This window comes from Egibacteraceae bacterium (assembly GCA_040905805.1).
GTDB lineage: Bacteria > Actinomycetota > Nitriliruptoria > Euzebyales > Egibacteraceae > DATLGH01.
In genome coordinates this window covers 27,754-85,146 of record JBBDQS010000107.1, presented here as the reverse complement: position 1 = coordinate 85,146, position 57,393 = coordinate 27,754, and the positions used below count along the sequence as shown (strand labels likewise).

Genomic DNA, 57,393 nt, shown 5'->3' with positions numbered 1-57,393 from the left:
GAGCGGATCGTGGCGGTCGATGGCGAGGACGTGCGCGAGGCACCGCTGCAGGCGGTGGTCCAGCGGGTGCAGGGCGAGGAGGGCACCACCGTGCGCCTGGGGCTGGAGGGCGGGTCCCAGGGCCCTCGCGAAGTCGCGGTGACGCGCGCGCAGATCGAGCGGCCCGTCATGGAGGTGGGCGAGCTCGACGGTGGGCTCGTGCACATCCAGCTGCTCCAGTTCACCGAGCAGGTGGGCGAGCAGGTGCGGGCGGTGATGGACGAGCAGCTCGCCAACGGGGCCCGTGGTGTGGTGCTGGACCTGCGTGGCAACCCCGGCGGGCTGCTGCGGGAGGCTGTGAACGTCGCCAGCGTCTTCATCGAGTCGGGGACCATCGTCAGCGTCCAGGAGCGCGGCCAGGAACGGCAGTCGTTCGCGGCCACCGGCGGGGCCCTGGGTGACGTGCCGCTCGTGGTCCTGGTGGACGCGTCCTCGGCCAGCGCCAGCGAGATCGTCGCCGGGGCCGTCCAGGACCTCGGTCGCGGGCTCGTGGTGGGCACCCCCACGTTCGGCAAGGGCACGGTCCAGACCGTCCGGCCGCTGATGGACGGCGCCGGGCTGAAGCTCACCACCGCCGAGTACTTCACCGCGTCCGGTGTCTCCATCGAGGGCACCGGCATCGCCCCCGACCGCGTCGTGGATGACGTCGACCAGCAGCTCGCGGCGGCGCAGGAGACGCTGCAGGGCCAGCTCGTGGGGGCCGCGCCGTAGTCATGGCCACCGGGCAGGACACCATCGTCACCAACCGCCGCGCGCGGTACGACTACGACATCACCGACACGATCGAGGCCGGTCTGGTCCTGGTCGGCACCGAGGTGAAGTCCCTGCGCGGGGGGAAGGCGTCCATCGCGGAGGCCTTCGCCACGGTGCGCAACGGGGAGGCCTGGCTCGTGCAGGCCCACATCCCCGAGTACGACTTCGGCAACCGCCACAACCACGACCCCACGCGCCAGCGCAAGCTGCTGATCCACCGCGCGCAGATCCGCCAGTGCGAGAAGTTCACCCAGGAGCAGGGCCGCACGCTCGTGCCCATGACGCTGTACTGGAAGAACGGCCGGGCCAAGGTCCTGCTCGGGCTCGGGCAGGGCAAGGCCCGCCACGACAAGCGCGCGACCATGGCCAAACGCGATGCCGACCGCGACGTCGCCCGGGCGCTGCGGGAGCGCCAGAAGCGCTGACATGCTGTCAGGGCCCGGCCGGTCGATAGACTGGGCGGTGCAGGTCCGTTGACAACTGCATCGAGCACATTGCAATCCCACGGGGGTGACGTGGTATCGACGGATGCCTGTCGACCCCGGGAGAGCGAGCCGAGTAGCTCTGGTCATCTCGTAAAACTGTCCAGGGAACCATTAGGTGCCGAAGACAAATTGGTGCTGGCAGCCTAACTAGGCTGCCTGTCCGCCCTCGCCTGCCTGGGGTGGGGGATCGGGCATCGCATCCAGGCTTTCACCTGCCGGCCACCGCCACGGGCCGACGGGGACAATGCAGTGGTGTACGGCGCTCGAGTCGTCTGGTTCCGGGACGCGAGTGCCCGACAATTCACCGGTAACCTACGCTCGTAGCGCTTCCGGAGTTGAGGCATTCGGACCCGGGGTTCGACTCCCCGGCACCTCCACTTCCTGCTCATGGTGCGCAGCTCTTACACTGCGGCACCGTGGCCGACCTCCGTCGCTACCTGCAGATCCCCACCTCCGCCGGGCCTGTGTACACCGCCGACGGGGGGCGCGTGGTGTTCACCAGTGACCTCACCGGCGTGGCCCAGGCGTGGTCGGTGCCCGCCGGCGGGGGCTGGCCGACCCAGGTGAGCGGTGGGACCCAGCGCATCCAGCGGGTCGAGGCGTCGCCGGCGGACCCTGCCGTCGTGGTGGTGGGGCGCGACGCTGGGGGCGACGAGCGCACCCAGCTGCACCGGGTCGCCCCGGACGGCACCGTCGAGCAGCCCCTCACGGCAGACCCCGCGACCATCCACCGCTTCGGCGCGTTCGTCCCGGACGGCGCCCACCTGGTCTACACCGCCAACGACCGCGACGGCGTCGACTTCGACCTGTACGAGCGGGGCCTCGCGGGCAACGCAGCTCGCCGGGTCGCGCGGCTGTCCGGCTCGCAGCAGGCCACCCACGTGACACCCGACGGTGCCGGTGCCGTCGTGGTGCACGCCCGCTCGTCCATGGACGGCGACCTCACCCTCGTCGACCTGTCCTTTGGTGCGGTCCGGGTCTTGGCGTCCGGAGGCCGGTACCGCCCGGCGGGCTGGGCCGGCGGCGGACGGTTCCTCTTCGTGGCTGCCGACCGCGACCACGACCACCTCGGCGCCTGGCGGCTCGACCTCCTCGACGGGGTCTGGGAGCGGGTCGGGCCCGGGGACGCCGACGTCGAGGAGGTCGCCGTCCGCCACGGCGCCGGAGCCTTCACCGTCAACGTCGACGGCCGCTCGCGTCTGTGCTGGTTCGACCCGGCGACGCTGGAGGTCGGCCCGACGATGGGGCTGCCAGCCGGCGTGGCGTCCGACCTGCGCCTGTCACCCGACGCCACCCGGCTGGCGTTCACGTTCAGCGGCGCGCGGCATCCGAGCGCGGTCTGGCACGCGTCGGTCGGCGGTTGCGACGCCCGGCCCCTGACGCCGGCTGCTGCCCCGGGGCTCGACCCCGCGGCGTTCGTGGAGCCGACGGTGGCCACAGCCCCGTCCTTTGACGGGCTGGCGGTGCCGGTGCTCGTGTACCGCCCGGCCGGGGTGGACCGGTGCCCCGCGGTGGTCTCGGTGCACGGTGGTCCCGAGTCGCAGGAGCGGCCGGTCTTCAAGCCGATCTACCAGTTCCTGCTGGCACGGGGGGTCGCGGTGCTCGCCCCCAACGTCCGGGGCTCGACGGGCTACGGCCGACGCTACGCGAGCCTGGACGACCGTGACCGCCGACCCGACGCCGTCGCCGACCTCGACGCGGTCGCACGGTGGGCGGGCGTCCTGGGTTTCGGGCCGTTGGCCGTCATGGGGGCCTCGTACGGCGGTTTCATGACCCTGTCGGCGCTGGTGGCCCACCCCGAGCGCTTCGCCGCCGGGGTCAGCATCGTCGGGATGGCCAACCTCGTGACGTTCCTGGAGCGCACCGGCGCGCACCGGCGCGCACCGGCGGTCGCTGCGGGAGGCCGAGTACGGCAGCCTGCACACCGACCGCGCGCTGCTCGCCGCCCTGTCGCCGATCTCGCGTGCGGACCGGATCACCACCCCGCTGTTCGTGGTCCACGGAGCGAACGACCCACGGGTCCCGATCGAGGAGGCCGAGCAGATCGTCGCGGCGCTGCGCCAGCGCGGACGGGACGTGCGCTACCGCCGATTCGACGACGAGGGTCACGGCATCACGCGCCTGGACAACCGCGTCTCGGCCTACACGGAGGTGGGCGACTTCCTGTTGGACCACCTGCTCTGACAGGCCGAGGAGGTTGGTGGCGTTGTTGTAGGCGGCCAGCAGCGCCCCGGTCCCGACGAGGAAGGTCATCGAGCGGGAGCCGGTGACCGTTCCTCGGCGACCGCGACCAGCTCGTCGCGACCGTAGTGCCCGGCGATGCCCGGCACCGGGGCGAGGTAGTCGGCCACCGCACCGGGCGACAGCCCGTGGGTGCGGGCAAGCCCGGCGGCGATCATGCGCAGGTAGGCCGGACGGGGCGGCGTGGTCGGTGCGCCTGCCGGAGGCCCGGTGACCGTCATCACGGGTCTGCCGTGGCGCTGCCCGCAGCGGACCACGACCCCGTAGGCGCCCGCGGCCACCCGGTAGGCGGCGGGCGCCGCGGCGGCGCGGGCGGGCAGCCGGACCGATGGCCGGTGCCCCTCGGCCGCGACCACGGTGGCGAACTGCTCCATGGTGACGAGGTACAGGCGAACCCGGGTCTCGGCGCCGCGACGCCCCACGTCGACGAACGCGATGCCACCGCCCCACGTCGGGGAGGTCCCGGCGAACCGCAGCGGGTACGGCAGCGTGGCGGGGGCCGAGGCCCGCGGCGGGCGGGGGTCCGCGCAGGGGCGGTGGACCCGGTCGCTGCCCGGCGGCCGTCCCCCGGCCAGGTAGCAGCGGAAGCGGGGCCAGTGCAGGTTGGAGCCGTAGGCTGCATACCAGACCAACTCGGCTGTCGTGCGTGCGCTCACCGGGTCTCCCCACGTCGACCGGTTGCGCCAATCGTAGGGGCAGCGGCTAGGCTCGCACCCGTGAACCCGACGACGCGACGCCTCACCGAGTACAGCCATGGAGCCGGGTGAGCCTGCAAACTCGCCGCCGGCGAGCTGGCGCAGGTCCTGCGCCGATTGACGCCCCAGCGCCATCCCGACCTGCTCGTCGGCGCCGAGAGCGGCGACGACGCCGCGGTCTGGCGGCTCGACGCCGACCGCGCGCTGGTGGTGACGGCCGACTTCATCACCCCGATCGTCGATGACGCCCGGACCTGGGGGCGCATCGCCGCTGCCAACTCGGCCAGCGACGTGTACGCGATGGGCGGACGGCCGCTGCTGGCCCTCAACCTCGTGGGCTGGTCCGAGGAGCTGTCCACGGACCTGCTGGTCGAGGTGCTGGCCGGGGCCGGCGACGCCGCTGCCGAGGGCGGCTGGGTGACGGCCGGCGGCCACACCGTCGAAGACCCGGAACCCAAGTTCGGGCTGGCCGTGGTCGGCGAGGTCCATCCCGACCGGATCCTCACCAACGCCGGCCTGCGCCCCGGCCAGGCGCTGGTGCTGACCAAGCCGCTGGGCGTCGGGGTGATCGCCACCGCGATCAAGCGCGGGGAGGCGTCCACCGAGGTCGTGGACGCCGCGGTGGCGTCGATGACCCGGCCGAACGCCGCCGCCGCGGACGTCGCGCTGGCGGCCGGCGCCACCGGCGCCACCGACGTCACCGGGTTCGGCCTCCTCGGGCACCTGCGCAAGATGGTCGAGGCCGCGGGCGTGGACGCCGAGCTCGCTCCCGGGTCCGTGCCGCTGCTGCCGGGGGCCCGCGACCTCGCTGCCGCCGGCATGGTCCCCGGCGGCACCGAGCGCAACCTGGCCTGGGCCGGCGAGCGCCTGGACGCCGGCGCCACCGACGCGACGATCCTCACCCTGCTGGCGGACGCCCAGACCTCGGGCGGGCTGCTCTTCGGCGCCGAGCCGGACGCGGCTGCGGCCGCCGTCGCGCAGCTGCGGGCCGGCGGCCACGACGCCGCCGTGATCGGCCGCGTCGTCCCCGGCGGTGGTCGGGTGCGGCTGTGACGTACGCCGAGATCGTCGGGCAGCTGGAGCTCGACGGCGCCACGTACGACGAGATGCTCGCGCATGCCCGCGCGGACTTCCCCTACGAGGCCTGCGGTCTGCTCGCCGGCGAGGACGGGCAGCTGCGCCGTCACTACCCCATCGCCAACGCCGCCCGGTCCATGACCTACTACAACATGGAGCCGAAGGCGCTGCTGCAGGCCATGAACGACATCGATGACCACGACTGGGAGCTGCTGGCGATCTACCACAGCCACACCCACACCGAGGCCTACCCGTCGTCGACCGACATCGAGCTGGCGTTCTACCCCGAGGCGGTCTACCTCATCGTGTCGTTGCAGGACCCCGACCACCCGGCCATCCGCGGGTTCGACATCCGCTACGGCGAGGTCACGGAGCGAGTTGTCACTGTTGACGGCATCAAGGCTCCGACAGGGCCGCGTTAGTCTGGGGAGTATGGCTATCGAGGTCCGCGTCCCCACCGTCCTGCGCGAGCACACGGGCGGGGAGAAGAAGGTCAGCGGCGAGGGTGAGACGCTGGCGGCGCTGCTGGACGACCTGGAGTCGCGCCACCGCGGGCTGCGAGGCGCGCTCGTCGACTCCGAGGGGCGCCTGCACCGCTTCATCAACGTCTACGCCAACGACGAGGACGTGCGGTTCCTGGGCGGCATGCACACCCCCCTGGACGACGGCGACACCGTGTCGATCCTGCCCGCGGTGGCGGGCGGCTGAGTGGTCCGGCGATGCTCGCCCGGGATGTCAGCCAAGCCGTCGGGGACACCCCGCTGGTCGGCTTGCCGCGCCTGTCGCCGCCCGGCTACCACCTCTACCTCAAGCTGGAGGGCCACAACCCCACGGGGTCGGTGAAGGACCGGATCGCGAAGTACCTGATCGAGCAGGGCGAGCGGGTCGGCCTGCCGCCCGGCACGCGCATCCTGGAGCCCACCAGCGGCAACACCGGCATCGCCCTCGCGGCGCTCTGCGCGCCCAAGGGCTACAAGCTCACCTGTGTCATGCCGGAGAACACGTCGGCCGAGCGGCGGACGCTGCTCGCCATGTATGGCGTCGATCTGGTGTACAGCCCGGCCAGCGAGGGCTCGAACGGGGCGGTGCGGGTCGCCCAGGAGATGGCCGGCGACGACCCCGACGTCTTCATGCCCTTCCAGTACGGCAACCCCGCGAACCCGCAGGCCCACTACGAGACCACGGGCCCCGAGATCGTGCGTGACCTGCCGGACGTGGCCGCCTTCGTTGCGGGCCTGGGCACCGGGGGGACGCTCACCGGGGTCGGCAGGCGCCTGAAGGAGCACAATCCCGGCGTCCGGGTGATCGCCGCCGAACCGGAGTACGGCGACCTGGTGTACGGCCTGCGCAACCTCGACGAGGGCTTCATCCCGCCGGTGCTGGACGAGTCCGTGCTCGACGGCCGGATCAAGGTCAACTCCACAGCCGCGCTGACGACCACCCGGGACCTGGTCGCCACGGAGGGGATCTTCGCCGGTCCGTCCACGGGGGCGGCGATCCACGTCGCCCAGCGGGTGTGCACCCCCGCGCGCCTGCCGGAGGGGTCCAAGGTGGTCGTGCTCTCCGCCGACGGCGGGTGGAAGTACCTGTCGACGGGCGCCTATGACCCCGGCGATGTCGAACGCATCGCCGAGCGGCTGGAGAACACGCTCTGGGCGTAGCGTGCCACTAGACTGCCCGGCATGGTGTCCTCATCCGCAGCGGCCGACCCGCGCCCGATCGGGGTGTTCGACTCGGGCGTCGGCGGGCTGACCGTGGCCAGGGCGCTGATGGATTTGCTGCCCGACGAGCGCATCGTCTACTTCGGCGACACGGCACGGGGCCCCTACGGCCCCCGCGACCCCGAGGAGGTCCGGGCGTTCACCGCCGAGGTCGTCGGCTGGCTCGCCGCCGCCGGCGTGAAGCTGGCCGTCGCGGCGTGCAACACCGCCACCGCAGCGGCGATCGAGACCCGTCCCCTGCGCTTCCCGGTCCCCGTGCTCGGGGTGATCGCCCCGGCGGTGGCCGCTGCGGTCCGGGCGACCCGCAACGGCCGGGTCGGGGTCATCGGCACCGACGGCACCATCGCCTCGGGTGCCTACGACCGTGCGGTCGCCGAGGCGGCGCCGGAGGTCAAGCTGCTCAGCCAGGCGTGCCCGCAGTTCGTGGCGCTGGTCGAGGCGGGACGGACGACCGACCGCGCGGTGCTGGACGCGGCCGCCGGCTACCTCGCGCCGCTCGTGGCCGGCGACATCGACACGCTGATCCTCGGCTGCACCCACTACCCGCTGCTCACGGGCGTCCTCAGCCACCTGCTCGGTCCGCAGGTGGTGCTGGTGTCCAGCGCCGAGGAGACGGCCCGGCGGGTTTTCGGCGACCTGGTCACCGGCGGGCTGCTCGCGCCGCCGGGACCCACCGGGCACCGGTTCGTCGCCAGCGGGGACCGCGAGGAGTTCGCCCGGCTCGCGGGACGTTTCCTCGGTCCCCGCATCACCGTCGCCGACGTCACCCATGGGAGCCTATAGATGCCCGCGCTGACCCTGACCGTCTTCGGGTGCTCCGGTACCCACATCGGCCCGACGCGGTCGTGCTCGTCCTACCTGGTCCAATACGAGGACTACCGACTGCTGCTCGACTGCGGCAACGGGTCGCTGGCCAACCTGCAGCGGCGCATCGACATCGACGACATCGACGCGGTGCTGCTCTCACACATGCACGCCGACCACTTCGCCGATCTCTTCAGCCTCTACTACGCCCGCCGCCTCCGGCCCGACGGGCCGCTGCCCCTGGACGTCTACGGCCCAGCCGGCGCGCAGGCGTTCATCGCGCAGCTCCTGCCCGACGACGACATCTTCCCCACGGTCTGCCACTTCCACGTCGCCGCGGCCGGGGACACCCTGCAGCTCGGGCCGCTCAGCATCCAGCTGTTCGCGTCGAACCACCCGATCGAGACGCTCGCGTCGCGCATCGAGGTCGACGGCAAGGTGCTCGCCTACTCGGGGGACAGCGCGCCGACACCCGCCATGGTCGACTGCGCCCGCGACGCGGACCTGTTCGTCTGTGACGCCACCTGGCTGGAACGCCACCGCCCCCACCCCGACGGGGTCCACATGACCGGCGCGGAGGCCGGTGCCCACGCCGCCGAAGCCGGATGCACGGTGCTGCTGCTCAGCCACATCTTCCCGTCCAACGACCCCGCCGAGGTCGCGGCCGAGGCCGCCGGGAGCTTCGACGGGACCGTGATGGTCGCCGAGGACCTCCAGGACCACGTCCTGTGACCGCCGCGACCGACCCCGCCGCCCTGCGCCCCGACGGGCGCGCCGCCGATGCGCTGCGCCCGGTGAGCATCGACCTCGGTGTGCAGGAGCACGCGGAGGGATCGGTGCTCGTGAGCTTCGGCAAGACCCGCGTGCTGTGCGCCGCCAGCGTCGAGAACGGGGTGCCCCGGTGGTTGCGGGGCTCGGGCAGGGGCTGGGTGACCGCGGAGTACGCGATGCTGCCGCGCGCGACCGACGACCGCACCCCCCGCGACTCCACCCGCGGACGCATCGGCGGCCGAACCCACGAGATCCAGCGGCTGATCGGGCGCAGCCTGCGCTCGGCAATCGACCTGACCGGCCTGGGCGAGCACAGCATCACCGTGGACTGCGACGTCATCCAGGCCGACGGCGGCACCCGCACCGCGGCCATCACCGGCGGCTGGGTCGCCCTGTCCCTGGCCGTGGACACCATGTGCCAGCGTGGGATGCTGGCGCAGCGACCGCGGCTGGACCCGCTCTCGGCGATCAGCGTGGGCGTGGTCGACGGGGCGGTCCTGCTCGACCTGTGCTACGCCGAGGACTCGCGGGCGGGCACGGACATGAACGTCGTGATGGCGGGTGACGGGCGCTTCGTTGAGGTGCAGGGCACCGCCGAGGCCGCGCCCTTCAGCCGGGGCGAGCTGGACGGCATGCTCGACCTGGCGGCCCTGGGGTGCGCGGAGCTGGTCGTCGTGCAGCGCGAGGCGGCAGGCCGCGCGTGATGCGCAAGCTGGTCGTCGCCACCCACAACGCCGGCAAGGTCGCCGAGCTGCGCCGGATCCTGGCCGACCCGGACGTCGAGCTGCTCGACGCCGACGACGTGGGTCTCGGTGACGTCGAGGAGACCGGGACGACGTTCACCGCCAACGCGTTGCTGAAGGCCCGCGCCGCCGTCGCGATGTGCGGGCTGGCCTGCGTGGCCGACGACTCCGGGCTGGTGGTCGACGCCCTCGGCGGCGACCCGGGCGTGCGCTCGGCCCGCTACGCGGGCGCCCACGGTGACGACCAGGCGAACCTGCGCCTGGTGCTGGAGCGCATGCGCGGGGTTGCCGACCGGTCCGCGCGCTTCGTCTGCGTGGCCGCGCTGGCCAGCCCCGACGGGCGGGAGTGGACCACCGAAGGGGTCATGGAGGGCACGCTGACCGAGGAGCCTCGGGGGACCGGCGGGTTCGGCTACGACCCGATCTTCCTGCCGGTGGGGGCCGAGCGCACCACCGCCGAGATGGCCCCCGACGCCAAGGACGCCATCTCCCACCGCGGGCAGGCCTTCCGGGCGCTGCGACCGCTGGTCGGGGCGCTCCGCGAGCCGTAGCGGCTCGGCTAGAGGGTCGGCCCGAACGGCGGATGGTCGAACACGCCGACCGCCCCGGGGTCAGCCGTGGCGCCCGCCGCCACCGCCGACTCCCGCAAGGCGTGGATGACCGCTTCGCTGTCCCGCCAGAACGCGGGGTTCCACGTGACCGTCGTCCCGTTGCCGTCGTGCAGGGACAGGGTGGTGGAGTGGCGGGTCGCGGCCAGCAGCCCCCGCCGGCGCAGGGGGCCGCGGCTGCTGCTGATGTGGGTCAGGGCGGCCAGCCTGATCGAGCGCACCCGCCCCGGCGGCCAGGACCGCACGACGAAGTCGCTGTCGTCCAAGCCGGCCTTGCTCTGTCCGGCCAGCACCAGACCGCCGAAGCCGCCGAGCGCGCAGCTGGCGAACGCGGCCACCAGGGCCGTGGCGATCTGGGACATCCCCCCGAGGAACGGCGCGGCCTCGCCCCCGTTCGTGGCCAGGACCACGCTGAAGGCCGTGAACGCGCCGACCAGGCCGAAGAAGAACAGGAGGCTCGTGGCGGCGAACGCGCCGTACGGGGCGTGGGCGACGGTGCGGTCCTGGGTGGTGCCGAGCATGGTGACATCTTCTCACGGGGGGTCGCGGCGTACACCTGGACAATCGGCATGGCCGGGTCGCTACCCTGGCCCGGTGGACCCAAGCCTCGACGACGTGCCGCACGACCACGACCCTCTGCGCGAGCCGACGGTGGAGGCCGAGGTGCGCGCCCGGCTCTCCGCGGAGCTCGGCGGTCTGCGTGGGGCGCTGGAGGCCGCGTTGCCCTTCGCGGTGTTCAGCCTGGCCTATGTGACCAGCGGCGAGCTGCGCGCGGCCCTGCTGCTCGGCGTGGGCTCCGCCGTGGTGCTGTTCGCCCTGCGCCTGGCGCAGCGGACATCGACCCGGTTCGCCCGCAACGGCGTGGTCGGCATCGCGGTGGCGGCGGTGATCGCGATGGCGACGGGCAGTCCCGAAGCCGCGTTCCTGCCCGGCATCATCCAGTCGGCGGCCTGGGCCGTCGGGCTCGGTGCGTCGATCCTCCTGCGCCGCCCGGCGGTGGGGTATCTCATCGGTGCGGTGCTGGACGACCCGGCCGGTTGGCGCGACGACCCGGCCATCGTGCGCCTGGCCAACCGCCTGACGTTCGTGCTGTTGCTGCCCATGGTCGTGCGCGTGGCGGTGCAGTACCCGCTCTACCTCGCCGGTGAGGTCGGGTGGCTCGGCGCGGCGCGGGTCGCGCTCGGCTGGCCGTTGTACGTCGCGGCCCTGGTCGCGGCCGGCGCGCTGCTGGCGCGCGGGCGGACCCCGTTGCATCGCGACCAGCAGCCGGGTGGGACGACCTGAGGGCCCCACGAGGTGTGCGCGCCGCGCCTCTACACTGACCCCCATGACGGCATCCCCGGCTCCCACGGTTCCCACCCAGGTCGACGACCCGGTCAACGCGCAGATCCTGACGGTCTCCGAGGACCAGGTGCAGGGCTTCACCCGCTACCCGCTGCAAGCCATCGCCGAGGCCTCCGGGGTCGCCCTGGACACGGTGATCACCCGGATCACGGTGATGCTGCGGGCCGGGACGATCCGGCGCGTCAGGCAGACGCTGCTGTCCATGAGCCTGGCCCCGGGCGCGCTCGTGGCCTGGAAGGTGCCGCACGACCAGGTGAGATCAGCGTTCGACTTCATGTTCACCGAGGACCCCTTCTCCGGCCATGTGGTCACCCGCACGACGGACCGGGAGACGCCCGGCAGCGACTACAGGCTGTGGACGACCGTGAAGGTGCCGCGGCCGTTCGACATGGCGACGCACTGCCGGTACCTGGCGGCGCAGACGGGTGCCACCGACTTCGCCTTGCTGCCCGCCCTGAAGCTGTTCACGCTCGGGGTCGGCCACGTCCGCCGCCGCACCGTCGAGCCCGGGGACAAGACCGACGCACCGGGGCGGGTGCAGGACACCGAGGTCGTGGACCTGTCCGAGCGCGAGTGGCGCGTGGTGGTGGCCCTGAAGCGGGAGTTCGCCCCCGAGGAGCTCCGACCGGACCCGTGGGTGCCGCGTGCCGCCGAGGCGGGCGAGACGATCGAGGACTTCTGCGCGATCGCCGAGTCCCTGAACGAGCGGCGGATCGTCGGGCGGTTCTCGACGTTCCTGGAGCACGTCAAGCGGCACGCTGACGGCACGCGCGTCACCCGCTACAACGCGCTGTTCCACTGGCGGGTGCCGCAGGGCATGGAGGTGCGTGCGGGCCAGGAGGTCGGCCGGCACCACTGCATGACGCACGCCTACTGGCGGGAGGGCGGGCCCGAGTTCGCCGACGTCAACATCATGGGTGTGGCCCACGGCACCGAGAAGGACAGGGTGCTGGCCCACAAGGAGGCCATCGACGCCCACCTGGTCGCCGTGGGCATCCCGGTGCACTACACCAACGTGTTCTGGGGCGGGCGCAGCGAGATCAAGCCGAGCGAGGTCGCCCCTTCCGCCTACCGGGCGTGGTGCGTCGCCCGGGGGCTCGACCCTGCCGCGATGACGGCTTAGGACCCGCCCCGGAGCGGTATCCTCCCTGGCCCCGGCGATGGAGGAAGCGACATGGAACGAGTGGTGTTGGGAAAGCGCGAGCGGAGCATGGTCGGGTTCCGCTGGAGCGGCCAGGAGCCCAAGGACCTCAACGACGTCGAGCTCGCCGAGCGGTGCGGGGCCATCTGGGAGGGCGACGAGCTCGTCCACTACGACATGGACTCGCTGAACTGGCAGATCGAGCGCGTGAACGAGGACGACTACATGGCGGACAACGACTGACCACGTCGTCGGCGACGTGCGCACTGCCAGGAGGACACTGTGAACGTCGCCGAGCAGTTCGTCGCGGTCCTCGTCCAGGCGGGCGTGGAGCGGGTGTACGGCATCGTCGGGGACAGCCTCAACCCCATCGTGGACGCCATCCGCCGCCAGGCCGGCCTGGCATGGGTCCCCGTGCACAACGAGGAGGGAGCGGCGTTCGCGGCTGCGGCCGAGGCGCAGGTGACGGGTCGGCTGGCGGTGTGCGCCGGGAGCTCCGGGCCCGGCAACACCCACCTGCTCCAGGGGCTGTACGACGCCAACCGCAGCGGCGCGCCGGTGCTCGCCCTGGCCTCGCACATCCCCACCGCCCAGATCGGGACCTCATTCTTCCAGGAGACCCATCCCGAGCGCGTGTTCGCCGATGCCAGCGTGTGGTGCGAGACGCTGGCCAGCGCCGACCAGATGCCGCGCATCGTGCGGGTGGCCATCCAGCAGGCCCTCGGGACGCCCGGGGTGTCGGTGCTGGTGATGCCCGGCGACGTCGCCGACCTCGACACCGCCCACCCCACCGGCGAAGGCTCCTACTGCGTCGAGCGCGGTCGGGTGACCCCGCCGGCCGCGGAGGTGGCGCGCCTGGCTGACGCGATCAACGCCGCCGGGAGCGTCACCCTGTTCTGCGGGGCGGGGGTGCGCGGCGCCCACGCCGAGGTCATGGGCCTGGCCGAGGCGGCGAAGGCGCCGGTGGGCCACTCGCTGCGGGGCAAGGAGTGGATCCAGTACGACAACCCCTACGACGTGGGCATGAGCGGCCTGCTCGGCTACGGGGCCTGCTACGACGCCACCTTCCAGGCCGACCTGCTGGTCCTGCTCGGTACGGACTTCCCCTACGACTCCTACCTGCCCGGCACGGGCACCGCACAGGTCGACCACAACGCCGCGCACCTCGGCCGGCGCACACCGCTTGAGGTGGCCGTGCACGGTGACGTGCGGGAGACGTTGCGTGCGCTGGTCCCGCTCGTCGAGGTGAAGGCGTCCCGGCGGTTCCTCGACGACATGCTCCGGCGCCACGCCCGGGCCCTCACCCGGGTGGTCGACGCCTACACCGGCGACATCGGTCAACGGGTGCCCATTCACCCGGAGTACGTCGCCGACGTGCTCGACGATCTGGCGTCCGACGACGCGATCTTCACGGTCGACACGGGGATGAACAACGTGTGGGCCGCCCGCTACCTCACCCCCAACGGCCGCCGGCGGGTCATCGGGTCGTTCCTGCACGGGACCATGGCCAACGCCCTGCCGCACGCCGTCGGGGCCGCCTTCGGCGCCCCAGAGCGCCAGGTCGTCGCCATGTCGGGCGACGGCGGGCTGGCGATGCTGCTGGGCGAGCTGCTGACGGTCCGCCGGCACCGGTTGCCCGTCACCATCGTGGTGTTCAACAACTCGTCGCTCGGCATGGTGGAGCTGGAGATGCTCGTCGAGGGGCTGCCCGCCCACGGCACCGACCAGGACCCCGTGGACTACGCGGCGATCGCCCGGAGCGCCGGTCTGGAATCGATCCGCATCACGCGGCCCGAGGAGGTCCGGGACGGTCTCGCCCGCGCGCTGGCCACCGCCGGTCCGGTGCTCGTCGACGTGGTGACCGACCCCAACGCCCTCTCGCTGCCCCCGAACGTCACCATCCAGCAGATCCGCGGGTTCGCCATGGCGGCGGGCAGGACCGTCCTGGCCGGCGGGGTCGGCAAGATGGTCGACATGGCCCGCTCCAACCTGCGCAACGTCCGCGCCCTGGATCCCTGACCGGGGCCGGGGGCGGGGACAGGGGGGGGAAACCCGGGCGCGCGCCCTCCTATACTCGCGGGCAGGATCCGATCGCGATCTGGGCAGCCGTGTGGGCGTCGCAGCCGGGCGCCGACGCCACGCCGGCCAGCAGCACCGGGTGAGGTGGGTCAGATGAGCACCAACGACCGTCCACCGCGTGTGCTGGGGGTCTTCGCCCATCCCGACGACGAGGTGTTCTGCGCGGGCGGCACGCTCGCGCACTACACCGCGCAGGGCGCCGAGGCCATGGTCGTGTCGGCGACCCGCGGGGAGGCCGGGCAGATCCGCGACGCGACGATCGCCACCCGCGCCACGATCAGTGCGGTGCGCGAGACGGAGCTGCGCCGGGCCTGTGACCTCCTCGGGGTGCGCCACGTCACGTGCCTGGACCACCGCGACGGGGCGTTGGCCGAGACCCCACCCGACACGCTCGCCACCGAGATCGCGCAGGTCATCGACGCCTTCGAGCCAGACGTCCTGATCACGTTCGGCGACGACGGCGCCTACGGCCACCCGGACCACATCGCGATCAGCGCGGCCACGAGCTTCGCCGTCGAACGCACCCGGGCTCGGGCCGTGCGCCTGTTCCACAGTCACTTCCCCCGCAGCGGGATCCTGCTGCGGGAGCGGCTGGCCCGCTGGCTCGTGGAGCTCGGGAACCAGTTCCGCGGCTCGGTGGACTTCGCGCACGCGCTGTCGTTGTTCGCCCAGGAGTCCACCACCATGCGCTTCGCCGGCGACGACGTCGACGTCCGATGGTTCCCGCCCGGGTTCGCCATCGTCGAGCAGGGCGAGCCCGCGACGGCGCTCTACCTGATCCTGTCGGGCGAGGCCGACGTCGTGCGCGACGAGCCCGACGGCGACCGCCACGTCGTGGCGCGCCTCGGGACCGGTGAGTTCTTCGGGGAGCTCGGCGTGGCGCATCACACGCCGCGCACCGCGCACGTCGTCGCGTCGACCAGCACGACGTGCCTGGTGCTGACCGCGGACGAACCCGAGCGCTTCACCGGCCGTGGCGCGTCCGCGCGGCTCGTCGGCTCCGTCGAAGGAGAGGACGGTCCCCCCATCGGCCACGGTGCCACCACCGTCATGGACGTGCGTGACCACGTCGACGCGAAGGTCGCCGCCATCGCCGCGTACCGCTCGCAGTACCCCATCGAGCCGGGCATGTTCCCGCCCGGCATGCTCGCCGACATGTACGGCACCGAGTACTTCGTGCGAATCCTCCCGCCGCCGGCGCCCGATACCGACCTGTTCGGCTGATGTCCGGTGCGTGAGCGGTCGAGCGACTCGGTCCGTGCGCGGGTGCGGGTGTGGGTCGCCCGACTCGACGAGGAACCCCCGACGCCGGCCGCGCTGGCCGCGGTCCTCACCGACGAGGAGCGGCACCGGGCCGCGGCCATCGCGTCAGCGGTCCAGCGACGTCGGTTCGTCGTGGGCCGCGGCGTCCTGCGCGCACTGCTGGCCGCCGCGATGCGGTGCCCCCCGCAGGAGGTGGCGATCGTCCGTCCAGGCCACGGCAAGCCGACGGTGGTGGGGCGGGCCGGCGCGGCGGGCCGGCCACCGCAGTTCAACGTGTCGCACTCCGAGGGCCTGCTCGTGGTGGCGATCGGCGCCGACACGGGCGTGGGCGTCGACATCGAGCGGCTGCGGCGGCTGCGCGACCCCGAAGCGCTGGCCGCCCGGGTGCTCGCCCCCGAGGAGCGCGCCGCGTTCGACGGTGCGCCGGACCGTGATGCGGCGCTGCTCGAACGGTGGACCGGCAAGGAGGCGGTCCTGAAGGGTCTCGGGGACGGCCTCGCCGGCGATCCCGCAGCGGTGGTGGTCGATGCCGTCGGGCCGGACCCGCGCGCCCGCGCGGTGCGAATCGGGGGCGTGGGGTCGCCGTGGCACGTCCGCAGCCTCACGCCCGCCCCGGGCTACGTCGGCGCGGTCGCCGCCCCGTGCCCGGGATTCTCGCTGCAGGTGCGGTCGTGGACCGCTCCCTGAGCACATGGGCCCTTGCCCGTGGTGGGGCGCCGAGCGTACGCTCGCTGATCTGAGCGCCCTTGCGGTTCGCTCGTGGTCGCGACGCCGCGCACCGGGGCATGCAGGGAGAGCCGGGCGGCTCCACCCGGCGGGGAGGCAGGCGTGGACGAGCTGTACCGGGAGCGCTTCGCGCGGACCTTCGGCATCCTCGACGAGTCCCAGATGCGCCGCATCAGCGCGACCACCGTCGCGGTGGCAGGGCTCGGCATGGGCGGCTCCACCTTCATCGACCTCGTCCGCCTGGGCTTCGAGCGCTTCCACGTCGCTGACCCCGACGTCTACGAGCGCACGAACATCAACCGGCAGCGCGTGGCCACCGAGGCGACGATCGGCAAGCGCAAAGACGACACGCTGATCGCCGAGGCTCGCGCCGTCAACCCGGCGATCGCGGTCGAGGCGTTCGCCGACGGCGTGCAGGCCGACAACGTCGAACGGTTCCTGGACGGGGTGGACTGGGTCGTCGACACCGTCGACGTCTACGCCATGGACTGCAAGCTGCTGCTGGCGGAGCGCGCGCACCAGCGCGGGATCCCCCTCGTCTCGTGCGCCACGCTCGGACACGGTGCGGTGGTGATGGTCTTCGATCCCGCGGACCCCGCCGCCCCGTCGTTCGCACAGCTCTCGGGGATCACCGCCGAGGGCGGTCGTCAGGAGAACCTCGACCGGTTCGTGACGATGATGATGCCGGAGGTGCCCGACTACATGCTCGAGCAGGCGCAACGCGCGATGGAGGGCAAGGGCCACATCCCGTTCGTGGTCACCGGCGTGGAAGTCGCCGCCGTGCTGGCCGGTGTGCAGATCCTCAACCACATGTTCGCCACGGGCGCGCGCCCGACGGCGCCGAGGGGGGTGTTCTGCGAGCCGGTGGCCCTGCGTCTCGAGGAGTTCGTGTCGCCCGCAACCGGAGGAAGGTGACCCCGTGGACGACCCGATCGTGGTGGAGATCACCGACCCCCGCGTGACACGGGACGGGGTGGCGCTGCTCACCACCCTGGAGGGCGGCAACCCGTCCCGCTCGATCAAGGATCGCATGGTGCGCGGCGAGCTCGGCGAGCTTGTCGCCGCGGGCGCGTTGCGGCCGGGGGACAGCGTCTCGGAGGTCAGCGCGGGCAGCACGGCACGATCGCTCGCCCTGTACTGCCGGGAGCGCGGTCTGGCCTGTGAGCTGTTCGTCCCCGACACGCTGCCCGACGACCAGGTCGCCGAGCTCGGGCAGCTCGGGGCGCGGGTGCACCGCGGGTCGCGCGAGACCGGCTACGCGCTCTACGAGGAGTTCTGCGCCCGTGAGCAGCCGTACCGCTTCGAGCAGCTCACCGACCCCACGAAGAGTCGGCACTACCGTATCCTCGGGGCGGCAGCCCAGGCGTTCGCGGGAACCGTCGACGCCGTGCTCGGCGCGGTGGGGACCGGCCACTCCCTGCTCGGCACCGCCGAGGGCATCCAGCCGCGGCCGCTGGTCGTGTCTGCCGAACCCGCTGACCCCGGCGCCATCGCCGGGGTGCGCAACGTCGAGCTCGAGCGCTTCGGACCCCAGGACGGGTGCACCCCAGACCTGTTCGACCTGCGGTTGGTGCTGTCGGCCGACCAACGCCGGGACTACGCCAGCGTGCGCACCGACCGGGGTGCGATGTCCGTCGGCGAGTCGTTCGCGCTCGTGCTGTCCGCCGTACCGTCGCTGCTCGAGGCGCGACCCGTGAGCCGGGTCTTCCTCGTCGGGGCGGCCAACCGCTTGGAGGCGCAGCAGACCGCGGCGGTCCCCGGATGAGCGGCACGGTCGACCAGCACGAGCCCGGTGACGAAGGCCCTGGTGCCCGCCCGACCGCCGAGCCGGACGCCTGGGTGGCCGAGCACCTCGACGACGCCGAGGTCGCCGCGCTGCTCGCTGCCCATGGCGATCCGGAAGTCGACGCCGGACCGGACGAAGCGCCGCGTGCGCGACTGCGACGCGTGCTCGCGCAGCGGCGCGCGCGGGGCGAGCCCGCGCTCTATCCGCTGTCGTGGAACCAGACGTCGCTGTGGTACCTGCACGAGCTCGACCCCACGGCGCCGACCTATCACGTGGGTGGGGCGATGCGCCTGCGCGGACCGCTCGACGTCGCGGCGTTCGGCCGGGCGGTGCAGGCGGTCAGCGACCGCCACGAGGCCCTGCGCACGACCTTCACGACCGTCGGCGGGCGACCGTTCCAGCTCGTGCACCCGCGGCTGGAGACGCCGGTCGAACAGGTCGACGTCGCTGGCCTCGACGACGGCGCTCTCGTCGCGCGCGTGCAGCACGACTACGCGCGGCCCATGGACCTGCGTTCGGCGCCCGGCCTGCAGACGACGCTGTACCTGGGCGGCGAGACGCCGGTGTTCCTGGTGCGCATCCACCACGCGCTGATGGACCTCTGGTCGCTGGCGATCGTCTTCCACGAGCTCGACGAGCTCTACGCCGCCGAGTGCGCTGGTCGTCCCCCGGAGCTGTCCCCGCCGCCGGAGCAGTATCCCAGCTTCGTGCGCTGGCAGCGCGAGGTCCTCGCGGGCGAAGAGGGGGAACGCCAGGGTCGGTTCTGGGAGGAGGCGCTCCGCGACCTGCCGCCCGTCCTCGAGCTGCCGCTCGACCGGCCCCGGCCCCCCCTGCAGTCCCAGCGCGGCCGCGCCGTGTTCTTCTCCCTCGACCAGGACGTCACCAAGGCGCTGCGACGGCTCGGCCGGCAGGAGCACGTGACGTCGTTCGTGTTGTTGCTCGCTGCCTACCAGGCGCTGCTGTTTCGCTACACCGGCCAGGAGGGTCTCGGTGTCGGCGCGCCGGCAGCAGGTCGCGGTGAGGCCGGCTTCCGCAACATGATCGGCCACTGCGTCAACATGATGGTGCTTGGCGCCCGCTTCGACGACGACCCGTCGTTCCGCGAGCTGCTCGCCCGGTCCCGCCGGACGGTCCAGGACGCGATGAAGCACGAGGACTACCCCTTCTCCCACCTCGTCGCCCGTCTCGGCGTGCAGCCCGACCACAGCCGGACACCGCTGTTCCAGGCGTCCATGGTCCTCCAGCAGAGCCCGCTGGTCGACATGAGCTACCTCGCCCTGAACGTCGCCACCGACCGGCCGGCGACCATCGGCGAGCTCGTGCTGGAGCCCTTCCCCATCCTCACGCAGCAGGGCCAGTTCGACCTGTCGTTGTGGTGGGCCCGCGTGGGCGGGGCGTTCCACGGCGAGCTCAAGTACGACGATGCGCTCTTCGAGCGGGACACGATCGTCCGCCTCGCCGGCCATCTCGAGATGCTCGTGCGCGGTGTCCTGGAGGACCCCGACATGCCACTCTCGCGGGTGCCGTTGCTGAGCGAGGACGACCGCTCGCAGGTCCTCGAGGAGTGGAACGACACGACCCGGCCCTACCGGCGCGACGCCTGCCTGCACGTGCTGTTCGAGGAGCAGGCCGCCCGCACGCCCGACGCCGTGGCCGTGGCGGGCGCGGACCGCTGCCTGACCTACGGCGAGCTGGAGCAGCGGTCCAACCAGCTCGCCCAGCACCTGCGCTCGCTGGGCGTGGCGACCGGTTCGCTGGTGGCCGTCCTCGTCGACCGCTCGCCGGAGGCGGTCGTCGCGCTCCTCGGCATCCTCAAGGCGGGTGCCGGCTACGTGCCGCTCGAGCGGCACTACCCGGCGGCGCGCATCCGGTTCATCCTGACCTCGCTGGGGATCGGGGTGGCGGTGACCGGATCCGCCCACCTCACCCACCTCGACTCGTTGGGGGCCGACCTCCGCCACCTCGTGTGCGTCGACGCCGCCACCGATCCGCTCGGGGAGGAGGCCGGGGGGGTGCGCGTCTGGGGCTGGGACGTCGTCGCGCGTCAGCCGGCGACACGACCCGACGGCCGCGCCACCGCCGAGGACACGGCCTACATCATCTTCACGTCGGGTTCCACGGGCACGCCCAAGGGCGTCACCGTGCGCCACCGTCCTGTCATCAACCTCATCGAGTGGGTGAACCGCCGGTACGGCGTCGGCCCGCACGATCGGCTGCTCTTCATCACCTCGCTGAGCTTCGACCTGTCGGTCTACGACGTCTTCGGTGCGCTCGCCGCTGGGGCGACGATCCGCATCGCCACGCGCGACGAGATCCAGGATCCCCACAGCCTGTCGAGGATCCTGTGCGAGGACGGCATCACCATCTGGGACTCGGCGCCCCCGGCCCTGAACCAGCTGGTGCCCTTCCTGCCGGTCGCGGCGTCGGCCAGCCCGCTGCGGTTGGTGCTGCTGAGCGGCGACTGGATCCCGGTGAAGCTTCCCGACCAGATCCGATCGGTGTTCGCCGACGCCCACGTCGTGAGCCTCGGCGGCGCCACCGAAGCCACCATCTGGTCGAACTGGTACGACATCGGCGACGTCGACCCGTCGTGGCCGAGCATCCCCTACGGTCGGCCGATCCAGAACGCCCGGTACTACATCCTCGACCGCGTCGGCAACCCCTGTCCCGTCGGCGTCCCCGGCGACCTGTACATCGGTGGCGAGTGCCTGGCCGACGGCTACGTCAACGACTCCGAGCTCACGGCGGCGAAGTTCGTCCCTGATCCCTTCGTCGACGGGCCGGGCGCGCGTATGTACGACACCGGCGACCGGGCCCGGTTCTTCCCCGACGGCACCATCGAGTTCCTCGGCCGGCGGGACTTCCAGGTGAAGATCCGCGGATATCGGATCGAGCTCGGAGAGATCGAGTCGGTCCTCGTCGAGCATGCCCGGGTGGGCGAGTGCGCGGTGCTCGCCCGCGACGAGGACGGGGGCGAGCGGTACCTCGTCGCCTACGTCACCGTGCACGACGGCGATGCGCCTGCCCCATCCGAGCTGCGCGCCTACCTGCGGGAGCGGCTACCGGAGTTCATGGTGCCCCAGCACTTCGTGGTGCTCGATCAGCTCCCCCTGACCCCCAACGGCAAGCTCGACCGCAAGGCGCTGCCCGCGCCCGAACGTCGCCGCGAGGATCTCGGCACGGCGTACGTGGCCCCCGCGACCGAGCGCGAGCGCAGGCTCGCCGAGATCTGGCAGCAGGTCCTCGGCGTCGACCGGGTCGGCGCCACCGACAACTTCTTCGATCTCGGCGGCGAGTCGCTGCGGGCCGTGCAGATCGTCTACGAGATCGAGGCGCGCCTGGGTGCCGTGACGCCCGTGAGCGTGCTGCTGCGCGCCCCGACGGTCCGCGAGCTCGCGGACCGACTGGACGGTGACGGCGATGCGGGCGACCCGGCAGCGCTGCTCGTGCCGTTGCGGACCGGCACCCGCGGCCGGACGCTGTTCCTGCTGCACCCGTCCGGTGGGGAGGTGGTCGCCTACCGGGCCCTCCTCGACGAGCTCGACGTCGCCCGTCCGCTCGTGGGCGTCCAGTCGCTCAGCAGGGTGGGGCGGCCGGAGCCCTCCAGCGTGGACGAGATGGCCGACGTGTACCTGCACGCCATCGTGGCCGCCCAGCCCGACGGCCCCTACCTCCTGGCGGGCTGGTCCCTCGGCGGTGTGCTCGCGCACGCGGTCACCACACGGCTCGAGCAGGCCGGCGCCGAGGTGGCGTTCTGCGCCCTCGTCGATTCGCAGCTGCCCGGGGAGCGCGCGGAGCTGCGCGACCGCCTCCTCTACCGCCTCGGCGCGACGCTCGGCCCCCTCGCGGGGTCGCTGGCCGACGAACCGGAGGACGCCACGGCGGCGCTGCTGGCCCGCCCGGACGAGGAGCGGGTGCGCCAGGCGCTGGACCTGGCCCGCCGGCGTGGGGCCGCCGTCGCCGACCTCCCGCCGGAGGTCCTCGAGCGCGAGATCGCCATCGCCCGGCAGCACTCGACGGCGCTCGAGGCGCACCGGCCCGGCGTCGCCGCAGTGGGTCTGCATCTCGTGTGGGCCGAGCAGAGCCTCCACGACGGTCAGCCGATGACCGAGTGGGCGGCGTACACGAGCGGTGGCGTCGAGCAGACCATCCTGCCCGGCGCCAACCACTTCACCCTCTGGCAGTCACCGCATCGCGGCGCGCTCTGCGCGCAGCTGACGGCGGCGCTCCAAACCCTGCCGGTGTAGTGGGCCCGGACCCGCGCGGGGTGGTGGTCTGGCCGGGCCACACGCCCGGGGACGTCGCCGGGCCACCCGACCACCGTGGGGCGGGTCGTGTGGCCGGGCCACTCGCCCGGGGACGTCGCCGGGCCACCCGACCACCGTGGGACGGGGACGATCGATGCCAGCACGGGGATTCACCTGCCGGCGGCACGCGCGAGGGCGCCCCAGGCCTGCCACGGAAGGCCGCTGTCCTCGTACGGAGCGCCGACGGCGACACCGCCCGCCCCGGGCATGTCGGTGGTCTGGCCGCTGGGCTCGACCCGCTCGCGCAGGACCGCGACGCAGTCGTGTGCGTTGGGCACCGCGTTGGCCAGGACCGAGGGCAGGACCACCATGAGGTTGCGGTCAGCATCGACGAGCTCGCACGCTCGTCCCAGCTGCTCGCCGTCGAGGTCCTGCTTGTACCCGGCGAAGACCGTCGCCTGCACGCGCTCGTCGTCGTGGCGCAAGACAGGGAACAGACGCCGCAGCCCCTGCACGGCGAGCGCCACGACCCGCGGTTCGACGTCCGCCACGGCGTCGTCGGGCGCCCTAGGGTGCGGGGTCGCCATGGGGTCCACCGGCGTGACGTACCAGGTGCTGGCGGCCGCTGCGCCGCGGCCGTCGTCCTGCCGGTGGCCGATCACGAGCAGATCGGGCGAGACGACCGCACCGAACGCGGGCAAGACGCCCGCCGGCGCCCTGAGGCACAGTATGTGCAGCTTGGAATAGGTGATCCGCGCGGCAAGCCGCCCCTCGACGTCAAACGTCCGGTCCAGCAGTTCCTTGGTCCCGCAGCCGGCGGCGAGCACCACGGCGCGGGCACGCAGGCGCAGGGTCTGCCCGCCGGCCGTGCGGACGTGCAGCTCGCCCTCGGTGTGGACGACCTCCCCCTGGACGACGCGGGCCTCGAGCCCGCGCGCCAGCCCCTCGACGAGCCGGCGCTTGTCGATGTTCGCGGTCGGCACGCGGTACGGCGACGCGCCAGGCTCGAACCCCGGCAGGCTCCCCGGGTCGGTGCGCTCCGGTCGGTAGCCGTATGACTGCCATGCCGGCGCCAGATCAGCGGCCATGCCGTCGGGGATCACCAGGAACCCGGGCAGCTGGGTCTCCACCGACACGCCCCAACGCCGCAGGTAGGGCGCCGTGTGGCGGTCGACGGTCTCCGCCAGCGCGCCGGTGACCAGGCCCATGCCGCTGATCAGGGCGCCGTGGGAATGGAGGGTCTGCGCGCCACCGAGCGGTCCCCGGGTGACCAGGACGCAGGCATATCCCTGCGCGGACAACTCGCGCACGAGCACAAGCCCCTGGATCCCGCCACCCACCACGACGACGTCCACGGCAACCGAGCTCATCGGCCCCGGTGCTCCGTCATAGCCTCCCCCTCGCGCACGCCCGCCCATTCGCTGCGACCGGTTCGACTCAGCCGAGCGCCGGTCAGCCCAACGCAGCCCGGGAAGCTCCCCGGCGGGGTGCGCGAGGGGGGATTCGAACCCCCACCCCCGAAGGGACCAGCACCTAAAGCTGGCGTGTCTGCCGTTCCACCACTCGCGCGGGCACCCACCAGCATAGTCAACGGGCGGCGCGTCACCCCTGGCCGGGACGCCCCGTGTCCGCGCGCCAGACCAGCACACGGACGTCGACCCACGGCGACCTCGCCGGGCGTGGAGTCCTCGTCCCGCAGCACGACCGCGATGTCGCGGGTCCAAGGGTCCCCGCCGCTGCCGACGGTGGCCACCACGGCATCCGGCGGCAGCGGCAGGTCCTCGATTCGGTGCGGGCAGCTCGAACGGCCGGTCACGCGCCAGCTGGTCCAGCCAGGAGCGGTGCGCCTCGGGCCCAGGGGCTCGGCGCCGCCGCAGCCAGCCAGCGCCAAGAGGACGAGCGCCGACCACACGCTGCACCCCCCGGGTCGGCCGTGCTCTCCACCGTGATGAACAGGACATAGTGGCCGGATCCTATAGGAGCCGGGGCTGCTCCGGAACGGGGTCGAGCAGCCCCGGGTGGTCGTTGCGCGGGCTGTTGGCCTCCTGGCTGACGGCGTGGAACGTGAGCGCGTCGTCGGGCGCGGGGACGAGCAGACGGCGCAGCGCCCGGGGGTCGGGATGGTCGGGGTCGAGCCACTCGTCCCAGACGTCTGACGGCAGCACGACCGGCATCCGGTCGTGCAACGGGGTCAGGGTCTGGTTCGCGGCGGTGGTGAGGATCGCGCAGGTGCGCAGCGGCTCGTCGCGGTCGGGCCCGCCCCACGCCGACCACAGCCCGGCGAAGGCGAGCAGTCCGCCGTCGGCAGCGGTGACGTAGTGGGGCACCTTCGCGCCGTCGGGGCCGGTCCGCCACTCGTAGAAGCCGTCGGCGGGGATCAGGCAGCGGTGGCGCGCGAACGCGTCCCGGAAGGCCGGCTTGTCCGCGGCGCTCTCGGCGCGGGCGTTGATGTGGCGGCTGCCGACGGCCGGGTCGTCGGCCCAGTGCGGCACCAGTCCCCACCGCAGCGTGACGAGCGTCCGCCGGCCCCGGCGCACCCTGGCGGCGTACACCTCCTGGGTCGGGGCGACGTTGTAGGACGGGGCCAGCGCGCCGGCGTCGCGGTCGTCCACGACCAGGAACCGGGCGAGGCCGTCGGGATCGGTGATGGCGACGAAGCGTCCGCACATGGGCCTACCTCCGGGTCTGCTGGACGGCCCACACCAGCGCGCCGACCGCGAGGACGCCCACGCCGACGACCACGGACTCGACCGGCAGGCTGAACGCGAGCACGGCACAGCCGGCGACACCCGCGGCGGCCACCGGCCGCGGCCACCGGCGTTGCGCCCGGGTCAGCGTCCATGCCGCGGCGTTGGTGACGGCGTAGTAGGTGAGCACCGCGAACGCGCTGAAGCCGATCGCCTGGCGCAGATCGACGAGGGCGGCGGTCACCGCAACGAGCACGGCCACCGCCACCTCGGCGCGGTGGGGGACCGCGTAGCGCGGGTGCACGGCCGCGAACCACCGGGGCAGGTCGCCGTTGCCGGCCATGGCGAAGGCCGTGCGGCTGATGCCGACGATGAGGCTCAGCAGGACACCCAGGGCCGCCACGGTCGCGCCGACGCGGACCACGGGGGCGAGCTGGCCGAGTGTGCCGGCGGTGACCGCCGCAGCGAGGGGGGCGTCGGCGGCGGCGAGCGCTTCCGGACCGGCGGCCATCAGCGCCGAGGCGGCCACGACGGCATGCACGGCGAGGGTGATGCCGAGGGCCAGCGGGATGGCCCGGGGGATGGTGCGGGCGGGGTCGACGACCTCCTCGCCGAGGGTGGCGATGCGGGCGTAGCCCGCGAAGGCGAAGAACAGCAGACCAGCGGCCTGCAGGATGCCGCGGACCCCGCCGGCGGTCAGGCCCTCGGTGAGCCGTGACGGCTCCGCGGCGCCGCCGGCCAGGGCGGCCACAACCACGGTGGCCAGGCTGGCCAGGACCAGCGCGACGATCACCTTGGTCAGCGTCGCGGTCTTGCGCACCCCCCGGTAGTTCACCGCCGTCAGGGCGACCACCGCCCCGACCGCCAGGGGGCGGGCCAGCTCGGGGGGCGGCGAACACGCCGAACGTGAGCGCCATCGCCGCGCAGCTCGCCAGCTTGCCGACCACGAACGCCCACCCGGCCAGGTAGCCCCAGAACGCGCCGAGCTGCTCACGCCCGCAGACGTCGGTGCCGCCCGACTGCGGGTGGACCGCGGCGAGCTGCGCCGACGACGTCGCGTTGCAGTACGCCACGGCGGCCAACCCGACCAGCAGGCCCGCGCCGGCGGCCGCGGCGGCGGGTCCCACGGCGGCGAACACGCCCGCACCGATCATGGCCCCGAGACCGATGACCACCGCGTCGGTGGTGTCGAGCCGGCGCGCCAGCCGGCTGGGCTCGGGATCCTCTCGTGGCGTCACGATCGGCCAGGCTACCGGGGGGGGCGACGCCGGGACTGTCACACCCACGTGTGAGGATGCCACCATGGATCACGAGACCAGATGGGGCGATGTCGAGATCGCAGGTTCGGCAGGTTCGCGATGAGCTCGTCACCGCCTGCCGCGCTCAAGACCTGCTCGCGCTGCGGGCTCGTGAAGCTGCTCACGGAGTTCCCCCTGAAGAACCGGCGTTCGACGCTGCTCCAGTCGCACTGTCGCAGCTGCAAGGCGCGGTACCAGCGGGAGTGGTACCAGCGCAACCGAGCGCGGCACATCCGCAACGTGGCGGCGCGCAACCGACGCCACAGAGCGCGCAACCGGGCGATCGTCGAGGAGGCGAAGAACCTGCCCTGTGCGGATTGTGGCCGACGCTTCCCCCCGTTCGTCATGGACTTCGACCACGTCAGGGGGGAGAAGCTGTGGAACATCGCGGAGATGTGGGGACGTGCCACCGAGCCGGTCCTGCGTGCCGAGATCGCCAAGTGCGAGGTGGTGTGCGCCAACTGCCACCGCCTGCGCACCTACGGGCCCGGCGTCGTGGACGGCGAGGCGGGTGCCGAGGGCCGCGACTCCGGGATCGAAGCATCTGAGGGCCGTGCGTCCTACGTCATCGGCATGACCCGACAGGTGTCGTGCCCCGGGTAGGAGTCGAACCTACGCGCTTTCGGTTAAGAGCCGACTGCTCTGCCAGACTGAGCTACCGGGGCGTGCTGCGGATTGTACTGCCCGCCCATACGGCCAGCCGCATGCATACCGGGTCGCGGGGGCTGGTTGAGGGGGTCTGAGCTGGGGGTGACCGACGGGGATCGAACCCGCGACCTCCGCGACCACAACGCGGCGCTCTAACCAACTGAGCTACGGCCACCATGACCGCCGCAAGGCGGCGGCGACACATGAGTATACCGTGCGCCCGGGAGGGGTCGAACCTCCGACCTTCGGATTAGAAGTCCGCTGCTCTATCCACTGAGCTACGGGCGCCTGCGACACTGCAACAGGCTACCCACGCGGCCTGCTGCCGGCGAGGGACGATCAGGGGCGGCGGCGCCGGTCGGGCAGGTACTGCTCGTCGTCCGCAGCCGGAAGGGCCGCCCACATGTCCGCGGCGTGCCGACGGGCGTCGTCGGCCACCGGCTCGGGTGTGGACGGCAGCTCGCCCAGGAGATCGAGCAGCCCGGCGATGGCGGTGGCCGCCACGACCTCGATCTCCGGGGACTCCGCGGTCCGGCCCCGATGGGGGACGGGCAGGCACTCCTCGAGGTCGGCGGCGCGTCTGCGGGCCTCCTCGGCGACGGGTTCCGGCGTGGATGGCAGGTCGGCGAACATGGCCAAGAGGTTGGCGATCTCGCGTGCCGAGCCCGGGCTGAGCGCGATCGTGGTGTCCACTCCCCGGCCGATGCCATCGTCGGCGTGCATCGCTGCGCCTCGGTCGTCCATCGTGTGCCAGGTCTGCCCGATCACACGCCACTACACACGTGGGGCGGCCCACCCCACGTGCTCACGACGTGTCCATCACCATGGCTTGGTTGATGAACAGCAGGGCCTCTTCCTTCTTCGCGGGCACGCCCCTCACCTCGACCATCGAGCCGTCGGGCTCCGCCTCGACGACATCGCGGAGCTCCAGCAGCTCCTGCTCGCCGAGTGCGTCGAGAATGCCACGTAGCTTGTCGCGATCCACGGTTCGTCCCTTGAGCGGTCTGCAGGCTCCAGCGGCCCCGTCGGGTCGTATCCTACCTACGGATACGCCGGGGCTTCAGGTGACGCTCCGAAACCCTGCAAGCGTGCGGGCTGCTGCGGCCGCCGGGGCCAGCAGGGTCCGCAGGCGAGGCCCGTAGGCTGCGGCCCGCTCCCGGTGGCCTGCGGGGTCGTCGGCCACCGCCTGCAAGCGCGCCGCCATGGCGGCCACGTCGCCGACCGCCACGAGGTCGGCGGCATCCAGGACGTCGCGTGCGCCTCCCGAGTCGGTCGCCACGACCGGGACACCGCACGCCAGCGCCTCTGCGGCCACCAGGCCGAACCCCTCGCGGTGGGACGGTTGGGCGACCACGTCGGCGGCGGCGTAGGCCGCCCGCAGCGCCGCGGGAGCAAGGCGGCCCGGCAGTGCCACGTCCAGGCCGAGGGCGGCGGCCTGTGCGGCCAGGCGCTCGCGCTCGGGCCCGTCGCCCACCAGCGTCACCCGCATGGGGCCGCCCGCCGCGTCCACGGCCGCCAGCAGGTCGGCGAAGCCCTTCTCGGGGACCATGCGGCCCACGGCGAGGATCTCCAGCCGGCCGCCGCCCGAGCCGGTGGCCGCCCGCGGTCCCATCGTGTCGCCCGTCGCGGACTCCTCCAGCCACCCGGGTGCCAGCGGCATGGGGTTGACGGCAGCAGCAGTGCGCCCGGTCACGCGCTCCAGGCGCTCGGCCAGGTCGGTGGAGACCGCCTCGATGCGCGCGCATCCGTCCATCGCCCAGCGGGCGAGCGGAACCAGGCGCGGGTGCGCCTCGAGCAGCGCGATGTCGGTGCCGTGCAAGGTGAGCACGACGGGCACCTCGACGCGGGCCAGCCGGGCGGCGATCGCCCCCGGCAGCCACCAGTGCACGGCGACGACATCCGGTCGTCCCAGGCGGGCCTGGGCCCGCAGACGCGCGGCCAGGGAGGCGACCAGGGCGGTGACCAGGGGCGGGCCGAGGGGGGTGCGGGCGATCTGGTGCATCTCGCCGCGGTACGCCAGGCGCTCGTAGCGGTCGGGGGCGTAGCGCGCGCGCCGCACCGGCACACCGGCCACGTCGTGGCGGGGCGGCAGCCCGGCGTCGTGCGGCGCGACCACGCCGATGTCGGCCTCCGCCTGGCGCAGGGCCGTGGCCCAGGTCAGCAGGAACGGCGCGCTGGGGTCATCGGCCGTCCGGGGGAAGACATGCGTCAGGGCGAGGACGCGCACCGAGGGGGTCAGTCCTCCAGGATCTGGCGGATCTTGTACGGCCGGCGCTCGCGGGCGCCGGCGTGGCGCAGCACGTCGCCGATGAACCCCGTCCCGATGAGCTGGACGCCGACCAGCAGGGTCAGCACCCCGAACAGCAGCAGCGGGCGCTGGCCGATCCCCCGGTCGGTGAACGCCCAGACGCCCGACAGGTAGGTCAGCACGGCGATGCCGAACAGGGACAGTCCCGCTCCCACGCCGCCGAACAGGTAGAGGGGGCGGTCGGCGAAGCGTGTGAGGAACAGCACCGTCATGAGGTCGAGCAGCGTCTTCGGGAAGCGCAGCACGGACAGGTACTTGCTCTTGCCCAGGGTGCGCGCCCGGTGGCGCACCGGCACCTCCGCAACCCGGAACCCCAGGTCGTGTGCGAGCACCGGCACGAAGCGGTGGAACTCCCCGTACAGCGGCAGCTCGTCGGCGACCTCGGCGCGCAGCACCTTGAAGCCGGTGTTGAAGTCGTGCAGGTCAAGCCCCGTCAGCGCCCGGGTGGTGGCGTTGTACCAGACCGAGGTGACGCGCTTGACCCGGCGGTCGTCCCGGTCGCGGCGCCAGCCACCGACCAGGTCGTAGCCGTCGGTCTCGATGCGCGCCAGCAAGGCCGGCAGCTCACCGGGCACGTCCTGGCCGTCGGCGTCGAGCGTGGCGTAGAGCTCGCCGCGCGCGGTGTCGAACCCGGCGGCCAGCGCCCCCGACTTCCCGAAGTTGCGCCGCAGGATGACGACCCGCACGAGCTCGGGACGTTCCAGGTGCAGCTTGTGCAGCAGCTCGGTGGACCCGTCGGTGGAGCCGTCGTCGACGTAGATGATCTCGCACGGGCGCGCCAGGGAGTCCACGGCGGCGAGCAGCTCCGCGTGAAAACCCGGCAGCGCCTCGACCTCGTCGTAGACCGGCACCACGGCGGACACGTACGGCTGCATCCCCTCAGGCTAACTGACCGCCACGGCCCGCCCCGTGCAGCACCGCCCCTACACTGACCCGGTGAGCGCACGGGTCCCCTTCCTGCGGCGGCTGTTGCCCGCCCCGTTGCGCGACGCACGGCTGCGCCGGCCCCTGCTCGGATGGCTGGGTGCCGGGCTGGCGGTGCGCTTCGCGATCATGCCCCTGGCGTTCCACAGCGACCTGCTGGCCGTGTACTGGCGTGCCCACCTCATCGCCTTCGAGGGCGAGCTGTTCGCCTCGTACCTGGTCAACATGGGCGCCCACTACGTCCATGCGGTGAGCCTGCGCCTGCTCGCCCCGGCTCTGCCGTCGCCCGGCGCGGTGTGGACCGACCCGTGGTGGTGGGGGGACTCGCTCGGGCTGCAGCCACAGATCACCCGGGAGTTCGCGTCCTCGCCGGACGTGTTCTCCACGCTGTTCGCCCTGAAGACGCCCTACCTCGCGTTCGACATCGCCGCGGGCCTGGTGCTGCTCGCGCTCGCCGGCACCGCCCGCCCGGAGGCGATCCGCCGGGCGTGGGTGTTCTGGATGCTGTCGCCGATCGGGTTGTACGCGACCTACCTCTTCAGCCGCTACGAGGCCTTCCCCGTGGCACTGGTCCTCGGGGCGCTCCTCGCCAGCGAGCGCAAGCGCCCGTGGACGGCGGCGCTGCTGCTCGGTCTGGCCGTCACGATGCGCACCTACCCGCTCCTGCTGATCCCGGTGTTCGCCCTGGTCGCCGTCCGCGGGCTCGGGCGCCAGGGCGCCTTTACGGGCCTGGCGCTCGTCCCGTTCGCGGCGACGATGGTGGTCAACCAGGTCCTCGGGGGCGCCGCCGGCGAGCTGGCCCGGCTGCGCGAGGTCGCTCCCGGCGACGCGTTCCTCGCGATCTCCGTGCCCATCCAGGGCGCCGGGGACATCTACCTGCTGCTGCTCGCCGCGATGGCGGTGTACGGCTACCTCCTCGGCCGCTCCCAGCGGTGGTGGGGGAGCGGGCCCGTGCCGATCGGCGAGCTCTGGGTGTGGCTGCTCGTGCTGCATGCCGCGCTGTTCGCGTTCTCGACGGTCTCCGCTCACTACCTCATGTGGTTCACGCCGTTCGTGGCGCTCGCGCTGCTGCGCCGTCCACAGTGGCGCGGGGTCCTGGCGCTGCACCTGCTGCAGGTCGTGGCGATCCTGGCGATCAGCGACCTGGTGAACGGTCCCCGCACGTTGCTCGGGCTCTTCGAGCCGCTCGCCCCGTCGGCCGCCGCCGACCTCCCGAGCCTTCGCGAGCTGCTCCTCAACGCCCGCGCGCTCACCGAGCAGCTCATCGGTGTCCTACGCACCGGGTTCCTGGTGGTCACGGCGTTGCTGGTCGCGCCCGCCCTCGCCGAGCTCGCCGGCCGGACGGCGCAGGCCGTAGACGCCGAGGCCCAGCGCGCCGGCGAGGACAGCCAGCCAGAACCCGAGGAAGAGCGGGTCGTCCGCTAGCCGGCCGGCGCCCGCCCGCACGAGCCCGGCCAGGTTGCGCCCGGCAACGCCCGGACGATCCGCGCCCACCACCCGGAAGGCCAGATCGCCGACCGCCGGCTGCCCGCCGCGCAGCAGCTGCCCGCCGAGGTAGGGGTCGTTTCGCAGGTCGACCTGCTCGGGCGCCGCCAAGGGCGCGTTGGCCCAGACGGCCAGGGGGGTCTCCCCGTCCCATGTGAGGGCGACGGCAGCGACCTCGGGGGCCGGGACGGCGGGCTCGAAGCGCACCGGCGCCCATTCGTCGTTGCCCAGGTCGGCGGGTTCGACGGTGGCGCGCGCCAGCACCCGTCCGTCGTCGGCGTCGCGCAGGACCGCCGCCAGCTCGCCAGCCGGGTCCACGGGCTCGTCGAAGGTGGCCAGGAGCACGTCCAGGCCCGCGACCACGTCGGTCACCGGGCGAAAAGTCTGGCCGACGGGCTCGTCACCGAGCATCAGCGGCTGGTTGAACGAGTGCTGGAAGGCCTCGCCGCCTGCCGCCTGGCAGCCGGCCACGACGACCACGCCGACGACGAGCAGCGCCGCCACACCGATCCGCATACGTGCACGGTAGCGCAGCGTCCCGTGCCGCCCGGCGCCCGCAGTGTGGTACACCACACCGGCCCACCCTCGCGTCGTCGCAGGAGCGTATGCCCATGCCCGTGGACCCGACCGCGTCGCCGCCCGCCCGGTGGCCAGAACGGCGCTGGCCGACGGTGTCGGTGGTCGTCATCAACTACAACGGCCGCGACTACCTGGAGCGCTGCCTCGGCTCGCTGCGTGCGCTGGAGTACCCGGCCGAGCAGCTCGAGCTGATCTTCATCGACAACAACTCCAAGGACGGCTCGGTCGAGTACGTGCGCGAGGCGTTCCCCGAGTGCCGCGTCGTGGTGAACGACACCAACACCGGCTTCTCCCCGGCGGTCAACCAAGGCGCCCGGCTGGCGTCGGGCACGTACCTGGCCCTGCTGAACAACGACGCCGAGGCCGACCCGCGCTGGATCCTGGAGGCGGTCCAGGTGGCGGAGATCGACGAGCGCGTCGCCTGTGTGGCCAGCAAGATCCTGCGGGAGGACCGCACGACCATCGACTACGCCGGCGGGCAGATGGCCTTCTACGGTCACGGCTTCGCCAAGGGCAACCGGGAGACCGACACCGGCGAGGACACCACAAACCGCCCGACCCTGTTCGCGTCGGGCGGCGCGATGGTCGTGAACCTCGCGACCTTCGTCGACGTCGGCGGCTTCGACGACTCCTACTTCGCGTTCTTCGAGGACGTCGACTTCGGGTGGCGCCTCTGGGTGCTCGGCCACGAGGTGCTCTACGTGCCGGCCTCCAAGGTCTACCACCGCCACCACGGCACCATCGAGCGGTTCGGCTACGCGCGCGAGCGCTACCTGCTGGAGCGCAACGCGCTGGCGACGGTCTTCAAGAACTACGGCGACGACCAGCTGGCCCGCGCCCTGCCCGGCACGCTGGTCCTGGCCCTGCTGCGGGGGCTGGCCGACGAGGGCACCGACCTGCCCGACTACCGCATCGCCGAGAACGTCACCCCGATCGCCGGCGCCCAGGTCTCCGCCCTGACCGGGGCCCACCTGGCCGCCATCCGCGACTGGGGGCTCGCCCTCGACGAGCTCGGCGCCAAGCGCTACTTCGTGCAGTCGCGACGCAAGACCGACGACCGGCGCATCCTGCGGCTGTTCGAGGAGGGCCTGCTCCCGAACGTCCCCGACCCCGACTTCATGCGGGTGTTCGAGTTCGTCCTGAACGCCTGGAACCTGCGCGAGCACATGAAGCCCCATGGCCGCGTGCTGATCCTGACCGCCGACCGGCTCGGTACCCGGATGGCGGGCCCGGCGATCCGCTGCTGGGAGATGGCCAAGGTGCTGTCCCGCGACCACGCGGTCACGCTCGGCACGACGACCAAGCCGGAGCTCGACCACCCCGACTTCGAGGTCGTGCAGGTCAACAGCGAGCGCATCGACGCGCTGCTGCCCGACACCGACGTGGTGATCTTCCAGGGCTTCATCCAGTTCTTCTACCCCCAGATCGCGGCGTCGGACGTGCCGGTGCTCGTCGACATCTACGACCCCTTCCACCTGGAGGGCCTGGAGCTGCGGCGCGAGGAGGCGCCCGTCGAGCGCTTCGCCACGGCGCGCAGCGACACGCGGGTGCTGAACGAGCAGCTGGAGCGCGGCGACTTCTTCGTCTGCGCCTCCGAGAAGCAGCGCGACTTCTGGCTCGGGCAGCTCACCGGCGTCAACCGCGTCAACCCCGCCACCTACGACGCGGACCCGTCGATGCGCGTGCTGCTCGACGTGGCCCCCTTCGGCTTGCCGAGCGAACCCCCGAAGAAGGTCGACAACGTGGTCAAGGGCGTGATCGACGGGATCGAGAAGGACGACTTCCTGCTCCTGTGGGGCGGCGGGATCTACAACTGGTTCGACCCGCTGACGCTGATCCGGGCCCTCGGCCAGGTGGTGGGCGACCTGCCCGACATGAAGCTGTTCTTCCTCGGGTCGGCCCACCCGAACCCCGACGTGCCGAAGATGCGCATGGCGGCGGCCGCCTACCGTGTGGCCGAGGAGCTCGGCCTGCTCGACACGCACGTCTTCTTCAACCCCGGGTGGGTGGAGTACGAGCGGCGCGCCGACTACCTGCTGGAGGCCGACCTCGGCGTGTCGACGCACTTCGACCACATCGAGACCGCGTTCAGCTACCGCACCCGCATCCTCGACTACCTGTGGGCCAGCCTGCCGATCGTCGCGACCCAGGGCGACTCCCTGTCGCGCCTGGTGACCACCCACGGCCTCGGGCTGACGGTGCCGAGCGAGGACGTGGAGGCGCTGGCCAGCGCCCTGCGCCGGATGCGCAACGACCAGGACCTGTACGCCACCTGCAAGCAGGCCGTGACCGAGCTCGCGCCCGACATGACGTGGGACAAGGCGCTCGCCCCGATCGTGGAGTTCTGCCGGCTGCCGCGGACCTCGGCGGACCGGGTGGGGCGCTCCCGGGAGTACATCACCGGCACCGCCCCGGTGATCACCCGGTCCTACGGCTACTACGCCCGGCGGTTCGTCGACTACTACCGTGCGGCCGGGCCGCGCACGGCCGCGACCCACGTCCGCAACTTCGTGCGGCAACGGCTGGGCAGCTAGCCGCACCGTGGCGGGGACCGCACGGCGGGCGCAGCGTCCCGGCACCGGTGGCGGCGGTGACCAGCGGCTTCGGGCGACGCCGGCGCTCGTGTGGGCGCTGGTGGGGGTGCACGGGCTGGCGATGGTCCTGGCGAGCGTGCTCTACCCCACCTACCGCGCCCCCGACGAGGGCGCCCACGTGGACATGGTGCTCCTGCTGGCCGGCGGCGCCGGCTACCCCGACGTCGGCGAGCGACAGCTCTCCCGGCGAATGCTCGACTCGCAGCTCCTGGTCGGCCACGACCGCACCGGCGAGCGGACCCCCCTCGAGGCCGGCGACGCCCCACCGCGCGACGACCGCCCGCGGTTCGCCGACCTCGGGCCCGATGTGCCGAGCGACGTGCCCCAGCAGATGGCCGCGCACCCGCCCCTGTACTACGTCGCCGCGGCGACGACGCTGTCGGCGGTCATGGCGCTCCTGCCCGAGGGGACCGGGTTGTCCTTCGACCAGGTCGTGGGCTTCCTGCGGCTGTTCGGCGCGCTGCTGTTCCTGCCGCTGCCGCTGCTGGCCTACCGGGCGGCGCAGCGACTCGCCGCCCCGGCTTCCGTCGCGGTCACCGCAGCCGTGCTCCCGCTCGGCATCCCCCAGCTCACCCACATCGGCGCGTCGGTCAACAACGACACGCTGCTCGTGGCGCTCCTGGCCGTCCTGACCCTGCCGACGCTGGCGGCCGCGCGCGGCGACACGGGCGGGCGCACCGCGCTCGTCGCGGGCCTGGTCGGTGGCCTGGCCCTGCTGACCAAGGGGTTCGCCCTCGTCGTCCCGGTGTGGCTCGCGGGGGTCTACCTCCTCGGCGCCGCACGTGGCGGGGGCGCTCGGGCGGTGGGTGCGGGCGCCATCGCCCTGCTGACCGCGACCGGGGTGGGGGGGTGGTGGTGGATCCGCAACCTCTCCACGTTCGGCACGGTGCAGCCATCCGGGCTGCCGAGCCCGCCGTCGCCCGCGGGGTTCGTCCCCGACGTCGGCGCGTGGCTGGTCTTCTTCGTCCGGCGCATGAGCGTGCGCTTCTGGATCGAACCGGACGTCCTGCCCGAGGGCGCGCCGCCCCTGGACCTGGTGGCCACGTTCGTCGTGGTGGCGTGCGGTGTGGCGGCTTTCGTGGGGTACCGCCACATCCGGCAGCAGCCCGCAGACCTCGCGGTGCTCCTCGCCCCCCTGGCGGGGCTGGCCGCCATCGTGGTGTTCGGGGCGTGGCGGGTGTACGCGCGCACCGGCACACCCTTCGCGGTCCACGGCCGGTACCTGTACGGAGGGGTCGTCGGTCTGGGCGTGGTGGCCGCCTTCGGGGCGTGGGCGCTCCTGCGGCAGCGCGGGCCCTGGCTCCCGCTGGTCGCCTTCGTGGTGGCCGCCGCCGTCCAGGTGACGGCGATGGCGCTGGCCCTCACCGAGTACTGGGCCCCGCCCGGGCTGGGGGGGCGCACGGCAGCGGTGCTGGCCTGGGCCCCCTGGCCCGTCCCCGTGGTCGTGGGCGCGGCGCTGGGCGCGGTCGCGCTCGCGATCTGGACGGTCGCCGCACTCGTGCGGGAAAGCCGCGCTTAAGGAAACCCCCGACCCGGTCGAGTGACTCTAAGTAATCAATAACTTACTCAGAGTGATTCGAACGGAGCCCCGCATGGACCGCATCCACCCGGCACGTGCTGCCGGCGTCCTCTTCCTCCTCGGCGGATTCTGCGCCGCCTTGATCATCGGGTTCGCCGGCAGCGCGTCAGCGTCGCAGTGGGCGGATCAGGAGCAGCGCCTCGTGGACCGCATCAACGCCGAGCGCCGCGCGGTCGGGCTGGGTGCCCTGCGCGTGGACGCGGAGCTGCAGCGGGTGGCCCGGGACTGGACGGGCGTGATGCTCGCCGAGCACCGCCTGTACCACAACCTGAACCTCGGTCCCCAGGTCGACCGGGACTGGCAGCGCCTCGGGGAGAACGTCGGGTGGACGGAGCGGGGCAACACCGCGCTGGAGCTGGTGGATGCGGTGCACGTGGCGTTCATGCAATCCCCGGCCCACCGCGACAACGTGCTGCGCGCCGAGTTCGGGTGGGTCGGCGTCGGGGTGCAGGTGACATCGGCCGGGCGCCTGTGGGCGACCGTGAACTTCATGCAGGGGGCCGGCGTGCCACCGCCGCCGCTGCTGGAGCCGGGGACGTTCCGCGACGTCAACGGTGGGACCCACGCCGGCGCGATCCGGGCCATCGCCCTGGCGGGGGTCACCCAGGGCTGCGCGCCGGAGCTGTTCTGCCCGGAGCGCCAGGTCACCCGCGGCCAGATGGCCTCCTTCCTGACCCGCGCGCTGGACCTGCCACCCGCCTCCGGGGGCCGCTTCGCCGACACCGCCGGCTCACCCCACCGGGCCGCCATCGACTCCCTGGCGGCGGCGGGCATCACCGGCGGCTGCGCCACCGGGAGCTTCTGCCCGAACCAGCCGGTCAGCCGCGGTCAGATGGCGTCCTTCCTCCAGCGTGCCTGGGACCTGCCCGACAGCAGCGTCCTGCGGTTCGTCGACATCACCCTCTCCTCGGTCCATCGGACGGCCATCGAGGCCATCGCCGACGCGGGCATCACCCTCGGGTGCGCCGACCAGCGCTACTGCCCCAACCAGCCCGTCAAGCGCAGCGAGATGGCCTCGTTCCTGGGCCGGGCGCTGAACCTGGTGTGACCCGCGGCCTGCCCCCCTGCGCGACCCGCGTCGGGGGGGAGATGGGCACAGCAGATAGACTCGCCGGACCATGGCCGCCCCCACCGCGAAGCTCGGCGAGCTGTGGACCTCTCGCCAGCTCCTGGACAACCTCGTCCGCAAAGAGCTGAAGGTCCGCTACAAGCACTCGGCCCTCGGGTTCGCGTGGTCGCTGCTGACCCCGATCATGATGACGGCGATCTTCACCGTCATCTTCGCGCAGGTGCTGCGCATCCCCGTCGAGGACTTCGCGAGCTTCTTCCTGGCGGGCTACCTCGTCTGGACCTTCTTCGCCAACAGCGTCAACGCCTCGGTCGGGGCGATCGTGGGCAACGGCCCGCTCATCAAGAAGGTGTACTTCCCCCGCGAGGTCATCCCCCTGTCGATCGTGCTGAGCCAGGCCGTGCACTTCCTGCTGGCCCTGCTCGCCACCGCGCCGCTGTTCTTCTTCCAACGGGGCAACGTCGCGCCGTACCTGCCCGCGGTGCTGCTGGGCCTCGTGCTGCTCGTGCTGTTCGCCGCGGGCGTCTCGATGATCTTCGCCGCAGCCAACGTGGGGTTCCGCGACCTGCAGGAGCTCACCCAGGTGATCTTCCTCGCCTGGTTCTACTCCACGCCGATCATCTACCCGCTGTTCTTCGTCGCGGACAACGCGCCGGCGTTCCTGGCCGTCGTCCGCCTGAACCCGGTCACGTGGTTCGTGGAGTTCTTCCAGACGCCGCTGTACGGGGTCGCGCTCACCGCCGCGGTGCCCGGCGCCGAGGGTCCCGCGTCGCTGCCGCCAGGCTGGCCCTCGCCGATGACGGTGCTCGGCTGTGCGGTCATCGCCGTGGTGACCTTCTCCGTCGGCTACTGGTTGTTCAACCGCCTGGCCGTGACCTTCGCCAAGGAGGTCTAGCGGTGGTCGAGGTGGGCGCGCACGCCGACGACCGGCTGGCGATCGTGGTCGAGGACCTCCACGAGGTCTTCCGCATCTACACGGAGCGGCCGCCGGGCATCAAGGAGCGGCTCTACCGGTTCCGCCGGTCCAACTACCACGACTTCCACGCCCTGAAGAGCGTGTCGCTGCAGATCCGCCATGGCGAGAGCGTCGGCCTGATCGGACACAACGGGTCAGGCAAGTCCACCTTGCTGAAGTGCCTGGCGAAGATCCTGCCCGCCGACTCCGGACGCGTGGAGACCAGCGGACGGCTGTCCACCCTGCTCGAGCTCGGCGCGGGGTTCCACCAGGAGCTGTCGGGCCGGGAGAACGTCTACATGAACGGGGCGATCCTCGGCCTCAGCCGCAAGGAGATCGAGGCGGCCTTCGACTCGATCGTGGACTTCGCGGGCGTGCGTGACTTCATCGACCAGCCGGTGCGCAACTACTCCTCGGGCATGTACGTGCGGCTCGGCTTCGCGGTGGCCGTGCACGTGGACCCCGACATCCTGCTGGTCGACGAGGTCCTGTCCGTCGGCGACGCCGCCTTCCAGGAGAAGTCGTTGGCGCGCATGCGGGCGTTCAACCAGCAGGGCAAGACGGTGGTCATGGTCAGCCACGACCTGTCGGCCATCGAGGCCCTGTGCGAGCGCACCGTGGTCCTCGACCACGGCCGGATGGTCTTCGACGGCCCGACCGACGAGGCGATCGAGCACTACGAGGAGATCGTCTCCAGCGGCAAGCCCGCGCCGGAGCCCGAGCCCGAGCCGCAGGAGGAGGGACGCACCGGTGACCAGCGCCTGCGCGTCAGCGAGGTGCGGCTGTCCGCCGGCGGCGACGTCGTGGGTGCGGCGGACCCCCTGCCGTCCCGGGCCAAGGCCGCGGTGGAGCTGGAGATCACGGCTCCCGAGGACGTCACGGCCGAGGGCAGCATCTCCGTCGGGCTGAACGTGCGCCGGCCCGACATGGCGCTGTACGTCTACGAGACCCGCACGTCGTGGCGGGGCACCTACGTGGCCCCGCCGAAGCCCGGCTGCTCGATGCGGATCACCTTCGACCTGGAGCTGCACCTGCTCACCGGCGAGTACCTGGTGGACGTGCTGGTCGCCAACGCCACCTCCAACGTCATCCACGATCGCTGGCCCGCCGCCCTGGCCTTCCACGTGGACAGCCCCGAGTACGAGTTCGGCGTGGCGCAGCTCGGTGCGGACATCGCGATCTGGAACCCCGACGGCTACTGGCCCCGGAACCTGCATGCCCCCCCGCTGGAGCGGGGCGGGCCCCGTGAGCACCCGCTGCGTGAGGGCGACCCACCCGTCGACGACGCCGGCAACTGACGGTGCGGGTCCTCGCCTGTGTCGTGAGCTGGAACAGCGCCGAGCAGCTCGCCGGGGCGCTGGAGAGCCTGCTCGCCCAGACCGATGTCGACCTCCAGATCGTGGTGGTCGACAACGCCAGCGCCGATGCGAGCCGTGAGGTCGCCGCCGGCTACCCGGGGGTGGCGGTGGTGGCGAACACGCAGAACCGCGGCTTCGCCGGCGGCGCCAACCAGGGGGTGGCGCTGGCCCGCGAGGCCGGGGCCGGCGCGTTCCTGGTCTGCAACCCCGATGTGTCCCTGGAGCCCGACTACCTCGCTAGGGCGCTGGCCGCCCTGGAGGCCGATCCTGCGCGGGCGGGCGTGCAGGGCAAGCTGCTGCGGACCGGGGCGGCGGCGGGGACCGTGGACACGACCGGCCACCTGGCGTTTCGCACGCGGCTGTTCCGCAACCGCGGGGAGGGCGAGGCCGACGCCGGCCAGCACGAGCAGGCCGGCGAGGTCTTCGGGGTCTCGGGCGCCGTCGCCCTGTACCGGGTGGCGGCCCTCGACGACGTGGCCGTGGACGGCGAGGTCTTCGACGAGGACCTGTTCGCCTACTGGGAGGACGTCGACCTCGACTGGCGCCTGCAGCTGCGCGGCTGGCAGGCCTGGTACGAGCCGACCGCCTGCGGGTGGCACGAACGCGGGGGCGCGGGACCCCGGCGGTCGGCGTTCGTCGAGGAGCTGAACTTCGCCAACCGCTTCCTGGTCGTGGCCAAGAACGACCACCTGCCGTCCCTCGTCCGGGCGCTGCCGGGCTTCGTGCTCACCAGCGTGCTGAAGGCCGGCGAGCTCGCCGTGACGGTGCCGCGCGCCTTCGTCCGGGCCGTCCCCCGCCTGCGGCTGCTGCGCCGCATGCTCGCCAAGCGTCGCCTGGTGCGGTCGCGCGCCACGGTCGCCCCCGCCGTGGTCGTGGCGCGCTGGTTCGAGCCGTTCGACTACCTGGCCTGGGTCCGCACGTGGTGGGGGCGCGTCCGCGGCGCCCGGTAGCCGGACTAGTGCGTTCGGGCCCGCCGAGATCCCCCAACCGGGGGGTGTGCGGCTCCCCCGAACGTGACGATGGATCAGGAAGCGGCAAACCTGCCGCCCCTTCTTCATCAAGGAGTCGTCGTGACCACCGCTACCGCTCTCCCCGCCGGGCACGCCCGCCGCAACCTCGCCATCGTGGCCGTTGCCGCGGTCACTGCCCTCGGCCTGGTCTTCTTCATGATCTCCAGCGTCACCGGCGCCGCCTGGACCGACACGACCGACAACACCGGCAACTCCTGGGCCACCGGCACGGTTTCGCTGACCGACGACGACCTCGGTGTGACGATGTTCACGGTGGATGACATGGTCCCCGGCGAGGTCGTCGAGAACAGCATCACCGTGACCAACGCCAGCAGCGTCCCGTTGGACGTCCGACTGTACAGCGACACCTTGGTTGACACCGATCTCCTCGCGCAGCACCTGAACCTCAAGATCGGCACCACCGCGGGTGCAGGAGACATCTACGACGGCACCCTGCTCGCGTTCGCGACGACCTTCGTGGACTTCGCGAACGGAACGGCCGTGATCGATCTCGCCGCGGCCGGGACGCAGACCTACCACTTCTGGGTCGAGCTCGACAGCGCGACGCTCGACACCTTCCAGAACACGAGCGCCGGGCTGGATTTCGTCTGGGAAGGCCAGACGCAATAGGCCTCCTGACCATCGAGGTCAACCAACCGACGCGAACACGAGCGGAGCACCGGTGACCGCAGTTGCCGCACCGCAGCCGATCACCGCGGGGCCCTGGGCCCCGCGGTTGGTCGGCTGCGCGCGGTTCGCCGCGCTGGTGTACGTGTTCGCGTTGGTCTTCCTCGCACTCTCCGCGGTCACCCCGGCGCTCATCTCGGGCTGGCAGCCGCTGTCGGTGGTGTCGGGGTCGATGCAGCCGGCGATCGCTCCCGGCTCGCTGGTGCTGGTCCAGCCCGCCGACCCGGACGGCTTCTACGCCCACCCCTCGATCCTGGCGTTCAACGACCCCGACCGGCCGGGCCAGCTGCTCACCCACCGGGTCGTGGACACCGCCAGGGTCGACGGGGTCGTGCGCTACACCACCAAGGGTGACGCCAACCAGGTCGATGACTCCGGCACCGTGGCCCACGGCGACGTCGTCGGCGCGGTGCGCATGGTCATCCCCTTCGTCGGCCTGCCCGCGACGTGGGTGCACACCGGCACCCTCGCCACCCTGGGACTCTGGCTGCTGGTCAGCGTGCTCGCGGTCAGCGCCCTCTTCGTCCGCGCCCGACCATGAACCTCGTCGTCTCGCGCTGCCGTGTCGCCGCGGCCGTGGCGGCCTTCGCCCTGGTCGCCGCGACCGCCACGATGCTCGTCCCGCCGACGCTGGCGGCATTCACCGGCACCACCGCCAACGCCGGCAACACCTGGAACACCGACACCCTTGCGCCGCCCACGGCGTTCACGGCCACCTGCGTGAACAGCGGCCGCGTCGACCTGTCCTGGCTGTCCAGCCCCACGGCCAATGTCACTGGCTACCGGATCGAGCGGCGCCGGGAAGGCGAGAGTGACTTCACACCCCTCGCAACGGTCACCCCGCGAACGGCCACTGCCTACTCCGATCAAGCGACGCCGTTCCCGTCGAGCCTCTTGAGTCTGCTCGGCACCGTGACCGTCACCTACCAGATCAGGGCGGAGGTAGCCGGGAGCAGCTGGCGCTCGGCGAGCGCGCAGGCGAGCGCCTCCGGCAATGTGACCAGCGTGTTGGGGATCAAAGTCTTCAGCTGCAACTAGGTCGGGCCCCTGCTCCGACGGGGGATGTGCCGGGGTAGGCCGGGTCGCGGATCCCGCGACGAGGGCGACACGGCGTCTGGCGGCGGTGAGCACTCCCGGCCGCGGTGGTTGTGCGTTCGAGATCCTTGACATGTGTGAAATCGGGCTTGACGTGGCAAGGTGGGCACGAGAGAATCACACAACCGTAACTCCGTACGTGAGAGTCGACGGGGCTTCCCCAAGGTACACCCGACGTCGCTCGTCGGTGAAGGAGGCTGTGACATCATGATCCCGGAGACATTGCCATGGGCGCCCAGCGCCAAATGCCTGCAGGGGGACCCGGAGGCCTTCTTTCCCGAAAAGGGCGGTTCCACCCGGGAGGCCAAGCGCATGTGCACGCTTTGTGATGTTCGGGAGGAGTGCCTGGACTACGCGTTGGCGAACGAAGAGCGCTTCGGTATCTGGGGTGGCCTGAGCGAGCGCGAGCGCCGGCGACTCAAGCGCATGGCCTCCTGACCACCGGTTGGGCGGCACCGAGTGGTCTAGCATCGGCTAGGTCCCGTCCACTGCGTGGCTGCGTGGTCTCGCCGTTTCGCCTCCTCACTGCTGGGCGCCATTCCCGATGCCTCCTTCCGAACCCGACGTGATCCCCGCGCGCACTGCCGCGGGCCGTCCCCGCGTGGTGGCGATCCTGGTCGTGCGGGACGGGGCGGAGTGGCTGCAGAGCGTGCTGGGCAGCCTCGCGGCCCAGCGCTACCCCGCGCTGGACCTGGTCGTGGTGGACAACGGCAGCTCAGACGGGTCGGACACCGTGCTGGCCCGGCGCATCCCCGATGACCGCCTCATCACCCTGCCCCGCAACGTCGGGTTCGGTCGGGCGGTCGCGCGCGCGCTGAAGCACCCCGCGGTCGCCGACGCCGAGTTGCTGCTGCTGCTCCACGACGACCTCGCCCTGGCGCGAGACGCCATCGCCCGGATGGTCCAGGCGATGCGGGAGGACCCGTCGCTGGCCATCGTCGGGCCGAAGCTGCGGGACTGGAGCGAGGAGCCGGTCCTGCAGGAGGTGGGGATGACCGTGGACCGCTTCGGGCGGGCGGAGTCCCAGCTGGAGCCCGCCGAGCGCGACCAGGGACAGCACGACGCGCAGCGCCCGGTGCTGTACGTCTCGACGGCGGGCATGCTGGTGCGGCGCGCGACGCTGGTGGAGCTCGGCGGGTTCGATCCGCGCTTCCCGGTCTTCCGCGACGACCTCGACGCCTGCTGGCGGGCGTGGCTGGCCGGCCATCGCGTCGAGGTCGTCCCCGCCGCCGTGGCCTACCACGTCGCCGCCGCCAGCCGATCGGCCCGGGACCTCGGCCGACGCCCCGCTCAGGCGCGCTACCTCGCGGAGCGCCACACCATCGCCACGCTCATGAAGAACTACAGCGCCACGAGCCTGCTGTGGATCTTCCCGATCGTCCTGGCGCTGGCGGGGGCCAAGGTCCTCGCCTTCCTGGCCACGCGGCGGTTCGGGGACGCGACCGCCGTCCTGCGGGCCTACCTGTGGAACGCCGTGCAGCTACCGCGCACGCTGCGTCGGCGTCGGGTGGTCCAGCGGCGCCGGCGGATCGGCGACCGCGAGCTGATGCGGCTGTTCGCCCCGGGTCTGCCAAGGGCCAGGGTCTACGTGGAGGCAGCCGGGAACTGGCTTGCGGGCGGGAGCACCCGCGCGCTCATGGACGACGACGGGGCGGGGCTCCTGCCCGAGCAGGAACCGGGCAACGCCCTCGTGCGCGTGGTGCGCCGCTATCCCGCCACCTGCGCCGGGCTGACGCTGCTCGCGCTGTACCTCCTGGGGCTTCGGGGACTCCTCGGCGGCGGGCAGATCGTCGGCGTGGAGGTGGCGCCGTGGCCGGACCTGGCCCGGGACTTCCTGCGTGCCTACGCGAGCTCGTGGACTGGGGAGCCGGTCGGGTCCGCTGCCTTCGCCTCGCCGGTGCAGGCGGTGCTCGGTCTGGTGTCCGTCCTCGGTTTCGGCAGCGCCTGGCTGGCTCAGCGGCTGGTCGTCTTCGGACTGCTGCCCCTCGCGTGGGTGTTCTCGCTGCGCGCCGGGCGCCTGCTGACCGCCCGCCCCGCGCCCCGCATCCTGGGCGCGACCTTGTACGTGCTGTCGCCGGTCGTGCTCGGGGCCCTCGGCCAGGGGCGCTTCGGGACGCTGGTGGCCGCCACGTTGCTACCCGGTGTGGTGCTGGTGGCGATACGGACCGCCGATCCGAGCACCCCCCTCGCCACCGCCTGGCGTTCCAGCGCGCTGATGGCGCTCGGGCTGGCCTTGACCTGTGCCGCCGAGCCCGGCCTGGCCCCCGCGGTCGTGCTCGGATTCCTCGGCGTGCTGCTGGCGTCCCGCCGCGTCGATCCGTCAGGCCAGGCGACGCTCCGACTCGCCGTGAGCGGAGGAGCGGCCCTCTTGCTGCTCAGTCCCTGGCTGGCGGGCCTGGTCCGCGGGGGGACGGTCGGCACCCAGACCGCGGCCCCTCTGGAGCAGATGCCCCTGTGGCGGGCGCTGGCCGCGGCTCCCGAGGTCCTGCCCGCCTTCGCGGGCATCGGCGGCCTGCGCGCGGTGATGACCGCCGCCGCGGTCCTCGCGGTGGGGATCCTGCTCGGGCTGCGCACCAAACCGATCACGGTCGCGGGACTGGTTGTGGCCGTCGGGGCGTCCGGGCTGCTGGCGTGGGGTGCCACCCGGGCTGGGATCACCCTGGTGTGGACCCCCGCGTTGCTGCTGCCGGCCGCGTTCGCGCTGGCCGGCCTCGGCGTGATCGCCGCACGGACGCTCACCGGGGGCCTGCGACAGTACGCGTTCGGCAGGCGCCAGCTCGCCGTCGTGGTCGCGGTCGTGGCACTGGCCGTGGGCCTGGCGGGGGGAGCCCTGCGGTTGGCGAGCGGACCGTGGGACGGGCTCACGCGCGACCCGACACTGGTCCCGCAGTTCGTCACCGCGGACCAGCCGCAGGTGGGTCCGTACCGCATCCTGCTGCTCGCCGCTGACGACGGGTCGGTGGCCTGGGACATCGTGAGCTCGCGGGGCCCGCGGATGGTGGACTTCGGGGCGCGCTCCGACACCGACCTGCTGGATCTGGTCGAGGAGGCGGTGGCGGGCGCGGTCGGTGGCGCGGACCTGCGGGCCGGGGCCCAGCTCGGTCTGGCGAACGTGCGCTACGTGGTCGTCTCGGACGCCCAACCCGCGCCCGACCTCATCCAGGCGCTGGGCCGCCAGCCCGCGCTCGAACCGCTGCCGTCCGGGGGCGGCCGGGTGTTCAGCGTCGAGTCGTGGTTGCCGCGCGTGGTGGTCCTGCCGTCGGCGCGTGGCGAGGAGCTGCTGACCACGGGATACCCCGCAGCCGTGGGTGACTGGGAGGCCGAAGGTCTCGGGCAGCGGCGTCGGGACGTCTACGTCGGGCAGGAACCGGCGCAGGAGGGCGGGCTGCTGGTCGTGTCGGAGTCCACCTCGACCCAGTGGCGAGCCCATGCCGACGGTCGGGCGCTGGAGCGCCGCGAGCTCGAGGGCGTGAACGCCTTCACGGTTCCGCCCGGGTCCGAGATGGTGCGCGCCCGCGCGGGGACCGGCTTCGGCCACCGCCTGGTGGTGGCGCTGCAGCTGCTGCTGCTGCTCGCGGTCATCTCACTCGGGCTGCGTCCCCCAGGCATGCGGACCCGCGCGCAACGGGACGTGACCAGGAGCCTGCCGTCGGAGCTCGCCCCGCCCGAGCCGGCCAACGACGACCCGCAGGGGGTGTTGCCGTGACGGAGACGGGTTCTGAGCTGCCCCCCGCCCCCGAACCCGTCCGCCGCCGGGCCGCGATCGTCCTGGTGGTTGTGGCCATCCTGGTCGGTGTGGCGCTGATTGCTGATGTGCTCGCCGTGCCGCCCCCGGCCCTGCCGCCGGAGCCGGTCGCGCAGGAGACCCCTCAGGCGGGGGCCTGGTACTGCCCCGCGACCGCGGGCGAGGGGGAGTCGGCGGTGCTGTCGGTGGCCGCCGTGGGGGAGGACCCCTCACGGGTCACGGTCGTACGCTACCCCGACCGTGAGCCGGCTGCCGATGAGCCGGTCGATGTCGCCCCCGGCGACGAGCACACGGTGATCCTGGGTCCCGGGGAGGCGACCACGCCGGTCTCGGTGCGGTGGGAGGGCGGGCCGGCTGTGGCGTCATGGCGGATCGAGTCGGGGGACACCCCGGGCGCCCCGTGCGAGCCCGGGCCTGCCGAGATCTGGCATCTGGCAGGCCTTGATACCGCGCGTGGGGCGACGTCGACGGTGCACCTGTTCAACCCCTTCGCCACCGACGCGGTCGCCCGGATCACGTTCGCGACCCCCGAGGGCCGCGTCGCGCTGCTGCTCACCGACAACCTCCTCGTCGAGGCCGGCACCTCCGCCCGCATCGACCTCGGCGAGTTCCAGCCCGAGCAGCCAGACCTCGGGGCGACCGTCGAGGTCCTGACCGGAAGGCTGGTCGCGCAGGGTGAACTGGTCCTGCAACCGGTCGGTGAGCAGGGCGGACCGAGCGGGCGCGCGCTGATCCCCGCCGCGTCGGGACCCGGCGCGCTGTGGTCGTTCGGCTACGCCCGCGTGGACGAGAGCTCGAGCTCGGCCCTGTCGGTGGTCAACACCGGCGACCGGGAGGCCGCGGTCGAGGTGCAGGTCTCGAATCCGCGGCCGGAGGCCGGCGTCCAGGAGCACTCCGTGGCCCCTGGGGGGGTGCTCACCATCGACCTGGCGGAGCTCTCGGAGGAGCCCGAGTTCGGGGTGAGCGCGCAGAGCGTGAACGACGTGCCGATCGTGGTCCACCGGGTCACCACCATCGACGCCGAGGGTCGTGAGGGCCTCGCGGTGTCCCGCGGCGCGCCGCTCGCGACCCGGTGGGCGCTGGTGGGCGCCGGCACCGCCGACCGTCGGGGGCGGGTGCTCGTCTACAACCCCGGTGTCGAGTTGGTGACCGTCGAGGTGACCACCAACGGCGCGGTGCCCGACGCGTGGCGCGGTCTCGAGATCCCGCCCAACGCCTGGCGCAGCTTCAGTCTGGTGGACGCCGAGCCCGACCGCGCCCAGATCCCCGCCATGGTGGCGGCGAGCGGGCCCGTCGTCGCCGAGTTGCGCTCCCACCACCAGTCGGGCGCGTTGCGGTTGTGGACTGCGCTCGGGATCCGTGCGGAGACCTGGGCCGGAGGGGGAGCCCGTCCTGCGGTGCACCGCGACCCCCGGCTGGCGATCCAGCCGCTGGGGGCGCCAGCGGCCGAGCGGGAGGGGCCGGCCCCGCTGGACCCCGGTGAGCTGCCGGAGGTCCCCGGACTGGACGACGATGGGGGCGAGCCCGCCCCCGAGGGGGGCGAGGGGCAGCCCCCGCCCGACGGCGGCTAGGGATCCTCGACCGTGACGAAGACCGGGCATCCCGCCTTCACCCGGGTCCGCGCGTCAGGCTGCTGGGCCGTCACCAGGGCATCGGGGCCCGCGTCCGCACGCACCCGTAGCTCGAGCTCCTTCGCCTCGATGGCCAGGCGGCACTCTTCCAGGTTCTTGCCCCGGACGTCGGGAATCCGCCGCTTCCATGGCCACAGCTCGATGAACCCTTCGATGACCATGTCACCGACGAAGTCGAGAATCATCCGGAGCCCCCCGTGCGTGGGCACTCCACACTACACCGGACTACACCGGTGCGTCCCTGCCCGGGGTTCCGCAGTTGAGCGCCGAGGTCCTCCCCGACGCGGGGACGAAGATCGGCAAGCCTCAGGCAGAATCACGAGCTTGTGGTTTATGGTAGAGGCCATGAATGAGACGCCTCGCAGCTGCCGCCGGCCCACCTGCCCCTGGCCCGCCACGGCCTCGCTGTCGTACCGGTACGCGACCAGCCAGGTGTGGTTGCTCGATCTCACCCCCACCGCGGACCCGTCCCTGTACGACCTGTGCGCCACCCATGCGGATGCCACCACGGTCCCGCGCGGCTGGGAGCGGGTGGACGAGCGGGTGGTCGTGCCGGCCCCGGAGCCCGCCGTGGGCGCGGACGGCCGCGGCCTCGTGAGCGCCACACCCCGCCAGGAGCCGGTGGGGGCGCGGACGCCCGGGCGCTACGACCGGTTGCGCCGGGAGCTGCCCGACGTGGCGGCCCGGCTGTCTGCCGAGCGGCGCCCGGAGCCGGTCCCCAGTCGCGATCTCGCGCCGGTGGCCTTCCGTGAGGCCGCTGTCCGGCAATGGCACGCCTAGCGGCACGGCGGTGGCTCAAGGCTTGAAGGACACTCGTGTGGTTTCTTATGTAGCGTGGAGGCCACGGTGACGCTGCCCCGCGATCTCGTACGCGCGGTGCGCCGGCTCGACGAGCCGCAGCTGCGGCGCCTGCTGATCCTCGCCCGCGGCCTGCTCGTGGGCTCGCCGGGCCCGGTGGTCGAGCCCGAGCCGAGCCCGGGCGCCAGCCGGGCGACCTACCGCCAGCAATGGGTGCGCTGCGGCAAGGGCTGCGGCTCGTGCCCCCACGGGCCGTACTGGTACGCCTACTGGCGGGAGGGCGGCCGCGCCCGCTCGCAGTACGTCGGCCGGGAGCTCGCCGCCGACGTGCGGCGGCTCCGCGAGCAGGAGCCCGAGCCGGCAGCACAGGTGCCCTCGGCCAGCTCGGCCGGCTCGGTCAGCCCCGAGCAGCCGTAGCGGGCCCGCGACATGGTCACAACGGACCATTCAGTCCAGCGGCGCGACGGCCGATGATCGGAGTAATGCGCCACGGGGCCGAGGCTCGAGGAGATGTCATGGAATGCGCGCGGTGCCAGTCAGGCGATCTGTTCGACATGGATCTGACGGTCGGCGGCGAGCCAGCGCACTTCTTCCACTGCCGCAAGTGCGAGCACCGCTGGTGGGTGCAAGCCGGGGCCGCGGACACCCTCGAGCTGCGCGACGTGCTCCCCGGCTGACTCGTGCCAATGCACCCCCGGTCGACGACTGGGTAGGATGCCCGCAGCCTTCTCCAACCGCGCGGGAGCACCTCCTTGCTCGACCTCACCCCCATCGTCAAGGCCTACGACATCCGTGGGCTCATCCCCGACCAGATCGACGCGGAGGTCGCTCGCGCCCTCGGACGCGCCTGCGCGGTCGAGCTGCACGGCGAGGCGGTCATCGTCGCGCGTGACATGCGGCCGAGCTCCCCGGACCTGGCCGCAGCCTTCATCGAGGGCGTGCGGGCGCAGGGCGTCGACGCGATCGACATCGGTCTGGCCTCCACCGACCTGCTGTACTACGCCTCGGGGCGGCTCGGCCTGCCGGGCGCGGTGTGGACCGCCAGCCACAACCCCGCTGGCTACAACGGCCTGAAGGTGTGCCGGGCCGGAGCGGAGCCCGTGTCACTCGACACGGGGCTCGGGGCCATCCGCGATCGCGCGCAGCACGGCGACTTCCCCGAGGCCGACGAGACCGGCGACCTGCGCACCGACGACCTCATCGACGACTTCGCCGAGCACGTGCGCAGCTTCGTGGGCGTCGAGGGCATGGCCCCGGTCAAGGTCGCGGTCGACGCGGGCAACGGCATGGCGGGCCTGGTGGTCCCCCCGGTGTTCGACGGCCTGCCCATCGACCTGGTGCCGCTGTACTTCGAGCTCGACGGCACCTTCCCCAACCACCCCGCCAATCCCATCGAGGCGGCCAACCTCGTCGACCTGCAAGCAGCGGTCACGGCCAAGGACTGTGCGCTCGGTCTGGCCTTCGACGGGGACGCCGACCGGATGTTCTGCGTCGACGAGCAGGGCCGCCCCGTGGCGCCGTCCCTGGTCACCGCGGTCATCGCGGACACGATTCTGCGCCGCCATCCGGGTGAGACGGTCCTGTACAACCTGATCTGCTCCAAAGTGGTGCCCGAGACCATCGAGGCGGCCGGTGGGCGGGCGATCCGCACCCGCGTCGGCCACTCGTTCATCAAGGCGCTCATGAAGGACACCGGCGCGGTCTTCGCCGGCGAGCACTCCGGTCACTACTACTTCCGCGACAACTTCCGCGCTGACTCCGGGCTGATCGCTGGGGTGCTGCTCCTCGAAGCGCTCGGCGAGCACGGCGGCACCCTGTCCGAGCTCGTCGCGCCCTACGACCGCTACGCCCAGTCGGGCGAGGTCAACGTCGAGGTCGACGACCAGCAACGGGCGACCGATGCGGTCGTCGCGGCGTTCGCTGAGGAGGGCGACGCCGACTGGGCAGACGGGCTCACCGTGGACGCCGGCGACTGGTGGTTCAACCTGCGGCCATCCAACACCGAGCCGCTGTTGCGCGTGAACGTCGAAGCGGCCGATCCCGCGACCATGGAGCGCGTGCGCGATCGCGTCCTCGAGCTCATCCGCGCGTGATGTGCACTGCGTGACCGCAGGACGACAAAGGATTGCTCATGGCCGTCGACGCCAAGCTCATCGATCTGCTCGTCTGCCCCGCGTGCCACGGCACGATCGACTACAAGCCGCGGCGCAACCTGATCATCTGCACCGCGTGCGGGCTGCACTATCCCGTCCGTGACGACATCCCGGTGATGCTGGTCGAGGAGGCCACGAAGCCGGACAGCAAGGCGAGCGGGTGATGGATCTCGACCGATTGGACCGCTACAGCGAGGTCGACCCGGCGGACGCGCTGGCCGACGTCGAGCACGCCGCCGGCCAGTGGTCGGGTGCGCCACGCCCGGCGCCGCTGGACCTCACCGACGTGGACGCGGTCGTGGTGACCGGCGTCGGCGGCTCGGGCATCTGCGCGGACGTGGTGGCCGCCATCGGCAATGCGGGCTTCCCCCTGCCCATCATGGTGCACAAGACGTACGGACTGCCGGCGTTCGTCGGGCCGCGGTCCCTGGTCGTCGCGGTGTCGTGCTCGGGTGACACCGAGGAGACGTGCTCTGCCGCGGACGAAGCCGTCCGCCGTGGTGCGCGGCTGTTGGTCGTGGCGGGCGGCGGGCGTCTCGCGGAGCTCGGGCATGACCGAGGTGAGCCGTGGGTGCCCGTGGCGCGCGACTACCAGCCACGCCACTCCTTGGGGCTGCTGGCCGTGCCGGTGTTGGCGGCCCTGGGCCTGGACGGCGGGCTGGACGAGGCCGTGGCGGTGCAGCGTGACATCCGGGCCGCGTGCGGGCGGGAGGTGCCCACCGCACGCAACCCCGCCAAGCAGCTGGGGTCGCGCATCGCCATGGCCGGCGCGGCCGTCGTGCACGGGGCGCGACCGCTGGCCGCGGTCGCGGCCTACCGCCTCAAGTGCCAGCTCAACGAGAACGCCGAGCTGCCGGCGTTCTTCGGCGAGCTGCCCGAGGTCGCACACAACGAGATCGTCGGGTGGGACGCGCCCCACCCCATGGCCAAGGCCGCGGTGATGGTCACGCTGCGCGACGTCGCCGGTGAGCACCCCCGCGGGGCGCACCGCGCCGACCTGCTCACCGGCCTGGTCGCCGACCGCTTCGCCGACGTGGCGGAGATGAGCGCCCAGGGCACCGGGTCGCTCGCCCGGCTGGCATCGCTGTTGCTGTTCGCCGACCTCACCAGCGTGTACGCGGCCTACGCGCTCGACCGCGACCCCTCACCCATCGCGCTGATCGACCGCCTGAAGCGCGCCATGGAACGCGGGTGACCGCTGCGCGGCAGGGGGCCGGGGTCGCGTGACGACCGACGCCGGGGCGGTGCTGCGTGAACGGCTCGGGGACCGGCGTCCCGAGCTGCTGCTGACCCTCGGGTCCGGTCTCGGCGCGCTGGGCGGGGAGGTCAGCGACGCCGTGGCGGTGGATTTCGCCGAGCTGGGGCTGCCGGTCGCGATGGTCCCCGGCCACGCGGGCCGGCTGGTCGCCGGCACGCTGCACGGGGTCTCCGTGCTCGTCCAGCAAGGGCGCCTGCACCTCTACGAGGGCCACGAGCCCGCCGAGGTCACCGCCGTGGTGCGCGCAGCGGCGGAGGCGGGCGTGTCGACGTACGTGGTCACCAACGCCGCCGGCGGGCTGGCACCCGATCAGCGACCCGGCGACCTGCTGGCGATCACCGACCACCTCAACCTGACCGGCCGCAGCCCGTTGGTCGGCACACCGACCCCGACCTTCGTGGACATGGCGGCTGCCTACGACCCCGACCTGCGGGCGGGCGCCGCCGCCGTCGCGGCGGAGCTCGGTGAGCAGCTGGGCGAGGGGGTGTACGCGGGCGTGGTCGGCCCGGCCTACGAGACCCCCGCCGAGGTGCGCATGCTGCGCACCCTGGGGGCGGACGCGGTGGGCATGTCGACGGTGCTGGAGGTCATCGCCGCGCGCGCCTGCGGCCTGCGGGTGCTCGGCATGTCGGTGATCACCAACGTGCACCGCCCCGGGGGCACCCCCACGGACCACGCCGAGGTGCTCGACGCCGCCCACACCAGCGGGCAGCGGCTGGCCGCGCTGCTGCGCGGGCTCCTGCCCCGCCTGCACCCGGCGTAGGCGGCGCGCCGTTGGAGTCTGATCCGCTCCTGCTCGGGGCCGCGCTGGGCTTCGCCGTGGTCAACGGGATGAACGACGGGGGGGCGCTGGTCGGCGCCGGCCTGAAGGTCGGGGGCCTGCCGCCGGCGGTCGCGGCCGGCATGCTCGCCTTGGCGCTCGTCGTCGCCCCGCTGGTGGTCGGCACCCAGGTGGCGGCCACCTTGGTGCACCGGTTGGTGTCGTTCTCCGACGTGGGCGGCCTGGTGGCGGGTCGGACCGCGCTGCTGGTGGCGGTCGGCACGGCCGTGGTCGTGGTGGCGGTCCTGTCCCGCCGAGGTCTGCCCACCAGCCTCACCCTGGCACTGGTCGGGGCCATCACGGGAGCGGGGATCGGCGGGGGCCTGAGCGTGTCCCTCCCCACGCTCGGGCTGGTCCTCGGCGCCGGGTTGGCCGCGCCGGTCGTCGGTGCCCTCGGCGGGTTCGCCCTGTCGCGGGCGGGAGGCCTGCTGCCGGTCACGGGCCGGCTCTCCCGGCGCATCCGGTACGCGCACGTGGGGGCGTTCAGCATGCAGTGCCTCGCCTACGCCGGGAACGACGGGCAGAAGATGGTGGCCGTGCTGGTCGTGGCGACCGGCGCCACCGACGGCATCGACGTGTCGGTCCCCGAGCTGCTGGCGCTCGCTGCGCTCTTCACCGGCGGCCTGGTGGCGGGCCTGCGCCCCGCGGCGGGGATGCTCTCCGCAGAGATCATCCCCGTCCGGCCGCCGGATGCCGTCGCGGCCGAGATCTCCTCGGCCGGAGCGGTCCTGGCCAGCGCTGCCCTCGGGGCGCCCGTGTCGATGACCCAGTCGGTGGCCGCGGCGCTGGTCGGGGCGGGCATGAGCCACGGCCCCCGGCGGGTACGCTGGCGCGCTGCCGGCCGCCTGGGCCTGGCATGGTTGTTCACGCTGCCGGTGAGCGCGCTGCTGGCAGGCGTGCTCACGCGAGGAGGTGCGCTGCTGTCGTGACGAACGACCGCCCACCTGCGCCCCGCGGTCGCCTGAAGCGGCTGATGCTGGACCTCAGCGGCCGGGGCGACATCGTGTTCGTCGCCCACCTCGGCGGGCAGATCGACGCGACGCTCGCCGGCGTGGCGCTCGCCCTGGAGGCGGTGCAGGGCGCGGACATCGCCGCCGCCCGCGACCGCATGGCCGAGATCGAGCACGAGGGCGACGACCGGCGGGCCGACCTCATCGAGTCGCTGGCGCAGGCGTTGACCACCCCGATCGACCGGGAGGACCTGTTCCGGCTCTCGCGCTCGATCGACGACGTGCTCGACAACCTGCAGGACTTCATCCGCGAGCTGGACCTCTTCCGACCCGAGGACCGATCCGAGCTCGCCCCGCTGCTGGAGTCGCTGCGCAGCGGTGCGGACGCCCTCCGCGTCGCCATCGACCGCCTCGTCGACCAGCCCGGCGAGGTCTCGCGGGCGTGCAAGGGCGCGAAACGCCACGGCAACGACGTGCGCCGCCGCTACCAGCAGGCGCTCGCGGACCTGTACGGGGGGGAGCTGACGATGGACACGCTCAAACGCCGGGATCTGCTGCGTCGCCTGGACGTCGTCGGCCTGCGCCTGGACGAGGCTGCCGACGCCCTGGCTGACGGGGCGATGAAGCGCAGTCACTGACACCCGGCCACCGGGCCGGCTTTCGGGCGCCCGAATTCGATGGGCTAGGCTAGCCGTTGACCTGTCCGCTGGAGGAAGAGCACACACATGGCAAGCCCGTCCCTGCCCGCACACGACGTCCTTGATCTCGGCCTGGCCGCACGCGGCAAAGCCCGAATCGAATGGGCCAACCGCTCGATGCCGGTCCTGGCCGCGATCCGCGAACGCTTCGCGAAGGAGCGGCCGCTCGAAGGCCAGACGGTCGCCGCGTGCCTGCACGTCACTACCGAGACCGCGAACCTGATGCGCACGCTGGACGCCGGCGGCGCCAAGGTGACCCTGGTCGCCAGCAACCCCCTGTCCACCCAGGACGACACCGCCGCGGCCCTCGTGGCCGAATACGGGATCTCCACCTACGCCATCCGCGGGGAGGACAACGACTCCTACTACCGCCACATCGACGCGGCCCTGGACCAGAACCCCACCCTCACGATGGACGACGGCTGTGACCTCGTGAACCGTCTGCACGGCCAGCGTCCCGAGCAGGCCGCCAAGGTCCTTGCCGGCACCGAGGAGACCACCACCGGCGTCATCCGGCTGCGGGCGATGGAGAAGGCCGGTGCGCTGCGGTTCCCGATCGTCGCGGTCAACGACACGCCGACCAAGCACCTGTTCGACAACCGCTTCGGCACCGGCCAGTCCACGCTGGACGGCATCATCCGCGCGACCAACGTCCTGCTGGCCGGCAAGACCGTCGTGGTGGCCGGCTTCGGCTACTGCGGCCGGGGCGTCGCCAGCCGGGCGAAGGGCCACGGCGCCGACGTCGTCGTCACCGAGGTCGACCCGATCCGGGCGCTCGAGGCCTCCATGGAGGGCTACCGGATCCTGCCCATGGCCGACGCGGCGCGCGTCGGTGACGTGTTCGTCACCCTGACCGGCAACACCTCGGTGATCCGCACCGAGCACTTCGAGGTCATGAAGGACGGTGCGATCGTCTGCAACTCCGGTCACTTCGACGTCGAGCTCGACGTCGCCGGCCTGGAGAAGATGTGCAAGGAGCGCATCGAGGTCCGGGACAACGCCGAGGCGTTCGTCCTGCCCGACGGCCGGCGGATCGTGCTGCTGGCCGGCGGACGGCTGGTGAACCTCGGTGCCGCCGAGGGACATCCCGCCGCCGTCATGGACATGAGCTTCGCCGACCAGGCGTTCGCCGCCGAGTGGTTGACGGCCAACGCCGCCAACCTCGACCCGCGCGTCTACGACGTGCCCGTCGACCTGGACGCCGACGTCGCCCGACTGAAGCTGGAGTCGATGGGCAAGCCGATCGACACGCTCACCCCGGAGCAGGTCACCTACCTGGCCTCCTACGACATCGGCACCTAGGCTGGGATCGATGCCGCCGCAGGAGCGGGGAGAGCCGCTCCCGGCGGGGGTCCTGTCGGAGGTCGAGGCGGTGCTGCGCGACCGTCTGGACCAGCCTCCGGCGGGGTCCTACTCTGCCACCCTGCTGGGTGACCCGGAGCTGGCAAGCCGCAAGATCATGGAGGAGGCGTTCGAGCTCTGCCTCGAGCTCGGGCGCCGGGGCGCGGACACCCCGGATCGCCGACGCGTGGCCGAGGAGGCCGCCGACGTGCTCTTCCACGTGCTGGCGGGCATCGTCGGGGCGGGGGTGAGCCTGCAGGACGTGTTCGCCGAGCTCGAGGCCCGGAGGGGTTAAGTGAACGAAGACGGCGTCAGGATCGGGGTGCCGTCCAAGGGACGGCTGCGTGACCGCTGCCTCGAGCTGCTCGCGGCAGCCGGCTACTCGACGGGCATGCTGCACGGCGCGGGGTCCATCGCCCGCGTCGACGGGCTGGCGTTCATCGAGATGCGCCCGCGTGACGCGGCCGCGGCGCTGAGCGCCGGTCAGCTGCAGGCGGCCTTCCTCGCCACCGACATCGTCGCGGAGCACGAGCTTGACCAGCTGCCCGCGGTGCCGCTCGGCTTCTCCCGCTCCGATCTGGTGCTGGCCAGCCGGGACGACGACGGCCGGGAGTCCATGGCCGACCTCGCCGGCGCGGTCGTCGCCACGCATCTGCCGGGGATCACCGGGCGGTTCTTCGCCGAACGCGGCGTGGACGTCACGGTCCTCACCATGGGCGGGTCGCTGGAGGGCGCCTGCGTCGCCGGGCTCGCCGACGCCATCGTGGACCTCCGCGAGACCGGCACCAGCCTCGCGACCAACCGTCTGCGGGTGCTCGAGGTGCTGCGCCGCTGCGAGGCGCTGTTCGTGCGCCGCGGGGCCACACCGCTCCTCGACGACTTCGCCCTGCGTCTGGACGCGGTCCTGGCCGCTCGCGCGCACCGCTACGTCATGCTGCACATCCCCCGCGAGCACTTGGACGACCTCCGCGGCGTGTTCCCCGGTCTGGCGGCGCCGACGATCTTGCCCCTGGCGGGCCGGGACGACCTGGTCGCGGTGCACCTCGTGGTCAGCCAAGCCCAGCTGTGGCAGCGCCTCGGCGATCTGCGCGCCCTCGGGGCGACCGGCATCGTGGCCCTGCTGCCCCAGGCGCTGCTGCCCTGAGACGTGAATCGCCGGAGCTTGCGGAGGCGATTCCCTGCTGTGCCGGGTGTGGGGGG

56 protein-coding genes, 4 tRNA genes and 1 other RNA gene (1 of these 61 only partly in view) are annotated in these 57,393 nt (G+C 72.7%); 47 read left to right on the top strand and 14 right to left on the bottom strand.

Annotated features, from left to right (window positions below; all coding sequences use genetic code 11):
- The 4 genes from WD250_12290 to WD250_12275 form a co-directional block, all read left to right on the top strand.
- Nucleotides 1-750 carry the 3' portion of a S41 family peptidase gene (locus tag WD250_12290; protein ID MEX2620982.1) on the top strand. 423 nt of this gene lie to the left of the window's left edge, so the window shows 750 of its 1,173 coding nt (coding positions 424-1,173); its start codon lies off the left edge, out of view; it ends in the stop codon at nt 748-750.
- Between the two features lie 2 nt (nt 751-752).
- On the top strand, nt 753-1,217 hold the full coding sequence (gene smpB, locus WD250_12285; protein MEX2620981.1) for an SsrA-binding protein SmpB: 465 nt from the start codon (nt 753-755) through the stop codon (nt 1,215-1,217).
- An 81-nt stretch (nt 1,218-1,298) separates the two neighbouring features.
- Nucleotides 1,299-1,657: a transfer-messenger RNA gene (ssrA, locus tag WD250_12280) on the top strand.
- Nucleotides 1,658-1,693: 36 nt separating this feature from the next.
- Nucleotides 1,694-3,547, top strand: coding sequence for an alpha/beta fold hydrolase (locus WD250_12275; GenBank protein MEX2620980.1), 1,854 nt, complete (start codon nt 1,694-1,696; stop codon nt 3,545-3,547).
- Here WD250_12275 and WD250_12270 read toward each other — a convergent pair.
- Nucleotides 3,527-4,174: a hypothetical protein gene (locus WD250_12270; GenBank protein MEX2620979.1), complete on the bottom strand. Its 648-nt coding sequence runs from the start codon at nt 4,172-4,174 to the stop codon at nt 3,527-3,529. The genes WD250_12275 and WD250_12270 overlap by 21 nt on opposite strands.
- Nucleotides 4,175-4,234: 60 nt before the next feature.
- Here WD250_12270 and selD point away from each other — a divergent pair, with 60 nt between their 5' ends.
- From selD to rdgB, 8 genes are read left to right on the top strand one after another with little or no spacing between them, the layout of a single operon-like run.
- The gene (selD, locus tag WD250_12265; protein MEX2620978.1) at nt 4,235-5,266 is read left to right on the top strand and encodes a selenide, water dikinase SelD; all 1,032 of its coding nucleotides are present in this window, start codon (nt 4,235-4,237) and stop codon (nt 5,264-5,266) included.
- Nucleotides 5,263-5,712: a M67 family metallopeptidase gene (locus tag WD250_12260; GenBank protein MEX2620977.1), complete on the top strand. Its 450-nt coding sequence runs from the start codon at nt 5,263-5,265 to the stop codon at nt 5,710-5,712. Before selD ends, WD250_12260 begins: the two co-directional genes overlap by 4 nt.
- A gap of 10 nt (nt 5,713-5,722) precedes the next feature.
- A complete protein-coding gene (locus WD250_12255; protein ID MEX2620976.1) occupies nt 5,723-5,998 on the top strand; it encodes a MoaD/ThiS family protein in 276 nt (91 codons plus the stop codon).
- An 11-nt stretch (nt 5,999-6,009) separates the two neighbouring features.
- Nucleotides 6,010-6,951: a cysteine synthase family protein gene (locus WD250_12250; protein MEX2620975.1), complete on the top strand. Its 942-nt coding sequence runs from the start codon at nt 6,010-6,012 to the stop codon at nt 6,949-6,951.
- A gap of 21 nt (nt 6,952-6,972) precedes the next feature.
- Nucleotides 6,973-7,794 (top strand): glutamate racemase, encoded by an 822-nt coding sequence (gene murI / locus WD250_12245; GenBank protein ID MEX2620974.1) that lies wholly within the window; start codon nt 6,973-6,975, stop codon nt 7,792-7,794.
- Entirely contained in the window at nt 7,795-8,547 is a 753-nt protein-coding gene (locus tag WD250_12240) for an MBL fold metallo-hydrolase (protein MEX2620973.1), read from the top strand. It begins immediately after the preceding gene.
- Nucleotides 8,544-9,290 (top strand): ribonuclease PH, encoded by a 747-nt coding sequence (rph, locus tag WD250_12235; protein ID MEX2620972.1) that lies wholly within the window; start codon nt 8,544-8,546, stop codon nt 9,288-9,290. The genes WD250_12240 and rph overlap by 4 nt, the downstream gene beginning before the upstream one ends.
- On the top strand, nt 9,290-9,880 hold the full coding sequence (gene rdgB / locus WD250_12230; protein ID MEX2620971.1) for an RdgB/HAM1 family non-canonical purine NTP pyrophosphatase: 591 nt from the start codon (nt 9,290-9,292) through the stop codon (nt 9,878-9,880). Before rph ends, rdgB begins: the two co-directional genes overlap by 1 nt.
- Before the next feature lie 8 nt (nt 9,881-9,888).
- Here rdgB and WD250_12225 read toward each other — a convergent pair whose 3' ends face one another.
- Entirely contained in the window at nt 9,889-10,458 is a 570-nt protein-coding gene (locus tag WD250_12225; GenBank protein MEX2620970.1) for a hypothetical protein, read from the bottom strand.
- A 73-nt stretch (nt 10,459-10,531) separates the two neighbouring features.
- Between WD250_12225 and WD250_12220 the strand changes: the two genes are divergently transcribed.
- The 9 genes from WD250_12220 (at nt 10,532) to WD250_12180 (ending at nt 22,523) form a co-directional block, all read left to right on the top strand.
- Nucleotides 10,532-11,221: a DUF3159 domain-containing protein gene (locus tag WD250_12220; protein ID MEX2620969.1), complete on the top strand. Its 690-nt coding sequence runs from the start codon at nt 10,532-10,534 to the stop codon at nt 11,219-11,221.
- 43 nt (nt 11,222-11,264) lie between these two features.
- Nucleotides 11,265-12,404: a hypothetical protein gene (locus WD250_12215; protein ID MEX2620968.1), complete on the top strand. Its 1,140-nt coding sequence runs from the start codon at nt 11,265-11,267 to the stop codon at nt 12,402-12,404.
- Nucleotides 12,405-12,455: 51 nt separating this feature from the next.
- Nucleotides 12,456-12,665, top strand: coding sequence for a hypothetical protein (locus WD250_12210; protein ID MEX2620967.1), 210 nt, complete (start codon nt 12,456-12,458; stop codon nt 12,663-12,665).
- 39 nt (nt 12,666-12,704) lie between these two features.
- Nucleotides 12,705-14,441 carry a pyruvate dehydrogenase gene (locus WD250_12205; GenBank protein ID MEX2620966.1) on the top strand — a complete coding sequence of 579 codons (1,737 nt, stop codon included), beginning with the start codon at nt 12,705-12,707 and terminating at the stop codon, nt 14,439-14,441.
- Between the two features lie 153 nt (nt 14,442-14,594).
- Nucleotides 14,595-15,725, top strand: a complete 1,131-nt coding sequence (locus WD250_12200; protein MEX2620965.1) for a PIG-L family deacetylase — start codon at nt 14,595-14,597, stop codon at nt 15,723-15,725.
- A gap of 6 nt (nt 15,726-15,731) precedes the next feature.
- Nucleotides 15,732-16,451 (top strand): 4'-phosphopantetheinyl transferase superfamily protein, encoded by a 720-nt coding sequence (locus tag WD250_12195; GenBank protein MEX2620964.1) that lies wholly within the window; start codon nt 15,732-15,734, stop codon nt 16,449-16,451.
- A 141-nt stretch (nt 16,452-16,592) separates the two neighbouring features.
- The gene (locus tag WD250_12190) at nt 16,593-17,405 is read left to right on the top strand and encodes a ThiF family adenylyltransferase (GenBank protein MEX2620963.1); all 813 of its coding nucleotides are present in this window, start codon (nt 16,593-16,595) and stop codon (nt 17,403-17,405) included.
- A gap of 4 nt (nt 17,406-17,409) precedes the next feature.
- A complete protein-coding gene (locus tag WD250_12185; GenBank protein ID MEX2620962.1) occupies nt 17,410-18,255 on the top strand; it encodes a pyridoxal-phosphate dependent enzyme in 846 nt (281 codons plus the stop codon).
- A complete protein-coding gene (locus WD250_12180; protein MEX2620961.1) occupies nt 18,252-22,523 on the top strand; it encodes an amino acid adenylation domain-containing protein in 4,272 nt (1,423 codons plus the stop codon). Before WD250_12185 ends, WD250_12180 begins: the two co-directional genes overlap by 4 nt.
- 170 nt (nt 22,524-22,693) lie before the next feature.
- Here the strand turns inward: WD250_12180 and WD250_12175 are convergent, their stop codons facing one another.
- The 4 genes from WD250_12175 to WD250_12160 form a co-directional block, all read right to left on the bottom strand.
- Entirely contained in the window at nt 22,694-23,893 is a 1,200-nt protein-coding gene (locus tag WD250_12175) for an FAD-dependent oxidoreductase (GenBank protein MEX2620960.1), read from the bottom strand.
- A 118-nt stretch (nt 23,894-24,011) separates the two neighbouring features.
- Nucleotides 24,012-24,092: transfer RNA gene (locus WD250_12170), tRNA-Leu, on the bottom strand.
- Between the two features lie 404 nt (nt 24,093-24,496).
- Nucleotides 24,497-25,192 (bottom strand): SOS response-associated peptidase, encoded by a 696-nt coding sequence (locus WD250_12165; protein MEX2620959.1) that lies wholly within the window; start codon nt 25,190-25,192, stop codon nt 24,497-24,499.
- A 4-nt stretch (nt 25,193-25,196) separates the two neighbouring features.
- Nucleotides 25,197-26,204: an APC family permease gene (locus WD250_12160; GenBank protein MEX2620958.1), complete on the bottom strand. Its 1,008-nt coding sequence runs from the start codon at nt 26,202-26,204 to the stop codon at nt 25,197-25,199.
- Between the two features lie 364 nt (nt 26,205-26,568).
- On the opposite strand from WD250_12160, the gene WD250_12155 reads away from it, so the two are divergent.
- Entirely contained in the window at nt 26,569-27,111 is a 543-nt protein-coding gene (locus tag WD250_12155; protein ID MEX2620957.1) for a hypothetical protein, read from the top strand.
- Here WD250_12155 and WD250_12150 read toward each other — a convergent pair.
- The 7 genes from WD250_12150 to WD250_12120 form a co-directional block, all read right to left on the bottom strand.
- Nucleotides 27,100-27,173 (bottom strand) — tRNA-Lys (locus tag WD250_12150). The genes WD250_12155 and WD250_12150 overlap by 12 nt on opposite strands.
- Before the next feature lie 80 nt (nt 27,174-27,253).
- Nucleotides 27,254-27,332, bottom strand: a tRNA-His gene (locus WD250_12145).
- A 39-nt stretch (nt 27,333-27,371) separates the two neighbouring features.
- Nucleotides 27,372-27,444: transfer RNA gene (locus WD250_12140), tRNA-Arg, on the bottom strand.
- Nucleotides 27,445-27,495: 51 nt separating this feature from the next.
- Nucleotides 27,496-27,879, bottom strand: a complete 384-nt coding sequence (locus WD250_12135; GenBank protein MEX2620956.1) for a hypothetical protein — start codon at nt 27,877-27,879, stop codon at nt 27,496-27,498.
- Between the two features lie 82 nt (nt 27,880-27,961).
- Entirely contained in the window at nt 27,962-28,141 is a 180-nt protein-coding gene (locus WD250_12130) for a hypothetical protein (protein ID MEX2620955.1), read from the bottom strand.
- Nucleotides 28,142-28,216: 75 nt separating this feature from the next.
- Nucleotides 28,217-29,383, bottom strand: a complete 1,167-nt coding sequence (locus WD250_12125) for a glycosyltransferase (protein MEX2620954.1) — start codon at nt 29,381-29,383, stop codon at nt 28,217-28,219.
- A gap of 8 nt (nt 29,384-29,391) precedes the next feature.
- Nucleotides 29,392-30,339 carry a glycosyltransferase family 2 protein gene (locus WD250_12120; protein MEX2620953.1) on the bottom strand — a complete coding sequence of 316 codons (948 nt, stop codon included), beginning with the start codon at nt 30,337-30,339 and terminating at the stop codon, nt 29,392-29,394.
- A 61-nt stretch (nt 30,340-30,400) separates the two neighbouring features.
- Between WD250_12120 and WD250_12115 the strand changes: the two genes are divergently transcribed.
- The 13 genes from WD250_12115 to WD250_12055 all read left to right on the top strand — a co-directional run bounded on the left by WD250_12115 (nt 30,401) and on the right by WD250_12055 (nt 48,115).
- A complete protein-coding gene (locus WD250_12115; GenBank protein MEX2620952.1) occupies nt 30,401-31,813 on the top strand; it encodes a glycosyltransferase 87 family protein in 1,413 nt (470 codons plus the stop codon).
- 671 nt (nt 31,814-32,484) lie between these two features.
- The gene (locus WD250_12110) at nt 32,485-34,986 is read left to right on the top strand and encodes a glycosyltransferase (GenBank protein MEX2620951.1); all 2,502 of its coding nucleotides are present in this window, start codon (nt 32,485-32,487) and stop codon (nt 34,984-34,986) included.
- A gap of 7 nt (nt 34,987-34,993) precedes the next feature.
- On the top strand, nt 34,994-36,565 hold the full coding sequence (locus WD250_12105; GenBank protein MEX2620950.1) for a hypothetical protein: 1,572 nt from the start codon (nt 34,994-34,996) through the stop codon (nt 36,563-36,565).
- 73 nt (nt 36,566-36,638) lie between these two features.
- The gene (locus WD250_12100; protein ID MEX2620949.1) at nt 36,639-37,673 is read left to right on the top strand and encodes an S-layer homology domain-containing protein; all 1,035 of its coding nucleotides are present in this window, start codon (nt 36,639-36,641) and stop codon (nt 37,671-37,673) included.
- 70 nt (nt 37,674-37,743) lie between these two features.
- Nucleotides 37,744-38,589 (top strand): ABC transporter permease, encoded by an 846-nt coding sequence (locus WD250_12095; GenBank protein ID MEX2620948.1) that lies wholly within the window; start codon nt 37,744-37,746, stop codon nt 38,587-38,589.
- A gap of 2 nt (nt 38,590-38,591) precedes the next feature.
- Nucleotides 38,592-39,947 (top strand): ABC transporter ATP-binding protein, encoded by a 1,356-nt coding sequence (locus WD250_12090; GenBank protein MEX2620947.1) that lies wholly within the window; start codon nt 38,592-38,594, stop codon nt 39,945-39,947.
- Between the two features lie 2 nt (nt 39,948-39,949).
- The gene (locus WD250_12085) at nt 39,950-40,957 is read left to right on the top strand and encodes a glycosyltransferase family 2 protein (GenBank protein MEX2620946.1); all 1,008 of its coding nucleotides are present in this window, start codon (nt 39,950-39,952) and stop codon (nt 40,955-40,957) included.
- 120 nt (nt 40,958-41,077) lie between these two features.
- On the top strand, nt 41,078-41,647 hold the full coding sequence (locus tag WD250_12080; GenBank protein MEX2620945.1) for a TasA family protein: 570 nt from the start codon (nt 41,078-41,080) through the stop codon (nt 41,645-41,647).
- A gap of 52 nt (nt 41,648-41,699) precedes the next feature.
- Nucleotides 41,700-42,245 (top strand): signal peptidase I, encoded by a 546-nt coding sequence (locus WD250_12075; GenBank protein MEX2620944.1) that lies wholly within the window; start codon nt 41,700-41,702, stop codon nt 42,243-42,245.
- On the top strand, nt 42,242-42,742 hold the full coding sequence (locus tag WD250_12070) for a fibronectin type III domain-containing protein (GenBank protein MEX2620943.1): 501 nt from the start codon (nt 42,242-42,244) through the stop codon (nt 42,740-42,742). The genes WD250_12075 and WD250_12070 overlap by 4 nt, the downstream gene beginning before the upstream one ends.
- Before the next feature lie 264 nt (nt 42,743-43,006).
- On the top strand, nt 43,007-43,237 hold the full coding sequence (locus WD250_12065) for a WhiB family transcriptional regulator (protein ID MEX2620942.1): 231 nt from the start codon (nt 43,007-43,009) through the stop codon (nt 43,235-43,237).
- Nucleotides 43,238-43,343: 106 nt separating this feature from the next.
- Nucleotides 43,344-46,505 carry a glycosyltransferase gene (locus WD250_12060; protein MEX2620941.1) on the top strand — a complete coding sequence of 1,054 codons (3,162 nt, stop codon included), beginning with the start codon at nt 43,344-43,346 and terminating at the stop codon, nt 46,503-46,505.
- Nucleotides 46,502-48,115 (top strand): DUF5719 family protein, encoded by a 1,614-nt coding sequence (locus tag WD250_12055; protein MEX2620940.1) that lies wholly within the window; start codon nt 46,502-46,504, stop codon nt 48,113-48,115. Before WD250_12060 ends, WD250_12055 begins: the two co-directional genes overlap by 4 nt.
- Here WD250_12055 and WD250_12050 read toward each other — a convergent pair.
- Nucleotides 48,112-48,360, bottom strand: coding sequence for a PASTA domain-containing protein (locus tag WD250_12050; protein MEX2620939.1), 249 nt, complete (start codon nt 48,358-48,360; stop codon nt 48,112-48,114). The two genes, WD250_12055 and WD250_12050, sit on opposite strands and share 4 nt — an antisense overlap.
- A 160-nt stretch (nt 48,361-48,520) precedes the next feature.
- Here WD250_12050 and WD250_12045 point away from each other — a divergent pair, with 160 nt between their 5' ends.
- The 12 genes from WD250_12045 to hisG all read left to right on the top strand — a co-directional run bounded on the left by WD250_12045 (nt 48,521) and on the right by hisG (nt 57,337).
- Nucleotides 48,521-48,955, top strand: a complete 435-nt coding sequence (locus WD250_12045) for a DUF3499 family protein (GenBank protein MEX2620938.1) — start codon at nt 48,521-48,523, stop codon at nt 48,953-48,955.
- Between the two features lie 66 nt (nt 48,956-49,021).
- The gene (locus WD250_12040; GenBank protein ID MEX2620937.1) at nt 49,022-49,390 is read left to right on the top strand and encodes a hypothetical protein; all 369 of its coding nucleotides are present in this window, start codon (nt 49,022-49,024) and stop codon (nt 49,388-49,390) included.
- 98 nt (nt 49,391-49,488) lie between these two features.
- A complete protein-coding gene (locus WD250_12035) occupies nt 49,489-49,650 on the top strand; it encodes a hypothetical protein (protein MEX2620936.1) in 162 nt (53 codons plus the stop codon).
- Between the two features lie 75 nt (nt 49,651-49,725).
- Nucleotides 49,726-51,066, top strand: coding sequence for a phosphomannomutase/phosphoglucomutase (locus tag WD250_12030; GenBank protein MEX2620935.1), 1,341 nt, complete (start codon nt 49,726-49,728; stop codon nt 51,064-51,066).
- 38 nt (nt 51,067-51,104) lie between these two features.
- Nucleotides 51,105-51,290 carry a Trm112 family protein gene (locus tag WD250_12025; protein ID MEX2620934.1) on the top strand — a complete coding sequence of 62 codons (186 nt, stop codon included), beginning with the start codon at nt 51,105-51,107 and terminating at the stop codon, nt 51,288-51,290.
- The gene (locus WD250_12020; protein MEX2620933.1) at nt 51,290-52,321 is read left to right on the top strand and encodes an SIS domain-containing protein; all 1,032 of its coding nucleotides are present in this window, start codon (nt 51,290-51,292) and stop codon (nt 52,319-52,321) included. The genes WD250_12025 and WD250_12020 overlap by 1 nt, the downstream gene beginning before the upstream one ends.
- 28 nt (nt 52,322-52,349) lie before the next feature.
- Complete coding sequence (locus WD250_12015; GenBank protein ID MEX2620932.1) at nt 52,350-53,147, top strand: purine-nucleoside phosphorylase; 798 nt, start codon at nt 52,350-52,352, stop codon at nt 53,145-53,147.
- Between the two features lie 11 nt (nt 53,148-53,158).
- Nucleotides 53,159-54,133, top strand: a complete 975-nt coding sequence (locus WD250_12010; protein MEX2620931.1) for an inorganic phosphate transporter — start codon at nt 53,159-53,161, stop codon at nt 54,131-54,133.
- Nucleotides 54,130-54,792: a DUF47 family protein gene (locus WD250_12005; protein MEX2620930.1), complete on the top strand. Its 663-nt coding sequence runs from the start codon at nt 54,130-54,132 to the stop codon at nt 54,790-54,792. The genes WD250_12010 and WD250_12005 overlap by 4 nt, the downstream gene beginning before the upstream one ends.
- Before the next feature lie 87 nt (nt 54,793-54,879).
- Entirely contained in the window at nt 54,880-56,154 is a 1,275-nt protein-coding gene (gene ahcY, locus WD250_12000) for an adenosylhomocysteinase (GenBank protein ID MEX2620929.1), read from the top strand.
- A gap of 10 nt (nt 56,155-56,164) precedes the next feature.
- On the top strand, nt 56,165-56,488 hold the full coding sequence (gene hisE / locus WD250_11995) for a phosphoribosyl-ATP diphosphatase (GenBank protein MEX2620928.1): 324 nt from the start codon (nt 56,165-56,167) through the stop codon (nt 56,486-56,488).
- Nucleotides 56,489-57,337: an ATP phosphoribosyltransferase gene (hisG, locus tag WD250_11990; protein MEX2620927.1), complete on the top strand. Its 849-nt coding sequence runs from the start codon at nt 56,489-56,491 to the stop codon at nt 57,335-57,337. It begins immediately after the preceding gene.
- Nucleotides 57,338-57,393 lie beyond the last annotated feature (56 nt).

Bases quoted from the DNA above. Each gene is read 5' to 3' on its own strand.
- WD250_12225 (MEX2620970.1), bottom strand. From the start codon at position 10,458: ATGCTCGGCACCACCCAGGACCGCACCGTCGCCCACGCCCCGTACGGC.
- WD250_12035 (MEX2620936.1), top strand. From the start codon at position 49,489: ATGGAATGCGCGCGGTGCCAGTCAGGCGATCTGTTCGACATGGATCTG.
- WD250_12120 (MEX2620953.1), bottom strand. From the start codon at position 30,339: ATGCAGCCGTACGTGTCCGCCGTGGTGCCGGTCTACGACGAGGTCGAG.
- WD250_12165 (MEX2620959.1), bottom strand. From the start codon at position 25,192: ATGTGCGGACGCTTCGTCGCCATCACCGATCCCGACGGCCTCGCCCGG.
- WD250_12060 (MEX2620941.1), top strand. From the start codon at position 43,344: ATGCCTCCTTCCGAACCCGACGTGATCCCCGCGCGCACTGCCGCGGGC.
- WD250_12070 (MEX2620943.1), top strand. From the start codon at position 42,242: ATGAACCTCGTCGTCTCGCGCTGCCGTGTCGCCGCGGCCGTGGCGGCC.
- rdgB (MEX2620971.1), top strand. From the start codon at position 9,290: ATGCGCAAGCTGGTCGTCGCCACCCACAACGCCGGCAAGGTCGCCGAG.
- smpB (MEX2620981.1), top strand. From the start codon at position 753: ATGGCCACCGGGCAGGACACCATCGTCACCAACCGCCGCGCGCGGTAC.
- WD250_12025 (MEX2620934.1), top strand. From the start codon at position 51,105: ATGGCCGTCGACGCCAAGCTCATCGATCTGCTCGTCTGCCCCGCGTGC.
- WD250_12250 (MEX2620975.1), top strand. From the start codon at position 6,010: ATGCTCGCCCGGGATGTCAGCCAAGCCGTCGGGGACACCCCGCTGGTC.
- WD250_12095 (MEX2620948.1), top strand. From the start codon at position 37,744: ATGGCCGCCCCCACCGCGAAGCTCGGCGAGCTGTGGACCTCTCGCCAG.
- WD250_12240 (MEX2620973.1), top strand. From the start codon at position 7,795: ATGCCCGCGCTGACCCTGACCGTCTTCGGGTGCTCCGGTACCCACATC.
- WD250_12110 (MEX2620951.1), top strand. From the start codon at position 32,485: ATGCCCGTGGACCCGACCGCGTCGCCGCCCGCCCGGTGGCCAGAACGG.
- WD250_12065 (MEX2620942.1), top strand. From the start codon at position 43,007: ATGATCCCGGAGACATTGCCATGGGCGCCCAGCGCCAAATGCCTGCAG.
- murI (MEX2620974.1), top strand. From the start codon at position 6,973: ATGGTGTCCTCATCCGCAGCGGCCGACCCGCGCCCGATCGGGGTGTTC.
- WD250_12255 (MEX2620976.1), top strand. From the start codon at position 5,723: ATGGCTATCGAGGTCCGCGTCCCCACCGTCCTGCGCGAGCACACGGGC.
- WD250_12050 (MEX2620939.1), bottom strand. From the start codon at position 48,360: ATGATTCTCGACTTCGTCGGTGACATGGTCATCGAAGGGTTCATCGAG.
- WD250_12175 (MEX2620960.1), bottom strand. From the start codon at position 23,893: ATGAGCTCGGTTGCCGTGGACGTCGTCGTGGTGGGTGGCGGGATCCAG.
- WD250_12200 (MEX2620965.1), top strand. From the start codon at position 14,595: ATGAGCACCAACGACCGTCCACCGCGTGTGCTGGGGGTCTTCGCCCAT.
- WD250_12155 (MEX2620957.1), top strand. From the start codon at position 26,569: ATGAGCTCGTCACCGCCTGCCGCGCTCAAGACCTGCTCGCGCTGCGGG.
- WD250_12020 (MEX2620933.1), top strand. From the start codon at position 51,290: ATGGATCTCGACCGATTGGACCGCTACAGCGAGGTCGACCCGGCGGAC.
- WD250_12135 (MEX2620956.1), bottom strand. From the start codon at position 27,879: ATGCACGCCGACGATGGCATCGGCCGGGGAGTGGACACCACGATCGCG.
- WD250_12100 (MEX2620949.1), top strand. From the start codon at position 36,639: ATGGACCGCATCCACCCGGCACGTGCTGCCGGCGTCCTCTTCCTCCTC.
- WD250_12045 (MEX2620938.1), top strand. From the start codon at position 48,521: ATGAATGAGACGCCTCGCAGCTGCCGCCGGCCCACCTGCCCCTGGCCC.
- WD250_12215 (MEX2620968.1), top strand. From the start codon at position 11,265: ATGACGGCATCCCCGGCTCCCACGGTTCCCACCCAGGTCGACGACCCG.
- ahcY (MEX2620929.1), top strand. From the start codon at position 54,880: ATGGCAAGCCCGTCCCTGCCCGCACACGACGTCCTTGATCTCGGCCTG.
- hisE (MEX2620928.1), top strand. From the start codon at position 56,165: ATGCCGCCGCAGGAGCGGGGAGAGCCGCTCCCGGCGGGGGTCCTGTCG.
- WD250_12210 (MEX2620967.1), top strand. From the start codon at position 12,456: ATGGAACGAGTGGTGTTGGGAAAGCGCGAGCGGAGCATGGTCGGGTTC.
- WD250_12180 (MEX2620961.1), top strand. From the start codon at position 18,252: ATGAGCGGCACGGTCGACCAGCACGAGCCCGGTGACGAAGGCCCTGGT.